This window comes from Pseudomonas sp. GW821-FHT07G06, from assembly GCF_058986625.1.
This window is the reverse complement of sequence record NZ_JBYSVW010000003.1, coordinates 450740-508410: the sequence shown is the minus strand read 5'-3', so window position 1 is coordinate 508410 and position 57671 is coordinate 450740. Positions and strand designations below refer to the sequence as shown.

General features: G+C 61.0%; 48 protein-coding genes and 1 riboswitch (1 of these 49 cut by a window edge). Of the genes, 30 read left to right on the top strand and 18 right to left on the bottom strand.

Features of this window, described 5'->3' with window-relative positions; translation table 11 throughout:
* The 6 genes from AC3WJW_RS08980 to AC3WJW_RS08955 all read left to right on the top strand — a co-directional run.
* On the top strand, nt 1-918 hold the 3' portion of the coding sequence (locus AC3WJW_RS08980) for a choline ABC transporter substrate-binding protein (RefSeq protein ID WP_493725773.1). It extends 27 nt beyond the left edge of the window; the window shows 918 of its 945 coding nt (coding positions 28-945); its start codon lies beyond the left edge, outside the window; it ends in the stop codon at nt 916-918.
* A 96-nt stretch (nt 919-1014) separates the two neighbouring features.
* On the top strand, nt 1015-1902 hold the full coding sequence (gene cdhC, locus AC3WJW_RS08975) for a 3-dehydrocarnitine:acetyl-CoA trimethylamine transferase CdhC (protein ID WP_493725772.1): 888 nt from the start codon (nt 1015-1017) through the stop codon (nt 1900-1902).
* A gap of 142 nt (nt 1903-2044) precedes the next feature.
* Entirely contained in the window at nt 2045-3010 is a 966-nt protein-coding gene (locus AC3WJW_RS08970; RefSeq protein WP_046039357.1) for an L-carnitine dehydrogenase, read from the top strand.
* Nucleotides 3011-3176: 166 nt separating this feature from the next.
* Nucleotides 3177-3653: a thioesterase family protein gene (locus tag AC3WJW_RS08965; RefSeq protein WP_493725771.1), complete on the top strand. Its 477-nt coding sequence runs from the start codon at nt 3177-3179 to the stop codon at nt 3651-3653.
* Nucleotides 3654-3666: 13 nt separating this feature from the next.
* Nucleotides 3667-4830, top strand: coding sequence for a gamma-butyrobetaine dioxygenase (locus tag AC3WJW_RS08960; RefSeq protein WP_493725770.1), 1164 nt, complete (start codon nt 3667-3669; stop codon nt 4828-4830).
* A 315-nt stretch (nt 4831-5145) separates the two neighbouring features.
* Complete coding sequence (locus tag AC3WJW_RS08955) at nt 5146-5412, top strand: hypothetical protein (RefSeq protein ID WP_007995656.1); 267 nt, start codon at nt 5146-5148, stop codon at nt 5410-5412.
* A 101-nt stretch (nt 5413-5513) separates the two neighbouring features.
* On the opposite strand, the gene gbdR is transcribed toward AC3WJW_RS08955, so the two are convergent.
* Both gbdR and AC3WJW_RS08945 read right to left on the bottom strand, forming a co-directional pair.
* Nucleotides 5514-6617, bottom strand: coding sequence for a choline metabolism transcriptional regulator GbdR (gene gbdR / locus AC3WJW_RS08950; RefSeq protein ID WP_007975492.1), 1104 nt, complete (start codon nt 6615-6617; stop codon nt 5514-5516).
* A gap of 522 nt (nt 6618-7139) precedes the next feature.
* Nucleotides 7140-8516: an L-serine ammonia-lyase gene (locus tag AC3WJW_RS08945; RefSeq protein ID WP_007995657.1), complete on the bottom strand. Its 1377-nt coding sequence runs from the start codon at nt 8514-8516 to the stop codon at nt 7140-7142.
* Nucleotides 8517-8951: 435 nt separating this feature from the next.
* Between AC3WJW_RS08945 and AC3WJW_RS08940 the strand changes: the two genes are divergently transcribed.
* The 3 genes from AC3WJW_RS08940 (at nt 8952) to choV (ending at nt 11983) form a co-directional block, all read left to right on the top strand.
* Nucleotides 8952-9896: a choline ABC transporter substrate-binding protein gene (locus AC3WJW_RS08940; RefSeq protein ID WP_493725769.1), complete on the top strand. Its 945-nt coding sequence runs from the start codon at nt 8952-8954 to the stop codon at nt 9894-9896.
* Between the two features lie 66 nt (nt 9897-9962).
* Nucleotides 9963-10808: a choline ABC transporter permease subunit gene (choW, locus tag AC3WJW_RS08935; protein WP_493725768.1), complete on the top strand. Its 846-nt coding sequence runs from the start codon at nt 9963-9965 to the stop codon at nt 10806-10808.
* Nucleotides 10805-11983: a choline ABC transporter ATP-binding protein gene (gene choV, locus AC3WJW_RS08930; protein ID WP_493725767.1), complete on the top strand. Its 1179-nt coding sequence runs from the start codon at nt 10805-10807 to the stop codon at nt 11981-11983. The genes choW and choV overlap by 4 nt, the downstream gene beginning before the upstream one ends.
* Nucleotides 11984-12163: 180 nt before the next feature.
* Here the strand turns inward: choV and AC3WJW_RS08925 are convergent, their stop codons facing one another.
* Complete coding sequence (locus AC3WJW_RS08925) at nt 12164-14104, bottom strand: BCCT family transporter (protein WP_240629017.1); 1941 nt, start codon at nt 14102-14104, stop codon at nt 12164-12166.
* Between the two features lie 381 nt (nt 14105-14485).
* On the opposite strand from AC3WJW_RS08925, the gene betI reads away from it, so the two are divergent.
* The 9 genes from betI (at nt 14486) to yccS (ending at nt 28442) form a co-directional block, all read left to right on the top strand.
* A complete protein-coding gene (gene betI / locus AC3WJW_RS08920) occupies nt 14486-15121 on the top strand; it encodes a transcriptional regulator BetI (protein ID WP_493725766.1) in 636 nt (211 codons plus the stop codon).
* An 18-nt stretch (nt 15122-15139) separates the two neighbouring features.
* A complete protein-coding gene (betB, locus tag AC3WJW_RS08915; RefSeq protein WP_007975485.1) occupies nt 15140-16612 on the top strand; it encodes a betaine-aldehyde dehydrogenase in 1473 nt (490 codons plus the stop codon).
* Nucleotides 16613-16818: 206 nt separating this feature from the next.
* Nucleotides 16819-18519 carry a choline dehydrogenase gene (gene betA, locus AC3WJW_RS08910; protein WP_493725765.1) on the top strand — a complete coding sequence of 567 codons (1701 nt, stop codon included), beginning with the start codon at nt 16819-16821 and terminating at the stop codon, nt 18517-18519.
* Between the two features lie 269 nt (nt 18520-18788).
* On the top strand, nt 18789-20231 hold the full coding sequence (locus AC3WJW_RS08905) for a TldD/PmbA family protein (protein ID WP_493725764.1): 1443 nt from the start codon (nt 18789-18791) through the stop codon (nt 20229-20231).
* Nucleotides 20231-21568: a TldD/PmbA family protein gene (locus AC3WJW_RS08900; RefSeq protein WP_493725763.1), complete on the top strand. Its 1338-nt coding sequence runs from the start codon at nt 20231-20233 to the stop codon at nt 21566-21568. Before AC3WJW_RS08905 ends, AC3WJW_RS08900 begins: the two co-directional genes overlap by 1 nt.
* Nucleotides 21569-21679: 111 nt before the next feature.
* Nucleotides 21680-23107 (top strand): multidrug transporter subunit MdtD, encoded by a 1428-nt coding sequence (gene mdtD, locus AC3WJW_RS08895; RefSeq protein ID WP_007975478.1) that lies wholly within the window; start codon nt 21680-21682, stop codon nt 23105-23107.
* A 248-nt stretch (nt 23108-23355) separates the two neighbouring features.
* Nucleotides 23356-24693, top strand: coding sequence for an ATP-dependent RNA helicase DbpA (dbpA, locus tag AC3WJW_RS08890; protein ID WP_238540823.1), 1338 nt, complete (start codon nt 23356-23358; stop codon nt 24691-24693).
* Nucleotides 24694-24816: 123 nt separating this feature from the next.
* A complete protein-coding gene (locus AC3WJW_RS08885) occupies nt 24817-25995 on the top strand; it encodes a BaiN/RdsA family NAD(P)/FAD-dependent oxidoreductase (protein ID WP_493725762.1) in 1179 nt (392 codons plus the stop codon).
* A gap of 263 nt (nt 25996-26258) precedes the next feature.
* A complete protein-coding gene (gene yccS / locus AC3WJW_RS08880) occupies nt 26259-28442 on the top strand; it encodes a YccS family putative transporter (RefSeq protein WP_493725761.1) in 2184 nt (727 codons plus the stop codon).
* Nucleotides 28443-28567: 125 nt separating this feature from the next.
* On the opposite strand, the gene AC3WJW_RS08875 is transcribed toward yccS, so the two are convergent.
* On the bottom strand, nt 28568-29305 hold the full coding sequence (locus AC3WJW_RS08875; protein ID WP_493725760.1) for a substrate-binding periplasmic protein: 738 nt from the start codon (nt 29303-29305) through the stop codon (nt 28568-28570).
* Nucleotides 29306-29562: 257 nt separating this feature from the next.
* On the opposite strand from AC3WJW_RS08875, the gene AC3WJW_RS08870 reads away from it, so the two are divergent.
* Nucleotides 29563-30015 (top strand): GNAT family N-acetyltransferase, encoded by a 453-nt coding sequence (locus tag AC3WJW_RS08870; protein ID WP_493725759.1) that lies wholly within the window; start codon nt 29563-29565, stop codon nt 30013-30015.
* 110 nt (nt 30016-30125) lie between these two features.
* On the opposite strand, the gene AC3WJW_RS08865 is transcribed toward AC3WJW_RS08870, so the two are convergent.
* From AC3WJW_RS08865 to AC3WJW_RS08855, 3 genes are all read right to left on the bottom strand, one after another.
* Nucleotides 30126-30422 carry a winged helix-turn-helix domain-containing protein gene (locus tag AC3WJW_RS08865; protein WP_007894945.1) on the bottom strand — a complete coding sequence of 99 codons (297 nt, stop codon included), beginning with the start codon at nt 30420-30422 and terminating at the stop codon, nt 30126-30128.
* A gap of 94 nt (nt 30423-30516) precedes the next feature.
* The gene (locus AC3WJW_RS08860; RefSeq protein ID WP_493725758.1) at nt 30517-31008 is read right to left on the bottom strand and encodes a YgjP-like metallopeptidase domain-containing protein; all 492 of its coding nucleotides are present in this window, start codon (nt 31006-31008) and stop codon (nt 30517-30519) included.
* 45 nt (nt 31009-31053) lie between these two features.
* Nucleotides 31054-33177 (bottom strand): putative bifunctional diguanylate cyclase/phosphodiesterase, encoded by a 2124-nt coding sequence (locus AC3WJW_RS08855; protein WP_493725757.1) that lies wholly within the window; start codon nt 33175-33177, stop codon nt 31054-31056.
* A 323-nt stretch (nt 33178-33500) separates the two neighbouring features.
* Here AC3WJW_RS08855 and AC3WJW_RS08850 point away from each other — a divergent pair, with 323 nt between their 5' ends.
* On the top strand, nt 33501-34169 hold the full coding sequence (locus AC3WJW_RS08850) for a polysaccharide lyase family 7 protein (protein WP_493725756.1): 669 nt from the start codon (nt 33501-33503) through the stop codon (nt 34167-34169).
* Nucleotides 34170-34361: 192 nt separating this feature from the next.
* Here the strand turns inward: AC3WJW_RS08850 and fba are convergent, their stop codons facing one another.
* The 6 genes from fba to tkt form a co-directional block, all read right to left on the bottom strand.
* Complete coding sequence (gene fba / locus AC3WJW_RS08845) at nt 34362-35426, bottom strand: class II fructose-bisphosphate aldolase (RefSeq protein ID WP_007975467.1); 1065 nt, start codon at nt 35424-35426, stop codon at nt 34362-34364.
* Between the two features lie 259 nt (nt 35427-35685).
* On the bottom strand, nt 35686-36027 hold the full coding sequence (locus AC3WJW_RS08840) for an MliC family protein (RefSeq protein ID WP_102699236.1): 342 nt from the start codon (nt 36025-36027) through the stop codon (nt 35686-35688).
* Between the two features lie 56 nt (nt 36028-36083).
* A complete protein-coding gene (locus AC3WJW_RS08835) occupies nt 36084-36305 on the bottom strand; it encodes a hypothetical protein (RefSeq protein WP_007975465.1) in 222 nt (73 codons plus the stop codon).
* Between the two features lie 35 nt (nt 36306-36340).
* On the bottom strand, nt 36341-37504 hold the full coding sequence (locus AC3WJW_RS08830; RefSeq protein WP_493725755.1) for a phosphoglycerate kinase: 1164 nt from the start codon (nt 37502-37504) through the stop codon (nt 36341-36343).
* Nucleotides 37505-37516: 12 nt separating this feature from the next.
* Entirely contained in the window at nt 37517-38569 is a 1053-nt protein-coding gene (gene epd, locus AC3WJW_RS08825) for an erythrose-4-phosphate dehydrogenase (RefSeq protein WP_007975463.1), read from the bottom strand.
* A gap of 121 nt (nt 38570-38690) precedes the next feature.
* Nucleotides 38691-40688, bottom strand: coding sequence for a transketolase (gene tkt, locus AC3WJW_RS08820; RefSeq protein ID WP_493725754.1), 1998 nt, complete (start codon nt 40686-40688; stop codon nt 38691-38693).
* Between the two features lie 262 nt (nt 40689-40950).
* On the opposite strand from tkt, the gene AC3WJW_RS08815 reads away from it, so the two are divergent.
* The 4 genes from AC3WJW_RS08815 (at nt 40951) to AC3WJW_RS08800 (ending at nt 45580) form a co-directional block, all read left to right on the top strand.
* A complete protein-coding gene (locus AC3WJW_RS08815) occupies nt 40951-41946 on the top strand; it encodes an ArsR/SmtB family transcription factor (protein WP_493725753.1) in 996 nt (331 codons plus the stop codon).
* Nucleotides 41947-41964: 18 nt separating this feature from the next.
* The gene (gene metK, locus AC3WJW_RS08810) at nt 41965-43155 is read left to right on the top strand and encodes a methionine adenosyltransferase (protein WP_008050251.1); all 1191 of its coding nucleotides are present in this window, start codon (nt 41965-41967) and stop codon (nt 43153-43155) included.
* A 253-nt stretch (nt 43156-43408) separates the two neighbouring features.
* The gene (ligB, locus tag AC3WJW_RS08805) at nt 43409-45088 is read left to right on the top strand and encodes an NAD-dependent DNA ligase LigB (protein ID WP_493725752.1); all 1680 of its coding nucleotides are present in this window, start codon (nt 43409-43411) and stop codon (nt 45086-45088) included.
* 96 nt (nt 45089-45184) lie between these two features.
* Nucleotides 45185-45580, top strand: a complete 396-nt coding sequence (locus tag AC3WJW_RS08800; protein WP_258682820.1) for a DUF1090 domain-containing protein — start codon at nt 45185-45187, stop codon at nt 45578-45580.
* Between the two features lie 130 nt (nt 45581-45710).
* On the opposite strand, the gene AC3WJW_RS08795 is transcribed toward AC3WJW_RS08800, so the two are convergent.
* Nucleotides 45711-46160 (bottom strand): c-type cytochrome, encoded by a 450-nt coding sequence (locus tag AC3WJW_RS08795; RefSeq protein ID WP_015097171.1) that lies wholly within the window; start codon nt 46158-46160, stop codon nt 45711-45713.
* Nucleotides 46161-46288: 128 nt separating this feature from the next.
* Here AC3WJW_RS08795 and mltA point away from each other — a divergent pair, with 128 nt between their 5' ends.
* Nucleotides 46289-47461 carry a murein transglycosylase A gene (mltA, locus tag AC3WJW_RS08790; RefSeq protein ID WP_493725751.1) on the top strand — a complete coding sequence of 391 codons (1173 nt, stop codon included), beginning with the start codon at nt 46289-46291 and terminating at the stop codon, nt 47459-47461.
* A gap of 81 nt (nt 47462-47542) precedes the next feature.
* On the opposite strand, the gene AC3WJW_RS08785 is transcribed toward mltA, so the two are convergent.
* Both AC3WJW_RS08785 and AC3WJW_RS08780 read right to left on the bottom strand, forming a co-directional pair.
* Nucleotides 47543-47926, bottom strand: a complete 384-nt coding sequence (locus tag AC3WJW_RS08785) for an MAPEG family protein (RefSeq protein WP_007975455.1) — start codon at nt 47924-47926, stop codon at nt 47543-47545.
* Between the two features lie 49 nt (nt 47927-47975).
* Entirely contained in the window at nt 47976-48809 is an 834-nt protein-coding gene (locus AC3WJW_RS08780) for an EamA family transporter (protein WP_102699931.1), read from the bottom strand.
* A 298-nt stretch (nt 48810-49107) separates the two neighbouring features.
* On the opposite strand from AC3WJW_RS08780, the gene AC3WJW_RS08775 reads away from it, so the two are divergent.
* Nucleotides 49108-50277 (top strand): MFS transporter, encoded by a 1170-nt coding sequence (locus tag AC3WJW_RS08775; RefSeq protein ID WP_493725750.1) that lies wholly within the window; start codon nt 49108-49110, stop codon nt 50275-50277.
* Between the two features lie 3 nt (nt 50278-50280).
* Here AC3WJW_RS08775 and AC3WJW_RS08770 read toward each other — a convergent pair whose 3' ends face one another.
* Together AC3WJW_RS08770 and AC3WJW_RS08765 are read right to left on the bottom strand one after the other, a co-directional pair.
* Entirely contained in the window at nt 50281-51177 is an 897-nt protein-coding gene (locus tag AC3WJW_RS08770; protein ID WP_493725749.1) for a formate/nitrite transporter family protein, read from the bottom strand.
* A gap of 147 nt (nt 51178-51324) precedes the next feature.
* Nucleotides 51325-51729 carry an acyl-CoA thioesterase gene (locus tag AC3WJW_RS08765; RefSeq protein ID WP_102699934.1) on the bottom strand — a complete coding sequence of 135 codons (405 nt, stop codon included), beginning with the start codon at nt 51727-51729 and terminating at the stop codon, nt 51325-51327.
* Between the two features lie 198 nt (nt 51730-51927).
* Nucleotides 51928-52027: riboswitch (S-adenosyl-L-homocysteine riboswitch) on the top strand.
* Nucleotides 52028-52050: 23 nt separating this feature from the next.
* Here AC3WJW_RS08765 and ahcY point away from each other — a divergent pair.
* The 4 genes from ahcY (at nt 52051) to rhlE2 (ending at nt 57531) form a co-directional block, all read left to right on the top strand.
* On the top strand, nt 52051-53460 hold the full coding sequence (gene ahcY / locus AC3WJW_RS08760) for an adenosylhomocysteinase (protein ID WP_007975450.1): 1410 nt from the start codon (nt 52051-52053) through the stop codon (nt 53458-53460).
* Between the two features lie 159 nt (nt 53461-53619).
* On the top strand, nt 53620-54465 hold the full coding sequence (gene metF, locus AC3WJW_RS08755) for a methylenetetrahydrofolate reductase [NAD(P)H] (RefSeq protein WP_007975449.1): 846 nt from the start codon (nt 53620-53622) through the stop codon (nt 54463-54465).
* A 165-nt stretch (nt 54466-54630) separates the two neighbouring features.
* Nucleotides 54631-55446, top strand: a complete 816-nt coding sequence (locus tag AC3WJW_RS08750; protein ID WP_102699936.1) for a substrate-binding periplasmic protein — start codon at nt 54631-54633, stop codon at nt 55444-55446.
* A 222-nt stretch (nt 55447-55668) separates the two neighbouring features.
* Nucleotides 55669-57531, top strand: a complete 1863-nt coding sequence (gene rhlE2, locus AC3WJW_RS08745) for an RNA helicase RhlE2 (RefSeq protein ID WP_102699937.1) — start codon at nt 55669-55671, stop codon at nt 57529-57531.
* Nucleotides 57532-57671: the final 140 nt, after the last annotated feature.

Sequence of the window (57671 nt, the reverse complement as noted above, 5' to 3'; positions counted from 1 at the left end):
CTTGCACTCAGTGGTACCGCGTTACTGAGCGCCAGTGTCATGGCCGCCGAACCCGCCGCATGCCAGAACGTGCGCATGGGTGTAGTGAACTGGACCGACGTGATCGCCACCAGTGCCATGACCCAGGTATTGCTCGATGGCCTCGGCTACAGTACCAAACAAACCAGCGCCTCCCAGCAAATCATCTTCGCCGGGATCCGCGACCAGCGTCTGGACCTGTTCCTCGGCTACTGGAACCCGCTGATGACCCAGACCATCACCCCGTTCGTCGACGCCAAGCAGGTCAAGGTGCTTGAAGCGCCAAGCCTGCAAGACGCCCGCGCGACCCTCGCCGTGCCGACCTACCTCGCCGACAAGGGCCTGAAAACCTTCGCCGACATCGCCAAGTTCGAAAAAGAACTGGGCGGCAAGATCTACGGCATCGAGCCTGGCTCGGGCGCCAACACCCAGATCAAGGCGATGATCTCCAAGAATCAGTTCGGCCTCGGCAAGTTCCAGCTGGTCGAGTCCAGCGAAGCCGGCATGCTCGCCGCGGTGGATCGCGCCGTGCGTCGCAACGAAGCCGTGGTGTTCTTCGGCTGGGCGCCGCACCCGATGAACGTCAACGTGAAAATGACCTACCTCACCGGCAGCGACGACGCCCTCGGCCCGAACGAAGGCAAGGCCACCGTGTGGACCGTCACCTCACCGACCTACGCCGAGCAGTGCCCGAATATCGGTCGCCTGTTGAGCAACCTGACGTTCACCGCCGAAGACGAGAGCCGGATGATGCAGCCACTGCTGGATCACAAGGACGCTTTCGAGTCGGCCAAACAATGGCTCAAGGATCACCCGCAGGACAAAAAACGCTGGCTTGAAGGCGTCACCACCTTCGATGGCAAACCGGCCGCTGAAAACCTGCAACTGACCAGTAAATAAACCCGAACCCACCACCGTCTCGCAGCCCCAAGGGGCTGCGAACGGGATCACCACGCCTGGCCAAAAACCAAAAACTCGCCTGTAAGGAACCGCCAAATGAACCACGACGTCATCATCACCTGCGCACTCACCGGTGCTGGCGACACGACCAGCAAGAGCCCACACGTGCCGGTCACCCCGAAACAGATCGCGGCTGCCGCCGTGGAGGCCGCCAAGGCCGGTGCCACCGTGGTTCACTGCCATGTTCGCGACCCGCAAACCGGCAAGTTCAGCCGTGATGTGGCGCTGTACCGCGAGGTGATGGAGCGTATCCGCGAGGCGGACGTGGACATCATCGTCAACCTCACTGCCGGCATGGGCGGCGACCTGGAAATCGGTGCCGGCGAAAATCCGATGGAATTCGGTCCGAACACCGATCTGGTTGGCCCGCTGACTCGTCTGGCCCATGTCGAAGAATTGCTGCCGGAAATCTGCACCCTCGATTGCGGCACCCTGAACTTCGGCGACGGCGACACCATTTACGTCTCCACCCCGGCCCAGCTTCGCGCTGGTGCCAAACGCATTCAAGAGCTGGGCGTGAAGACCGAGCTGGAAATCTTCGACACCGGCCACCTGTGGTTCGCCAAGCAGATGATCAAGGAAGGCCTGCTCGACAACCCGTTGTTCCAGCTGTGCCTGGGCATCCCGTGGGGCGCGCCGGCGGACACCACCACCATGAAGGCCATGGTCGACAACCTGCCCGCCGATGCGGTCTGGGCCGGCTTCGGTATCGGTCGCATGCAAATGCCGATGGCGGCGCAAGCGGTATTGCTCGGCGGCAACGTGCGGGTCGGGCTGGAAGACAACCTGTGGCTGGACAAGGGCGTGCTGGCGACCAACGGCCAACTGGTCGAACGCGCCACGGAAATCCTCAGCCGCCTCGGTGCCCGCGTGCTCACCCCCGCTGAAGGCCGCAAGAAAATGGGCCTGACCCAGCGCGGTTAATTCACAACAACTTTTCCCCTGTGGGAGCGAGCCTGCTCGCGAAGGCGGCATGACTGACGCAAGAGATCTGTCGGATGTACCGGCCTCTTCGCGAGCAGGCTCGCTCCCACAGTTTTTTTCGAGCAAAATTCAGGAAGTCACCATGACCTTCATCACCGAAATCAAAACCTTCGCCGCCCTGGGCAGCGGTGTCATCGGCAGCGGCTGGGTATCCCGCGCCCTCGCCCATGGCCTGGACGTAGTGGCCTGGGACCCGGCACCAGGCGCTGAAGCAGCCCTGCGCAAACGCGTCGCCAACGCCTGGGGCGCACTGGAGAAACAAGGCCTGGCGCCCGGTGCTTCGCAGGATCGCCTGCGTTTTGTCGCGACCATCGAAGAATGCGTTCGCGACGCTGACTTCATCCAGGAAAGTGCCCCGGAACGCCTTGAGCTGAAACTGGACCTGCACAGCAAAATCAGCGCGGCAGCCAAGCCCAATGCGTTGATCGGCTCCAGCACCTCCGGCCTGCTGCCGAGCGAGTTCTACGAGAGTGCCACGCACCCGGAGCGCTGCGTGGTCGGTCACCCGTTCAACCCGGTTTACCTGCTGCCGCTGGTCGAAGTGGTCGGCGGTAAAAACACCGCGCCCGAAGCCGTGCAAGCGGCGATGAAAGTCTATGAATCCCTGGGGATGCGCCCGTTGCACGTGCGCAAGGAAGTGCCGGGGTTCATCGCCGATCGCCTGCTCGAAGCGCTGTGGCGTGAGGCGCTGCACCTGGTCAACGACGGCGTGGCGACTACCGGTGAAATCGACGATGCGATTCGCTTCGGCGCAGGCCTGCGCTGGTCGTTCATGGGCACCTTCCTGACCTACACCCTGGCCGGTGGTGATGCCGGTATGCGTCACTTCATGGCGCAGTTCGGCCCGGCATTGCAGTTGCCGTGGACTTACCTGCCGGCACCGGAACTGACCGACAAACTGATCGACGATGTGGTCGACGGCACCAGCGATCAACTGGGTAAACACAGCATTTCGGCACTGGAGCGCTATCGTGATGACTGCCTGCTGGCAGTGCTGGAGGCGGTGAAGACCACCAAAGAGAAACATGGGATGGCCTTCAGCGAGTAAACCGTCAGTTAATGGGCCAACAGGTCTGGCCCCTTCGCGAGCAGGCTCGCTCCCACAGGGGGTCTGCTGAGTGACATAGATTGTCTTCACACTTCAAATCAACTGTGGGAGCGAGCCTGCTCGCGAAGACGGCAGCCCAGTCACCACCAATGTTGGATCAGAAACCATGCCCACCCTCACTACCTACCAAACCACCATCATCCCCGACTGGGTCGACTACAACGGCCACCTGCGCGACGCCTTCTACCTGCTGATTTTCAGCTACGCCACCGATGCCCTGATGGATCGCCTGGGCCTGGACAGCAGCAGCCGGGAAGCCAGCGGCAACTCGTTGTTCACTCTCGAACTGCACCTCAACTACCTGCACGAAGTGAAACTCGACGCCCAAGTCGAGGTGCACACCCAAATCATTGCCCACGACAGCAAACGCCTGCACCTCTACCACAGCCTGCATCGGGTCGGTGATGCCCAGGAGCTTGCAGGCAACGAACAGATGCTGCTGCACGTGGATCTCGCCGGACCGCGCTCGGCCCCGTTCAGCGACCAGTCCCTGAATCGGCTGCAAGCCATCGTCGCCGAACAGGCGGACCTGCCAACGCCCGGGTACATTGGCCGAGTGATCGCATTACCCCCAAAAAAATAACAAGGAGATCGCCATGAACACCGCCGCTGCATTTGCCGACTTTCGTACCTATCCGTTGATCAGCGCGCTGGCTGGCGTGCAGACACTGGCGGACCGGGTCCTGGTGACGTGGGCCGACGATCGCGTCAGCCCTTTCCACCATCAATGGCTGCGGGATAACTGCCCGTGCCCGCAGTGCGTCTACACCGTGACCCGCGAGCAAGTACTGGAAATCGTCGATGTGGCTCAAGACCTGATGCCTGACGCCGTACACATCGACACCGATGGTTGCCTGTCGGTGGATTGGCAGGATGGCCACGCCAGCCGCTTCGATCCCGGCTGGCTGCGCGCCCACGCCTATGACGATGAATCCCGCGCCGAACGCTTGGCACGCAAGCCCAAAGCCAGGCTCTGGAACAGCGATTTGCAGTTGCCGGTGTTCGAATATCAAGCCCTGATGAACGACCCGCAGGCGTTGCTGCAATGGCTGCTGGCGGTTCGTGATGTCGGCCTGACCCAGGTTCGTGGCGTGCCCACCGAACCCGGCTCCTTGAAGCTGATCGCGCAACGGATTTCCTTCATCCGCGAGAGCAATTTCGGCGTGCTGTTCAACGTGCAATCGAAGGCCGATGCCGACAGCAACGCCTACACCGCCTTCAACCTGCCGCTGCACAGCGATTTGCCGACCCGGGAGTTGCAACCGGGGTTGCAATTCCTGCATTGCCTGGTCAATGACGCCGAGGGCGGCGAAAGCATTTTTGTCGATGGTTTTGCCATCGCCGATGCGCTGCGTCGCGAAGACCCGGAGTCATTCAAAAGCCTTTGCGAAATCCCCGTAGAGTTTCGCAACAAGGACCGCCACAGCGACTACCGCTGCCTCGCGCCGATCATCGCCCTGGATACGTTGGGGCAGGTATCGGAAATCCGCATGGCGAACTTTCTACGCGGACCGTTCGACACCTCGGTGGAGCAGATGCCCAAGCTCTATCACGCCTACCGGCGCTTTATCGCGATGACGCGCGAACCCCGGTTCCGCCTGATACAGCGGCTCAATCCCGGTGAGCTGTGGTGCTTCGACAACCGCCGCACCCTGCACGCCCGCAACGCCTTCGACCCCGCCACCGGGGCGCGGCACTTCCAGGGTTGCTATGTCGACCGGGATGAGTTGTTGTCGCGGATTCTGGTGTTGCAGCGTTAAGCCTCTAAAAGATCGCAGCCTTCGGCAGCTCCTACAGGTGAAACACGATCTTTTGCTTTTCAACCGACAAAAAAAGCCCCGATCAAGCCGTGACAGGATCGAGGCAGAGGGTACTGTTGAGGAGCTGCCGTGCGAGGGTGACCAAACCTTCGTGAAGCGAGCTGAGCCCAGTGTGCCCACTCCTGCGCACGGCAAGTTAGTCGAAAACGACCTGTTCATAGCCATTGCGGCCATTGCGACAAATCGCCCTTGCCGCTACTGCGTGGCCCTACCAGAATCGAGCCACGACACCGTTCCCTGAAGAAGGATTGCGTCATGATGCACGCCGATTTGATAGACCAGGAAGACCTGTTGGGCCAGCTCAAGTCGTTGGGGTTCGAGGTGCCCACCGGCGCCACCGCCGAGCAGGCCTGCGAGTGTGCGGTACGGGGTTTGAACGATGTACGGGCGATGACCCTGCGGACCATGGTCAAGCAGATGTACACCAGCAGCGCGACGATCCTGCCAGCGGTGCGCCAGGCGATCGACAAGCAGTTGTTGCCGGCATTGGCGGAGTATCAGCAGAGCCACACAGGCCGATAAATCCATTCGCGAGCAGGCTCGCTCCCACATTCGACCGCATTCCTCTGCTGGAACTCGGTCAACTGTGGGAGCGAGCCTGCTCGCGATGAAAACGCCTCGGTTTAAAGCCGTACGCTGGCAAACGTCGACTCATTACGCGCCTGGCTCAACGCCGACAACGGCCCGGACAACGGCGACAGCACCAAGGCTTGCGGCAACGGCATCATCGCCACTTGCTGCGTAGTATTGGAGCCTACACGCTCGTCACGCGGCGGGATGCCGAAGTATTCGCGGTAGCACTTGGAGAAGTGCGGCGTGGACACAAAACCGCACACCGACGCCACTTCGATGATCGACATCGGCGTTTGCTTGAGCAGTTGCCGGGCGCGGATCAGGCGCAGCTTTAGGTAGTAACGCGACGGCGAGCAGTGCAGGTATTTCTGGAACAGGCGTTCGAGCTGACGACGGGATACCGCGACATAGACTGCCAGCTCGTCGAGATCGATCGGCTCTTCGAGGTTGGCCTCCATCAGCGCAACGATTTCCTGCAGTTTTGGCTGATTCGTGCCGAGCATGTGCTTGAGCGGCACACGCTGGTGATCCTGCTCGTTGCGGATGCGCTCGTAGACGAACATTTCCGAAATGGCCGCCGACAGTTCACGGCCGTGATCGCGGCTGATCAGGTGCAGCATCATGTCCAGCGGCGCGGTGCCGCCGGAGCTGGTGAAACGGTTACGGTCGAGGGTGAACAGGCGGGTGCTCATGGCCACCCGCGGGAAAGCTTCCTGCATGGCTGCCAGGCATTCCCAGTGCACGCTGCAATCAAAACCGTCGAGCAGGCCGGCGCAGGCCAGGGCCCAACTGCCGGTGCACACCGCGCCAAGGCGGCGGGACTGGCGAGCCTGGCTTTGCAGCCATGACACGTGTTCACGGGTCACAGTGCGCTGGATGCCGATACCGCCGCACACGATGACAGTGTCCATTGGCGGAGCTTTGTGCATGGAGGCGTCGGGGGTGATCTGCAGGCCGTCACTGGCCCAGACCTGGCCGCCGTCGACGGTGAGGGTGGTCCAACGGTACAGCTCGCGACCGGACAACTGGTTGGCCATGCGCAGGGGTTCTACTGCGGAGGCCAGAGAAATCAGCGTGAAATTGTCCAGCAGCAGAAAGCCGATGGATTGAGGCGCACGGTTCTGGGGTTGGGCCCCGGAGTTGAACGTCGTCATCGCGGTATCTCCTCACACAAAGCGGGTGATGGCCTCAGGCGGAGGCTCTTTTTATTGCCATCGTTCTCGCGTGGGAGACGGGCTTTGTAATGACAGAGCAATTGCCATGCCTAAATTTGAATGCGCGTTCAATAACTCCTAAAAACGACGTCGGAATGTGTCTATATATGTCTCGCAAGGCGTGGGGATTTAAATGGCCATCAGGACTGGCAAGCGCCCCGGCTCACGAGCGGTGAGCAATTCGGTAGCACTTGTGGGAACAGCGTTGCGCCGCACCGGAAAGGAGTGTCACCGCAAGCACGGGTGACGAGCGGTCAAAGGCAGGTTGGTGCCCGATCACTGGCAAGGCGATTTATCTGTGAGCGACGCGCTAAAAGGTGGCGCGTTTTCGAGCGGGTGTTCACTTAACGCGCAATTTTGACTGGTCTGGCCCCTTCGCGAGCAAGCCCGCTCCCACATTTGGAATGCGTTTCCCTGTGGGAGCGGGCTTGCTCGCGAAGAATGCGACTCGGTATTACTGACTCAACACTCCACCGCACTCACCGCCAACCCGCCCCGCGATGTCTCCTTGTATTTGTCATGCATGTCGGCACCGGTATCGCGCATGGTGCGGATCACCCGGTCCAGCGAAATAAAGTGCTGGCCATCGCCCCGCAACGCCATCTGCGCGGCGTTGATCGCCTTCACCGCAGCAATCGCGTTGCGCTCGATGCACGGCACCTGGACCAGTCCACCCACCGGGTCGCAGGTCAGGCCGAGGTTGTGTTCCAGACCGATTTCCGCCGCGTTGCACAGTTGCTCGGGCGTGGCGCCAAGGATTTCCGCCAGCCCGGCCGCCGCCATGGCGCAGGCCGAACCGACTTCACCCTGGCAGCCGACTTCGGCACCGGAGATCGAGGCGTTCTTCTTGCACAGGATGCCCACCGCCGCCGCACCGAGGAAATAGTCGACGACATTGGCGTCGGTCACGGCCTCGCTGAACTTCATGAAGTAGTGCAGCACTGCCGGAATGATCCCCGCCGCACCGTTGGTCGGTGCCGTGACCATGCGCCCGCCGGCGGCGTTTTCTTCGTTGACCGCCAGGGCGAACAGGTTGACCCATTCCATGGCGCTCAAGGTCGAGCCGATCACGTTGGGTTTGTTCAGCTCCTGCAGGCTGCGATGCAGCTTGGCCGCGCGGCGACGCACGTTCAGCCCGCCGGGCAGGATGCCTTCGTGTTTCAGGCCCTGTTCGACGCAATCCTGCATGGCGCGCCAGAGCTTCATCAGGCCGCTGCGGATTTCCTCTTCGCTGCGCCAGACTTTCTCGTTGGCCATCATTAATTCCGCCACGCGCAGGTTGTGCTTCTTGCACAGCTGCAACAGCTCGGCGGCGCTGGAAAAGTCATAAGGAAGTACGGTGCGGTCCAGATCCACGACACCGCTGGAGGCTTGCGCCTCATCGACGACAAAACCGCCGCCGACCGAATAGTAGGTGTCGCGATGCAATTCGCCGTCATCACCTTCGACAATCAAGGTCATCGCGTTGGGGTGGAACGGCAGGTTTTCGTCGATCAGGCGCATGTCCCGAGCCCAGACGAACGGCACCGACAGGCGACCGTCGAGCAACAGCGTGTGGGTTTCGCGCAAGGCCTGGATACGGATGCCGATCTGCGACGGATCGATCGCATCCGGCCACTCGCCCATCAGGCCCATGATCACCGCGTTGTCGCTGCCGTGGCCGATGCCGGTGGCCGACAACGAGCCAAACAGCTGGACTTCGACACGCCGCACCTGTTCCAGCAGCCCCCGCTCGCGCAAGCCCTGCACAAACAACGCCGCCGCCCGCATGGGCCCCACGGTGTGCGAACTGGAAGGGCCGATGCCGATTTTGAACAGGTCGAAAACACTGATAGCCATGACTGCCGAACTCCTGAATGGGCCCACTGCGTGCGCCAAAGCGCACGGTGACGGAGCTGCTACGCTCAAGCTGCAATCCGCCGAGATGACCGCATCATCAAGCTTTTGTCGTGTTGTTCGACGTCTCTAACCGACGCACTCATGCCCACCAACGCCGCGTGTCTTTTACGCCGTGTTTTCGCCGTTTTTTTGCGGTTCAGAGGGGAAAAAAGGGCTGAAAAAATCTGTAAACGACGTCACCGACACTGGATGCGACCATCCCTGTACTGGATACGACGCGCCCTGTAGGCGTCAGATTTTCACTGGTACATGATCATATCGACTCGATTGCAAGGCGCCGTGGTAGAGCTGTCTCCAGAACGCCATCCAACCGCAACCTATAAGTGCGGTGGTCCAGTCGGAACACTGCCAAAAAAAACACCAAGGAGTCCATCCATGAAAGGTTCCCCGTCGTTGTTGTTGGCCGCCATGCTTAGTCTGCCGGTTCTGGCGCAAGCCGCAGAACCGGCGCAGTGCAGTACCGTAAACTTCTCCGATGTCGGCTGGACCGACATCACCGCCACCACCGCGACGACCAGCGTCGTGCTCAATGCCCTCGGCTACAAGACCAAGACCACCATGATTTCCGTGCCCGTGACCTACAAGTCGCTGGCCGACGGCAAGAACATGGACGTGTTCCTGGGGAACTGGATGCCGACCATGGAAAACGACATCAAGGCCTATCGCGAAGCCGGCACCGTGGAAACCGTGCGTACCAACCTCAAGGGTGCCAAGTACACCCTCGCCGTCCCTCAAGCCCTGTACGACAAGGGGCTGCATGACTTCGCCGACATCGCCAAATTCAAGAAAGAGCTCGATGGCAAGATCTACGGCATCGAGCCTGGCAACGACGGCAACCGCCTGATCCAGTCGATGATCGACAAGAACGCCTTCGGCCTCAAGGACGCGGGCTTCAAGGTCGTCGAGTCCAGCGAAGCCGGCATGCTGTCGCAGGTCGACCGCGCGCAGAAACGCGACACCGCCGTGGTGTTCCTGGGCTGGGCGCCGCACCCGATGAACAAGCGCTTCAAGATTCAATACCTGACCGGCGGCGACGATTTCTTCGGCCCCGACTTTGGCGCCGCCACCGTGGCGACCAACACCCGCAAGGGCTACGCCGAGGAATGCAGCAACGTCGGTCAGTTGCTGAAAAACCTGGAGTTCACGGTCGACATGGAAAGCGAACTGATGGGCAACATCCTGGACGACAAGATGAAGCCTGACGCGGCCGCCAAGGCCTGGCTGAAAAAGAATCCACAGGTGCTCGATACCTGGCTCGCTGGCGTGACCACCATTGACGGTAAACCTGGCCTGGAGGCCGTGAAAGCCAAACTGCAGTAATCGCTTATGCCGGACGGCCCACGCCGTCCGGGCTGTTTATTTCCTTGCATGCGGACGTTCACTACCATGCTGATTGATCAGAAAATACCTCTAGGCCAGTACATCGCGGGCTTCGTTGAATGGTTGACGCAACACGGCGCCAGCACCTTCGACGCAATCGCCGTGACACTGGAAACGATGATCCACGGCGTGACGTTTGCGCTGACCTGGTTCAACCCGCTGGCGCTGATCGGCCTGATCGCTCTACTGGCACACTTCATTCAACGCAAATGGGGCCTGACCGCGTTTGTCGTTGCCTCCTTTCTGCTGATCCTCAATCTGGGGTACTGGCAGGAAACCATGGAAACCCTCGCCCAGGTGTTGTTCGCCACCCTGGTCTGCGTGCTCATTGGTGTGCCCCTGGGCATCGTCGCCGCGCACAAGCCGATGTTCTATACTGTAATGCGTCCGGTACTCGATCTGATGCAGACCGTACCGACCTTCGTGTACCTCATTCCTACCCTGACCCTCTTCGGTCTGGGTGTGGTCCCGGGCCTGATTTCGACGGTGGTGTTCGCGATTGCCGCGCCCATCCGCCTGACCTACCTGGGTATCCGCGATGTTCCGGAAGAACTGATGGACGCCGGCAAGGCCTTTGGCTGCTCCCGGCGTCAGCTGCTCTCGCGAATCGAACTGCCCCACGCCATGCCAAGCATCGCGGCAGGCATCACCCAGTGCATCATGCTGTCTCTTTCGATGGTAGTGATCGCGGCACTGGTGGGCGCCGATGGTTTGGGCAAACCGGTGGTCAACGCACTGAACACTGCTGATATCGCCCTGGGCTTCGAAGCAGGCCTGGCGATCGTACTGCTGGCGATCATGCTCGACCGTATCTGCAAACAACCCGACGCCAAGGTAGGGGGTGACGCATGAGCATTATTCGCTTCGAGAACGTTGACGTTATCTTCTCCAGGGATCCACGCGAGGCGCTCAAGCTGCTGGATCAGGGCATGACCCGCAACGAGATCCTGAAAAAGACCGGGCAGATCGTCGGTGTTGAAAAAGCCAGCCTGGATATCGAAAAAGGTGAAATCTGCGTACTGATGGGCCTGTCCGGCTCCGGCAAGTCCAGCCTGCTGCGCTGCATCAACGGCCTGAACACCGTCAGCCGTGGCAAGTTGTTCGTCGAGCACGAAGGCAAGCAGATCGACATCGCCTCCTGCACCCCGGCCGAACTGAAAATGATGCGCACCAAACGCATCGCGATGGTGTTCCAGAAGTTCGCCCTGATGCCTTGGCTGACCGTTCGCGAGAACATCAGCTTTGGCCTGGAAATGCAGGGTCGGCCCGAAAAGGAACGACGCAAACTGGTGGACGACAAGCTTGAGCTGGTGGGCCTGACCCAGTGGCGCAACAAGAAGCCCAACGAGCTGTCCGGTGGTATGCAGCAACGCGTTGGCCTGGCTCGTGCCCTGGCGATGGACGCCGACATCCTGCTGATGGACGAACCGTTCTCGGCACTCGACCCGCTGATCCGCCAGGGTCTGCAGGACGAACTGCTGGAACTGCAACGCAAGCTGAGCAAGACGATCGTGTTCGTAAGCCACGACCTCGACGAAGCCCTGAAACTGGGCTCCCGTATCGCGATCATGAAAGACGGCCGGATCATCCAGTACAGCAAGCCGGAAGAAATCGTCCTCAACCCGGCGGACGATTACGTGCGGACCTTCGTGGCCCACACCAACCCGCTGAACGTACTGTGCGGCCGCAGCCTGATGCGCACCCTGGACAACTGCAAACGCATCAATGGTTCGGTGTGCCTGGATCCAGGCGGTGATTCGTGGCTGGACCTGGCCGAAGGCAACACCATCAAGGGTGCTCGCCAGAACGGGTCTGCACTGGACTTGCAGAACTGGATACCAGGTCAGGCCGTTGAAGGCCTGGGTCGTCGACCAACCCTGGTGGACTCGAACATCGGCATGCGCGATGCGCTGCAGATTCGTTATCAGACCGGCAACAAGCTGGTGCTGCATGACAACAACAAGGTGGTGGGGATTCTGGGCGACAGCGAGCTGTATCACGCACTGCTCGGCAAGAACCTGGGGTAAGGCAACAGATGCAAAAACGCCGCGAGAGGATCGCGGCGTTTTTGTTTGAAGAGCAAAGATCAAAAGATCGCAGCCTTCGGCAGCTCCTACAGGGGATTGCGTTCTGATGTAGGAGCTGCCGAAGGCTGCGATCTTTTGAAGCTGGACGAGGTATCACTGAAACACCGCGCCCCTCACAACTCAGCTGTAAACCCGGCCAAGGAGCTGCCGATGGCTTTCAAACTGATCGAGCACGTCACGGGTGATCTGATCCTGGGTGAAACCCATCAAGTCGTAGTCCTGGCTACCGTTATGCAGGTAAACCTCAGCGCGATAGAAACGCTGACGCGCCTCATCCGACTGTGCCGATTCAGTCGGCGTGGCCAGGTAACCGTCCAGGCTGACTTCGTAGACAAACGGGTTACCCTCTTCCATCTCGACGCGCACGCCCATGCAACGCTTGGACTTGCCCAGCAGCGTCTGAACCTGCAGGCCCTGAGCACGCATTTGCGCCGTCGCATCTTCCAGCGCCGGGCTCACTTGCTTGTCCATGAAGCGCTGCACCACCGACTGGCTCGGTTGCAGGTCCAGTTGGGTCAAACGTTCGCTGAAACCACGACGACCGCGCGCAGCCAGTTCCGCTTGCTCCTGTTCGATCTGCACGTCCTGGCGCATGGCCTTGTGCAAGCCGAACATGAAGAACACCAGCACCACCGAGAACGGCAAGCCTGCCAGTACCACCATGGTTTGCATGGCTTCGAAGTTGCCGGCGAACAGCAGGCCGATGGTCACCAGGGTGATCACCGCCGACCAGAAGATCCGCAGCCAGTGCGGCGCGTCTTCATCGACGGTACCGCCCTTGCACGACAGGTTGGCCATCATCACCGCGCCGGAATCCGCCGGGGTCAGGAACAGCACGAAACCGACAAAGATCGACACGCCGATCACTACCTTCGACGCCGGGTAATGCTCAAGCAACTGGTAGATCGCCATGGACGGCTGTTCCAACGCCGTTTTTCCAAGCTCCACCGCCCCATGGTTCATCACCAGGTCCAGGGCCGAGTTACCGAAGATCGACAGCCACGCCAGGGTGAAGCCCAACGGAATCAGCAGTACGCCGGCCACCAGTTCACGCACCGTGCGACCACGGGAAATACGTGCGATGAACATGCCCACGAATGGTGCCCAGGAAATCCACCAGGCCCAGTAGAACAGGGTCCACAGGCCCAACCAGCGGTCGGACTTCTCGGCGTCGCCTTCATACACATAGAGGTCGAAGGTCTTCAGCACCACGCCGTTCAGATAGTCGCCGACGTTCTGCACGAAGCCGTTGAGCAGGTGCAGGGTCGGGCCGAACAGCAGGACGAAAATCAGCAGGCCGCTGAACAGCACGATGTTCAGGTTGGACAGACGACGGATGCCGTTTTCCACACCCGACACAGCGGCGATGGTCGCCACGGTGCTCATCACGATGATCACGATCAGCAGGTTGGTGTTGCTGTGCTCCATGCCGAACAGGTTTTCAAGGCCCGACGACACTTGCAGCGAACCGATCCCCAGGTTGGTCACCAGACCGAGCAGGGTCACGAACATGCCGAAGCCGTCCACCGCATGACCGGCCGCGCCCTTGACCCAACGCTCACCCACCAACGGATACAGCGCCGAACGCAACGCCAGCGGCTGGTTATGCCGGTAGGCAAAGTACGCCACCGCCAAGCCGACCAACGCGTAAATCGCCCAGCCGTGCAGGCCCCAATGCAGGAACGTCAGTTGTACTGCCTGACGTGCCGCGAGGTTACTGCCGGCCACGCCTTCCGGCGGGTTGAAGTAGTGGTCCAGCGGTTCGGACGCGCCGAAATACAACAACGAGATGCCGATACCCGAGGAGAACAGCATCCCCGCCCAGGCGCCGTAGCTGAAGTCCGGGGTGTCGTCCTTGCTGCCCAGCTTGAGTTTGCCGTAGGACGAAAACGCCAGGCCGACGACGAAAATCAGATAGGCGGCAATCACCACCATGTAGTACCAGCCGAAGCTGCGGGACAACCAGGCTTGCGCCGTACCCAGCATTCTGCCGGCCTCTTGCGGGGCGATGATCAGAATGGCGGTCAACAACAGAATCAACGCGGTAGAGGTGTAGAACACCCAACCGTTGACCGACACCTTCTGCGGTGGGGTCTTTATTAGCGAGGCAGAACTCATGGCACAGATGCTCCGGGCAGTGCGAGAGAAGAACGCAAGGCAAACGAGTTACCCGACCAATCGGTTAGTGGGCAGCCGACCGGCGGGTGATATAAAGACACCCCGAAAAAAGCCCGAAACCCCTGGAGCGCAGCAGCGCGTAGGTTTCGAGCAGTTTCGGAAGTCATTTTTTCCGCCGCTACATGTAGGAAAAATCTGTAGGCAGCGACGATTTGTCGCAGATCTTATTCTTTGTTGATTGAACGTTCAATCAAAACAAAATAGACTGGCCCTCAAGCCGGTAGTCGTTTGACGTCTGCCGGAAGGCCTAAGGAGATGTGCAAGATGCCCAAGGTCGGTATGCAACCCATCCGTCGCCAACAGTTGATCGAAGCCACATTGCTGGCGGTCGACCAAGTCGGAATGGGGGACGCCAGCATTGCGCTGATCGCCCGTTTGGCCGGTGTCTCGAACGGCATCATCAGTCATTACTTTCAGGACAAGAACGGCCTGATCGCTGCCACGGCGCAGTACCTGATGAGTGTCCTCAGCGAGAACGTCACCGCGCGCCGTCAGGCGCTGACAGATGAAAGCCCCCGGGCGCATCTGCAGGTGATCATCGAAGGCAACTTCGACGCCAGCCAGGTCAATGGCCCGGCAATGAAAACCTGGCTGGCCTTCTGGGCCACCAGCATGCACCACCCGTCTTTGCACAGGTTGCAGCGGATCAACGATCACCGCCTGTATTCCAACCTGTGCTGCCAGTTCCGCCGCGTACTGCCGCTCGACGATGCGCGCAGTGCAGCCCGTGGCCTGGCAGCCCTCATTGACGGTTTGTGGTTGCGCGGCGCGCTGTCGGGAGATGCTTTCGACACCGGGCAGGCGCACCAGATCGCTTACGAATACATGGATTTCCAACTGGCCAAGCAGGTGAGTCAGAGCACACAGAACGCTCAACCACCGGACCGCGCCAATCACTGATGCACTTGCGAGGACTTTATGGCCCGTTTCGAATTGCAAAAACTCTACATCGATGGCGCTTACTCTGACGCCAGCAGCGACGCCACTTTCGAAGCCATCAACCCGGCTAACGGTGAAGTCCTCGCAAAAGTACAACGTGCCACCTTCGATGACGTCGAGCGCGCCGTCGTCAGCGCCGAAAAGGGCCAGAAAATCTGGGCCGCCATGACCGCCATGGAGCGTTCGCGCATCCTGCGTCGCGCCGTGGAAATCCTGCGTGAGCGCAACGACGAACTGGCCGCCCTGGAAACCCTGGACACCGGCAAGTCGTACTCCGAAACCCGCTACGTCGACATCGTCACCGGCGCTGATGTGCTGGAGTACTACGCAGGCCTGGTTCCGGCCATCGAAGGCGAGCAGATTCCGCTGCGCACCACCTCGTTCGTCTACACCCGTCGCGAGCCGCTGGGCGTCGTGGCCGGTATCGGCGCGTGGAACTACCCGATCCAGATCGCCCTGTGGAAGTCCGCGCCAGCCCTGGCGGCCGGTAACGCGATGATCTTCAAGCCAAGCGAAGTCACCTCGCTGACCACTCTGAAACTGGCCGAGATCTACACCGAAGCCGGCGTGCCAAACGGCGTGTTCAACGTCCTCACCGGCAGCGGCCGTGAAGTCGGCACCTGGCTGACCGAGCACCCGCGCATCGAGAAAGTCTCGTTCACCGGCGGCACCGACACCGGCAAGAAAGTCATGGCCAGCGCTTCGAGCTCTTCGCTCAAGGAAGTGACCATGGAACTGGGCGGCAAGTCGCCGCTGATCATCTGTGACGACGCCGACCTCGATCGCGCTGCCGACACCGCGATGATGGCCAACTTCTACAGCTCCGGTCAGGTGTGCACCAACGGCACCCGCGTGTTCGTACCGGCCCACCTGAAAGCCGCTTTCGAAGCCAAGATCGTTGAGCGCGTTGCGCGCATTCGCGTCGGCAACCCTGAAGACGAAAACACCAACTTCGGCCCATTGGTCAGCTTCGCCCACATGGAAAACGTGCTGGGCTACATCGCCAAGGGCAAGGAAGAAGGTGCCCGCGTACTGTGCGGCGGCGAGCGTCTGACCGACGGCGAATTCGCCAAAGGCGCCTTCGTCGCGCCGACCGTGTTCACCGACTGCACCGACGACATGACCATCGTCCGTGAAGAAATCTTTGGCCCGGTGATGGCGATCCTCACCTACGAAACCGAAGAAGAAGTGATCCGTCGCGCCAACGACACCGAATTCGGCCTGGCCGCCGGTATCGTCACCCGCGACCTGAACCGCGCGCACCGCGTGATTCACCAACTGGAAGCCGGTATCTGCTGGATCAACGCCTGGGGCGAGTCCGACGCGAAGATGCCGGTTGGCGGCTACAAGCAGTCGGGTGTCGGACGTGAGAACGGCATCAGCTCGCTGAACAACTTCACCCGCATCAAATCGGTACAGGTCGAGCTGGGCGATTACGTCTCGGTGTTCTAAGCACTGCGAGGTCTCTGTGGCGAGGGGGCTTGCCCCCGTTGGGCTGCGAAGCAGCCCCCTCTCCAGACACCGCAAGTCTTCAGATAGAAAGCAGTCGCAGATTTTACGACTGCTGCGCAGCCGAACGGGGGCAAGCCCCCTCGCCACAGGTTGCGCGGCATCCAGGCGACAGGCGACCTGAACCAACTTCAAAGAGGGTGCATTCAATGTCCCAAGAATTCGACTACATCATCATCGGTGCCGGCTCGGCCGGTAACACCCTGGCGACCCGTCTGACCGAAGACGCCGGCGTCACCGTCCTGCTGCTCGAAGCCGGCGGCCCGGACTACCGTTTCGACTTCCGCACGCAAATGCCGGCCGCCCTGGCGTTCCCGCTGCAAGGCCGTCGCTACAACTGGGCCTACGAAACCGATCCTGAGCCACACATGGACGGTCGTCGCATGGAGTGCGGTCGCGGCAAGGGTCTGGGCGGTTCCTCGCTGATCAACGGCATGTGCTACATCCGCGGCAACGCCATGGACTACGACGGCTGGGCGAAACTGCCAGGCCTGGAAGACTGGTCGTACCTGGACTGCCTGCCCTATTTCCGCAAGGCGGAAACCCGTGACATCGGCCCCAACGACTACCACGGTGGCGAAGGCCCGGTCAGCGTGACCACGCCAAAAGCCGGCAACAACCCGCTGTTCCACGCCATGGTTGAAGCCGGCGTGCAGGCCGGTTACCCGCGCACCGAAGACTTGAACGGCTACCAGCAGGAAGGCTTCGGCCCGATGGACCGCACCGTGACACCGAAAGGTCGTCGTGCCTCCACCGCCCGTGGTTACCTGGACGTGGCCAAGAAGCGTTCGACCCTGACCATCGTCACCCACGCCCTGACCGACAAGATCCTGTTCGAAGGCAAGCGTGCGGTCGGCGTGCGTTACCTGGTCGGCGACGCTGAAGAGCGCGTTGAAGTCAAAGCACGCAAGGAAGTGCTGCTGTGCTCCGGCGCCATCGCTTCGCCGCAGATCCTGCAACGCTCCGGCGTCGGCCCGGCCGAACTGCTGAACAAGCTCGACATTCCGGTGGTCCACGACCTGCCGGGCGTCGGTGAAAACCTGCAGGACCACCTTGAGCTGTACTTGCAATACGCTTGCACCCAGCCAGTCTCGCTGTACCCGTCGCTGCTCTTGCACAACCAACCGGCCATCGGCGCCGAGTGGCTGTTCAACGGCACCGGCATCGGCGCCAGCAACCAGTTCGAAGCCGGCGGTTTCATCCGTACCCGTCCGGAATTCGAATGGCCGAACATCCAGTACCACTTCCTGCCGGTAGCGATTAACTACAACGGCAGCAACGGCGTGAAAGAGCACGGCTTCCAGGCGCACATGGGCTCCATGCGTTCGCCAAGCCGTGGGCGCATCCAGGCCAAGTCCAAGGACCCACGCCAGCACCCGAGCATCCTGTTCAACTACATGGCCACCGAGCAGGACTGGCAGGAATTCCGCGACGGCATCCGCCTGACCCGTGAAATCATGCAACAGCCGGCGCTGGACGCCTTCCGTGGTCGCGAGATCAGTCCGGGCATCGAGGTGCAAACCGACGAGCAACTGGACAAGTTCATCCGCGAACACGCCGAAACCGCCTTCCACCCGTCCTGCTCGTGCAAGATGGGCACCGACGACATGGCCGTGGTCGATGGCGAAGGTCGCGTGCATGGCATGCAAGGCCTGCGGGTGGTCGATGCCTCGATCATGCCGATCATCACCACCGGCAACCTGAACGCACCCACGATCATGATGGCCGAGAAAATCGCCGACAAGATCCGTGGTCGCAAGCCATTGCCGCGTAGCACAGCCACCTACTATGTGGCCGGTGAAGCGCCGGTGAAGGGCAAGCCGGTGCGGGAAGTGAGCCAGACGGCGTAAGGCGTTACATCGCGTCACGGCCATTCGCGAGCAGGCTCGCTCCCACAGGTTTCGGGTTGGATTGCAGATTTGTGATCCAACCGAGCCCCCCTGTGGGAGCGAGCTTGCTCGCGATGGGGCCATGTCAGTCCGCACACATCTTCCAATCCCCCCACAGATCCAAACTTGATCCTCCCCCCTCGCAGGCCTAATCTAGCGCCACGCAATCGTTTCACCCCTTCCCCTCGCAGCACCGCACCATCGCCACTCCATACCCAGGAGGTTCACGAATGTTCGACTTCTACCCCCAGCTCAAGCAGCGCTTCGCTGCCTTGCGCACGGGTGCTGAATTCTTTTCCCTGCGTTATGTGCGCGAATCCGGGCAGTACCTGTCAGTGCGCAAGATCGTCGCCGAACCGCCGAGCCTGAGCCGTGACGAAGGGGCGATGCTGACCGTGCGGGTCAATGGCGTCGAGGCCTATGCGGCGACCAACGATCTGTCGCAACAAGGCCTGCAGGCCGCCCTCGAGCGCGCCGAACTCCAGGCCCGTCGACTCAAGCCCCACGCCTTGCTGGACCTGCGTGAACAGGCTGTTTCCAGCGACCGTGCCGATTATTTTTCGCCGAACCTCGACCAGCCCTTCCCGTCCCTGAGCGACTGCTACCAACTGCTCGGCGCCGAGTCGGCCGCCGTGCCCAGGGACGAGCGCCTGGTGAACTGGCAGGTCAGCCTCGGCATCACTCACGTCGAGCAGATTTACCTCAACAGCGCCGGTGCCGAACTGCGCCAGGCCCAACGCTTTGTGTACCCTGGCCTGGATGTCACGGCCTACGACGGCAACGACAGCCAGACCCGCAGCCTGGGTCGCGAGAACTTCGGCCAGCAAGGCGCGGCGGACGTCATCAGCCGCTGCGGCCTGATCGGTGCCGGTGCCCAGGTGGCTGATCAGGCGCTGCAACTGCTGCTGGCGCCGAACACACCGCAAGGCAAGCGCGACCTGCTGCTGATGCCCGACCAGATGATGCTGCAAATCCACGAATCGATCGGCCATCCGCTGGAGCTGGACCGCATTCTGGGTGACGAACGCAATTACGCCGGCACCAGCTTCGTCAAAGCCGAGGATTTCGGCCGCCTGCAATACGGCTCCGGCCTGCTCAACGTGACCTTCGATCCGGACATCCCCGAAGAACTCGCCAGCTATGGCCATGACGACGACGGCACGCCCGCCAGCAAACAGTTCCTGATCCGCGAAGGCCTGTTGCTGCGCCCGCTGGGCGGTGCGTTGTCGCAATTCCGTGCCGGCATGGACGGCGTCGCCAACAGTCGCGCCTGCGGCTGGAACCGTCCGCCGATCGATCGCATGGCCAACCTCAACATCGAGCCGGGCGATCAGACCATCGAGCAACTGATCGGCGGTATCGAACACGGCGTGCTGATGTCGACCAACCGTTCCTGGTCGATCGACGATGCCCGCAATAAATTCCAGTTCGGCTGCGAATGGGGCCAACTGATAGAAAACGGCGAACTCAAGGGCGTGGTAAAGAATCCCAATTACAGGGGCATCTCCGCGCAGTTCTGGAAAAGCCTCAGCGCCGTCGGCGATGCCAGTACCTTCAAGGTCCTCGGCACACCGAATTGCGGCAAGGGCGAGCCGAACCAGGTGATCCGCGTCGGCCACGCGTCACCGGCCTGCGTGTTCAGTAACGTTGATGTATTCGGAGGAGACGCCTGATGCATCCGTCAATCAGCCAGTCCGCATCGTTCAAGGCGCTGGTCAACAGCCTGCGTGCAGCGCTTCACGAGCCCGAACAGTTCACCCTCAGCTACGCCGCCGAATCCTCGGCGTTCATACGTTTCAACCACGCCAAGGTGCGTCAGGCCGGTCAGGTGCAGCAGGCGAGCATCGGCCTGAAACTGATCAACGAAGGGCGCCATGCCGACCTGCAAATCACTTTGGCCGGCGATCCCCAGGTTGATCTGCAACGTTTGAACGAAGGTCTGCAACAGCTGCGCGACACCTTGCCGTTGTTGCCTGCGGACCCGTATCTGCTGCTCAACCACAATGGCTGGCAGAGCAACAACGTGCAGGCCCAACCGCTGCCGGACACCGAACAGGTGGTCGCGCAAATCACCCAGGCCGCCGAAGGCCTGGATCTTGTCGGTTTCTACGCTGCCGGACCGATCAGTCGTGGTTTTGCCAGTTCTTCGGGCGCCTTCGGCTGGCATCAGGCCAACAGTTTCAATTTCGATTTCAGCCTGTTCCACGAGAACGGCCAGGCAGTGAAGGCCAGCTATGCTGGGCAGGACTGGAACAGCGAAGGCTTTGCCAAACGCTTCGAGCAAGCCCGCGAGCAGCTTGAGTTTCTGGGACGGCCGCTGCGCACTTTGGCGCCCGGCCAGTACCGCGCTTACCTGGCACCGGCGGCGCTGGAAGAGATCATGGGCATGCTGTGCTGGGGTGGTTTCTCGGCACAGTCGATTGCCAGCAAAAGCAGCCCGCTGCAAAGGCTCTACGGTGGCGACAGCACGTTCAGCCCGTTGGTTTCGCTGGACGAAAAAGTCAGCGGCTCACTGAGCCCGGCGTTTTCCGATGAAGGTTATCCGCGCAGCGACCTGGGGTTGATCGTCAACGGCAAAGCCGGGGCACAACTGGTCAGTTCGCGCAGCGCCGCGGAATACGGTTTGACTGCCAACGGCGCCAGCGGCGGTGAATCCCCGAGCGCGCTGAACATGAAAGCTGGGGCATTGCCTGACGCGGACATCCTCAAGCAGTTGGGTACGGGGCTGTACATCAGCAACCTGTGGTACCTGAACTTTTCGGATCAACCGGCCGCACGCCTGACCGGCATGACCCGCTTTGCCACTTTCTGGGTCGAGAACGGCGAGATTCAAGCACCGGTCAACACCATGCGCTTTGATGACAGCGCCTTCAGCCTGCTCGGTTCGCGACTGGAAGCGTTGACCGCGGAGCGGGAGTTGTTGTTGTCGGCGAGTACGTACAGCCAGCGGGCGACGGCTTCGGCGTTGTTGCCGGGGGCGTTGGTCAGCCGGTTGACCTTGACCCTTTAAAAGCTTCGCGAGCAGGCTCGCTCCCACAGGATGTTCACCACCCATGTGGGAGCGAGCCTGCTCGCGAAGAAGTCACAACGGACTCCCTGATTCACTCTGACAAGAGGTCCCATGCCCAACCGCCCGCCTCTCGACGCTGTCACCGCCCGCTGGATACCCTGGGTCGTCGCCATTGCCTTCTTCATGCAGTCCCTCGACGGGACGATCCTCAACACCGCCCTGCCGGCCATGGCCCGCGACCTGGCCGAAGACCCATTGCGCATGCAGGGGGTGATCATCGCCTACATGCTCACGGTCGCCTTGCTGATCCCGGCTTCGGGCTGGATTGCCGACCGTTTTGGCACCAGGAAGATCTTCTTCAGCGCAATCCTGCTGTTCAGTCTCGGCTCGTTGCTCTGCGCATTGTCGAGCAGCCTGAGCCTGCTGATCGGCGCCCGGGTGATCCAGGGGCTGGGCGGGGCGTTGATGCTGCCGGTCGGGCGGCTGGTGGTGTTGCGCGCCTACCCGCGTTCGGAGCTGGTGCGGATCATGGGTTTCATCACCATTCCCGGGCTGCTCGGCCCGCTGATCGGCCCGACCATGGGCGGCTGGATGGTGCAGTACCTGACCTGGCACTGGATCTTCCTGATCAACCTGCCGGTGGGTCTGGTGGGATGCTACGCCGTGTGGAAATTCATCCCGGACCTGCGCGGCTCCGAGCGCACCCGTTTCGACAGCCTGGGCTTCGTGCTGTTCGGCGCAGCGATGATTCTGATCACCATCGCCATGGAAGGCCTGGGCGAACTGCACCTGCCGCACCTGCGGGTGATGTTGCTGCTGTTCGGTGGCATGGCGTGCCTGGCGGCGTACTGGTTGCGCGCGGGGCATATCGAGAACCCGTTGTTCGCGCCGTCGCTGTTCAAGACCCGGACCTTTGCCGTGGGCATTCTCGGAAACCTGTTCGCCCGTCTCGGCAGCGGCGCCCTGCCCTTTCTGGTGCCGTTGCTGCTGCAAGTGGCGCTGGGCTACTCGCCGTCCCAGGCCGGGATGAGCATGCTGCCGCTGGCCGCTGCGGCAATGATCGCCAAGTGGGTGGCACGGCCGCTGATCGAGCGTCTGGGTTACCGCATCGTGCTGACCGGCAACACCCTGGCACTGGGCATCATGTTGGCGAGCATGGGCCTGGTCAGCGAGCAGACGCCGTATTGGCTGCTGCTGTGCCTGCTGGCGATCCTTGGCGCGATCAACTCCCTGCAGTTCACCGCGATGAACACCGTGACCCTGATCGACCTCGACGACGCCAGCGCCAGCAGCGGCAACAGCCTGCTGTCGGTGGTCGCGCAATTGTCCCTGAGCCTGGGCGTTGCCTGTGCCGGTGCGTTGCTCGGCGGCTTCACGGCGGAGATCGGAAACGACGGCGTGGAGACGGTGCTGGGCGCATTCCAGCTGACGTTTGTGACTGTCGGGATCATGGCGATGCTGGCCGCGACAATCTTCTCGCAACTGTCAAAGAATGACGGACGGCGTGTCAAGCGTCCGGAAGAACACATAGAGCCTTAGTTTCCGAACGAGAAGTGCCTGCGCTCGACCATGCTGCGTTGAAAACAGCCTCGAAATGCTCATTGGCTAAAGCCAACTCCGCTTTCTCGCCTGTTTTCGCCTTGCCTGGTCATCGCTCGGCTACTTCTCGTCCGGAAACTACGGGCGAATGGCCATCGGACTGGTACACTGCGCGACATTTTGTTTTGCAGGCCAGTCCCGTGACCACCATCGCCACCGAATTTAATACTTTGCCGCTGTCTGCCGCCATGCTGGCTAACCTCGAATCCCTCGGTTATGCCCAGATGACGCCGATCCAGGCGCAAAGCTTGCCGGTGATCCTCAAAGGGATGGACCTGATCGCCCAGGCCAAGACCGGCAGCGGCAAGACTGCGGCCTTCGGCATCGGCCTGCTGAACCCGATCAATCCGCGTTACTTCGGTTGCCAGGCACTGATCCTGTGCCCGACCCGCGAGCTGGCCGACCAGGTCGCCAAGGAAATCCGTCGCCTGGCCCGTGCCGAAGACAACATCAAGGTCCTGACCCTGTGTGGCGGCGTGTCCCTCGGCCCGCAGATCGCTTCGCTGGAACACGGCGCTCACATCATCGTCGGCACTCCGGGACGCATCCAGCAGCACCTGCGCAAGGGCTCGCTGGTCCTTCACGGCCTCAACACCCTGATCCTCGACGAAGCCGACCGCATGCTCGACATGGGTTTCTACGACTCCATCGAAGAAATCATCATGCAGGCCCCGGAGCGTCGCCAGACCCTGCTGTTCTCCGCGACCTACCCGGTGGGCATCAAGCAGCTGGCCTCGAAGTTCATGCGCAACCCGCAGCAAGTGAAGGCCGAAGCGTTCCACGACGACACGCAGATCGAGCAACGCTTCTACGAGATCTCCCCGGATGACCGCATGAGTGCGGTGACCAAGGTGCTTGGCCACTTCCGCCCGGCGTCCTGCGTAGCCTTCTGCTTCACCAAGCAGCAGGTTCAGGAAACCGTCGATCACCTGACCGCCAAAGGCATCTCCGCCGTTGGCCTGCACGGTGATCTGGAACAGCGTGACCGCGACCAGGTGCTGGCGATGTTCGCCAACCGCAGTACTTCGGTACTGGTCGCCACCGACGTCGCTGCCCGGGGTCTGGACATCGATTCCCTGGACATGGTGATCAACGTCGAGCTGGCCCGTGATTCGGAAATCCACATCCACCGCGTCGGCCGTACCGGCCGCGCCGGTGAGAAAGGCCTGGCGATCAGCCTGGTGGCGCCGTCCGAAGCGCAGCGTGCACAAGCCATCGAGCAATTGCAGAAAACACCGCTGACCTGGGATCAGGTGGACAACCTCACCTCCAAGGGCGGTGGCCCGCTGTTGCCGCAGATGAGCACCCTGTGCATCGCTGGCGGCCGCAAGGACAAGGTCCGTCCGGGCGACATTCTTGGCGCACTGACCGGCGACGCCGGCATCCCTGGTGCCCAGGTCGGCAAGATCGCGATTTTCGACTTCCAGGCCTATGTGGCCGTGGAGCGTGGCGTCGCCAAGCAGGCCTTGCAGCGTTTGAACGACGGCAAGATCAAGGGCCGTTCGTTGCGCGTACGCATCCTGTAAAAAACACCGCCTACCCTGTAGGAGCTGCCGCAGGCTGCGATCTTTTGATCTTGTTTTTGAAAAACAAAGTCAAAAGATCGCAGCCTTCGGCAGCTCCTACAGGTTTCTTTTGAGGACACCGTTTTGCGCTCTACCGAAGTCGTGATCATTGGCGCTGGCGCCGCAGGGTTGATGTGTGCACTGACCGCCGCCGGGCGCGGGCGCAAGGTGCTGTTGCTCGACCATGCCAACAAGGCCGGCAAGAAAATCCTGATGTCCGGCGGCGGTCGCTGCAATTTCACCAACATGTACACGGAACCAGGCAATTTTCTCTCGCAGAACGCCCATTTCTGCAAGTCCGCCCTGGCCCGCTACACCCAGTGGGATTTCATCGGCATGGTGGCCAAGCACGGCGTGCCGTACCACGAGAAAAAACTCGGCCAGCTGTTCTGCGATAACAAATCCAGCGACATCCTCGAAATGCTGCTGAACGAGTGCGACCAGGTCGGTGTCAACCTGCACCTGGACACCTCGATCCAGACCATCGAGAAGCTTGAGAAGGGCTATTTGCTGGACACGACCCTCGACCAGATCACCTGCGAATCCCTGGTGATCGCCACCGGCGGCCTGTCGATTCCGACGCTGGGCGCCACCGGCTTCGGTTACCAGGTGGCCAGGCAATTCGGCCACGAGCTGCTGCCGACCCGCGCCGGCCTGGTGCCATTCACCATCACCGACCAGCTCAAGGTGCTGTGCACCGAGTTGTCCGGTACCTCGGTGGATTGCCTGGTGAGCTGCAACGACCAGAGCTTCCGCGAGAACATCCTGTTTACCCACCGCGGCCTCAGCGGCCCGGCGATTTTGCAGATTTCGTCGTTCTGGGAGTCCGGCGATACCGTCGAGATCAACCTGATGCCGGATCACGACGTGCCGGGCTGGCTGCAACAGCAACAGGCCGAACGCCCGAACAGCGAGCTGAAAACCCTGCTCGGTGAAATCTTCACCAAGAAGATGGCCAACCTGCTGGCGGACAACTGGTTCGTCTCCAAACCGATGAAGCAGTACACCCACGCGGAACTGGCTGACATCGCCGAGAAACTGGCGAGCTGGAAAGTCGTGCCGGCGGGCACCGAAGGTTATCGCACCGCCGAGGTGACCCTGGGCGGCGTCAACACCAATGAAGTGTCGTCCAAGACCATGGAATCGCTGAAAAGCCCGGGCCTGTACTTCATCGGCGAAGTGCTGGATGTCACCGGGCATCTGGGCGGATTCAACTTCCAGTGGGCCTGGGCTTCGGGCTACGCGGCGGCGCAGTACGTCTGATTCAGAAACCTACACAACCCCCCTGTGGGAGCGAGCTTGCTCGCGATGGCGGCCTATCAGTCAACATCTCTGTTGAATGTTATGGCCTCATCGCGAGCAAGCTCGCTCCCACAGGTTTCTAGGCCAGCCACAAAACTTGTGATCAACTCAGATCACCAATGCTCAAAGGAACAGATTTTGCTGCCTGATGTGATCGGCGCCATTGCGTCGGCGTCATTAGTGGCTCAATTTAGCGTCATTGCCTCGGAAGGCCTTCGCACTTCATGTCATCGACTTCGTTCCGCCAGTCTCTGCGGCGCCTTTGGGCGCTGGATAAATTCAGCTACAGCGTACGGGTATTCATTGCCCTGACCGGTACCATGGCGCTGTGTTGGTATCAGGACGAAATGGGTCTGCTGATCCCGTTGTTCCTGGGGATTATCGCCAGTGCCCTGGCCGAGACCGACGACAGCTGGCAGGGTCGTCTCAACGCGCTGGCGGTGACGCTGGTATGTTTCGCTGTCGCAGCCCTGTCCGTCGAACTGCTCTTTCCCTACCCCTCGCTGTTTATCATCGCTTTCGCCCTGGCCGCGTTCTGCCTGACCATGCTCGGTGCCCTCGGCGAGCGCTATGGCGCGATTGCTTCGGCAACCTTGATCCTGTCGGTCTACACCATGATCGGCGTAGACCAGCGTGGCGGCGCGGTGACCGACGTCTGGCACGAGCCGGTGCTGCTGGTGGCCGGTGCCGCCTGGTATGGCCTGCTGTCGGTGTTGTGGCAGGCACTGTTCTCCAATCAGCCGGTGCAGCAGAGCCTGGCGCGGCTGTTCCGCGAACTGGGCTTTTACCTGAAGCTGAAATCCTCTCTGTTCGAGCCGATCCGGCAGATGGACGTGGAAGCTCGGCGCCTGGAACTGGCCCAGCAGAACGGTCGGGTAGTGGCGGCACTGAATGCCGCCAAGGAAATCATCCTGCACCGGGTCGGCAACGGGCGCCCGGGATCGAAGGTCAGCCGCTACCTGAAACTGTACTTCCTCGCCCAGGACATCCACGAACGCGCCAGCTCTTCACACTATCCGTACAACGCACTCGCAGAAGCGTTTTTCCACAGTGACGTCATGTTCCGCTGCCAACGCCTGTTGCGTCAGCAAGGCAAAGCCTGCCGTGCCCTGGCCGAATCGATCCAGATGCGTCAACCGTTCACCTATGACGCCAGTTTCACCGAGGCTCTCAGCGATCTGGATGCCTCTCTCGAACACCTGCGCATCCAGAGCAACCCGGCCTGGCGCGGCCTGCTGCGTTCGCTGCGGGCACTGGCGGCCAACCTCGGCACCCTCGACCGCTTGCTCAGCGATGCCAGTAACCCCGATGCCCTGGCCGACGCCACCGACAGCAGCTTGCTCGACCGTTCGCCACGCAACCTCAAGGACGTGTGGGTTCGACTGCGCACGCAACTGACGCCGACCTCGTTGCTGTTCCGTCACGCCCTGCGATTGCCCCTGGCCCTGAGCATCGGCTACGCCATGGTGCATTTGATTCACCCGTCCCAGGGCTACTGGATCATCCTCACGACGCTGTTCGTCTGCCAACCGAACTACGGCGCCACCCGCCGTAAACTCGGTCAACGGATCATTGGCACCGCCATCGGCCTGACGTTGGCCTGGGCGCTGTTCGACCTGTTCCCTAATCCGCTGATCCAGTCGTGCTTCGCCATTGCTGCCGGGGTGGTGTTCTTTACCAACCGCACCACCCGCTACACCCTGGCGACGGCGGCAATCACCTTGATGGTGCTGTTCTGCTTCAACCAGGTGGGTGACGGTTACGGACTGTTCCTGCCACGGCTGTTCGATACCTTGCTCGGCAGCCTGATCGCCGGGCTGGCGGTGTTCCTCTTCCTGCCGGACTGGCAGGGCCGGCGCCTGAACAAAGTGCTGGCCAACACCCTGGCCTGCAACAGCATTTACCTGCGCCAGATCATGCAGCAGTACGCGGCGGGCAAAAGCGACGACCTGGCCTACCGCCTGGCCCGCCGCAACGCGCACAACGCCGACGCGGCGCTGTCGACCACGCTGGCCAATATGCTGATGGAGCCGGGGCATTTCCGAAAGGAAGCGGACGTGGGCTTCCGCTTCCTGGTGCTGTCGCACACGCTGCTCAGTTACCTGTCGGGCCTGGGTGCGCACCGGGAAACCCAACTGCCGGCAGAGGTGCGTGAACAGTTGATCGAGGGGGCCGGGGTGAAACTGGCTGCCAGCATCGACGAGATCGCCCAGGGGCTGGCGAGCAAGGCTTCGATTGCGATTCAGAGCGATGAAGAGGAAGCACTGGCCAATGAGCTGGAACAGATGCCGGATGAAATCGATGAAGGCCAGCGGCTGGTGCAGACGCAGTTGGCATTGATCTGCCGGCAGCTCGGGCCGTTGCGGACACTGGCGGCGCATCTGATCAAGGACACCGGTGAGGATTAAGATCTGTGGTGTCCAGGCGGGCCTCATCGCGAGCAGGCTCGCTCCCACAGGGATTTTCGCTGCGCCAAAGATCAACTTGCAGCTCGGAGCTTGCGGCTTGCGGCTTGCGGCTTGAAGCTGCACCTCTACATCCCATGCTGCTTCATCAACTTCTCATAACTCCCGTCCGCCTTCATCGCCGCGATCTCCCGGTCGAATCCGGCAACGATCTGCTCATGCTGCGGGTTCTTCAGGCTGACCAGAATATGCAGGCTGTTCTCGCTCAAAGCCTTGGGCAGGAATTCCACGGCGTTTCGTACCTTGGGTGACTCGCGGGCCAGGTAATAGCGGGCGACGTACTCATCTTCCAGCGTCAGTTTGACCCGGTCGGCAGCGACCATACGCACGGCCATGGCGAAGCTGTGCACAGGGACTTTCTGCAACGATTCATCCTTGTCGAACCCGGGCGAATAGGCGTAACCGCGCACGATGGCAATCGGATAAGTGTGCAATTGCTGCAGGTTATTGAATTCGATGGGTGCGTCTTTACGCTTGAGAAAACGTACGCGGTTGAGCAGGTATTCGCCGGAAAACTGGCCGACTCTTGTACGCTCCTCGGTGTACCAGGCGTTGACCAGCACGTCGTAGCGGCCCTCGCCCAACCCCATCAAGGCCCGCGCCCAGGGCACTTGTTCAAACTCACTGGCATAGCCGGCCCTGGCGAGTGCGGTACTGACAATGTCCGTGGCCAGACCACCGTTGACGAGCGTGGCATCGGTAAAGGGTGGCCAGGCATCAGCGACCAACCGCAGTTTTTCTGCCGCCGCTCCCTGAACCAGCAACAGCAATCCAATCAAAGCAAAAGCTCGATGCAATCGCGGCATGCTAGAAAATCCTTAGCGGGCGGTTGCCCGACGTGTTTTCAGCCAAAACCCCAAGGCCCCTGATCCGGCAATACCCGGGTACTCAACATTAGCTCATCGAAGCCATAGCACAGCGCTTCGATCCAGATTACACAAAGAAGACATCCACGCGAGAAATGAATGATGGCATTTTGGCCTTTGTCACAGATTCTTCCGCCATAAAGACTTCTGGCGTGAGTGCGCTTAGTATCGGAACGACGTTTTCAGGGAATCAAAACATGACAGTCGATTGGATCTGCAAACATCACAGTGACCTGGGCAAGGAGCAGCTGTACGCCATTTTGCAGCTGCGCGCAGAAGTGTTCGTCGTCGAGCAGAAATGCGTTTACCAGGATATCGATGGCCAGGACCTGGATGGCGATACCTGCCACGTAATGGCCTGGGACGGTAACCGGCTGGTGGCCTACCTGCGGTTACTTGACCCGCAATCGCAGGGTGGCGACGTGGTGATCGGGCGAGTGATCATTGCCCCGCAGGCACGCGGCGTGGGCCTGGGGCATGAACTGATGGACCAGGCGTTGAAACAGATCGAGAAGTACTGGCCCGGCCTGCCGGTCTACCTGTCGGCCCAGGCGCATTTGCAGGGGTATTACGGGCGCTATGGGTTTGTCGTGGCGGGTGAGGAATATGTGGAAGATGGCATTCCACACATTGGCATGCGTCGTCAGTAAGGGCCTCTTCGTCGGAACGCCGCCCGGAGCAAGCCCGCTCCCACACTGGAATGCGGTCCCCTGTGGGAGCGGGCTTGCCCGCGAAGGCGTCGGCTCAGACACTGCAGACTTCAGGGATACTCCAGCACCGCCTTGATCTGCCGCAGATTACGCTCGATCCACCCCCGATCAATCGCCCCCCACTCGCGAATCCGATAGCGCCCCGCATGGTTGCGCGCGCCCTCTTCCTGCTCGAATTCACAGACGATATCCAGATCCGCCAACGCCGCGATGGTGTCCTGCGCCGTGCGCCGGGGCATGCCGGTCACTTCGGTGAGCGCCGGGACGCTGCTGGCCAGTCCGCTGTCGATCAGGTACGCCACATACAACCGGCGATAGAAGCTGCTCTTGGTCTTGCTCACGTCCATCCATTGCTCTCCTTAAAAGATCGCAGCCTGCGGCAGCTCCTACTCCAATTCCTGTAGGAGCTGTCGCAGGCTACGATCTTTTGATCTTGATCTTCTATTGCATATCCCGCCACGTCAGGTACACCCGCACATCGAACTCCACCTGGTGATACCCCGGCAGCATGTGCTCGCACAGTTTGTAGAAAGCCTTGTTGTGGTCCGATTCCTTGAAGTGCGCCAGTTCATGCACCACGATCATTTTCAGGAACTCGCCAGGCGCTTCCTTGAACAGCGAAGCGATGCGGATTTCCTTCTTGGCCTTGAGCTTGCCGCCTTGCACCCGGGAGATCGTGGTGTGCAGGCCAAGGGCACGGTGAGTGAGGTCCAGACGGTTGTCGAACAGCACCTTGTCGATGGCCGGAGCATTGCGCAGGTATTCCTGCTTGAGGTCCAGGGCATAGGTGTACAGCGCCTTGTCGCTCTGCACACCGTGCTTTTGCGGGTAACGCTGGCTCAGGTAATCGCCCAGCCGACCGTCGGCGATCAGCTGGCGCACCTGATCCTGCAAGGTGGCGGGATAGGCCTGGAGATATTTCAACACGGTCATCGGGGCGGCAATACAGGTCACTGAAAGGTCGCCAGTGTAGCGAATTCAGCAGGGCAGCGCGCTCCAGTCAAACGGCTGGACAAAGGCGCCGGCGTCCTCGGCCATCATCGGCCGGGCCACCAGAAAGCCTTGCACATATTCGCAGCCGTTGGCCCGCAGCCATTCATACTGCGCGACGGTTTCCACCCCTTCGGCAATCACCAGCACCCCGAACTGTTTGCACAGGTCGATCACGCTGCGCACCAGCGCCGCATCCCGTACCGAGTCCGGCAACCGGGCTATCAAATGGCGGTCGAGCTTGAGGGTGTCCAACTCCAGGTCGCGCAGGTGCGACAGGGAACACGGGCCGACCCCGAAGTCATCCAATGCCACTCGTACGCCCAGATTGCGCAACAGGCGCAACTGTTTGCGGGTTTCCTCGGGGTGATGCGTCAAGGCCTCTTCCGTGATCTCGACCTCCAGATGACGCGGCTGCAAGCCATGGCGCTCCAGCACCTGGCGCAGTTCGGTGGCCAGATTGGGCATGCCGAACTGCGTACTGCTCAAGCTGACGCCGAGCACCAGATCCTCGGTGAACAGGGTTTCCCAGGCTTTGCGCTGCCCGGCGCTGCGGTGGTAGATCCAGCTGCCCAGACGACTGATCAGCCGCGCCTCTTCCAGCAATGGCAAAAACAGCCCTGGCGGCACGTCGCCAACGCTCGGATGCTGCCAGCGCAGCAAGGCCTCGAAGCCTCGAATCCGACCGTCCGCAATCGCAACCTGAGGCTGGTACACCAGGTTGAAATCCCGGTTCTCGATGGCCGTGCGCACACTGTCTTCCAGCATCAACCGCGAGCGCGCCCGGCCGTTCATTTCGTGATCGTAGAAGCGATATTGCTGACGCCCGGCACGCTTGGCTTCGTACATGGCGATGTCGGCCGCCCGCAGCATCCCGTCGAGATTGGCACCACAATCGGGGAATGTAGCAATGCCGATGCTGGCACCCAGGGCGATATCGAGGCCGTCGACCTGCTGACAGATCGACACGCGCTCGATGAGCTTCTCGGCAATCTTCGCCGCTTGCTCGGGGAACTCCAGATCCAGCAGCGCGGTGAATTCATCGCCGCCCATCCGCGCCAGAATGTCGAAGGGCCGCAAGCACGCCTTCAACTGTTCGGAGACCCAGCGCAACACCCGATCGCCGGCATCGTGGCCGAGCGAATCATTGACGCGCTTGAAGCCGTCGAGGTCCAGATACATCAAGACCCAGGAACTGTCGGGACGCTCACCGCGCAACAGCAGGTTCTCTACGGTCTGGTAGAAACCGCGGCGGTTGAGCAATCCGGTCAGCGGATCGGTGACTGCCTGAAACTCCAGCTGCTGATGCAGATGGCGCACCACCGACATGTCCAGCACGGTCACTACCATTGCATGTTGCTCGGCAGGCAAAGGCGCACAGGACAAGGCTACCGGTACCTGCTGGCCGCGCGTCGTACGCAGCAGAGCATCGTGCAGGCGCAAGGTTTCGCCCCGTTTGTAGCCCGTGAAAAACTCGGAATCGGCCCAGACCGGCACATGTGGCTTTTGCAGATAGTCCAGAAACTCCTTGCCTTGCAGTTCCTGCACCGGGGCATTGAGCAGCCGCGACATCGCCGGATTGGCAAAACGAATCAGACCGTCCTCACCCAACACCAGAATGCCTTCGGCGGCGTTATCCAGCACAGACGCATTAAAGGCCCGGGCGGATTCCAGATCATGACTCAAGCGCTGCAAGGCCCGTCGGTTGCGCTGGTGTTCGAGCAACGCCTGGACCTTGGGCGTGAAGATCTGCGGGTCGAACGGCTTGAACAGGTAATCCACCGCACCGCTGGCATAGCCCTTGATGACGGCGTCCTGAGACTGTTCATTGGCGGTCAGGAAAATGATCGGCGTGAGGCGGGTCCGTTGGCTACCGCGCATCAGGCGCGCCACTTCATAACCGTCCATGCCCGGCATCTGCACGTCCAGCAGCACCAGGTCGATATCGTGTTCAAGCAACAAGCCGAGGGCCTCGAATCCCGAGGTGGCAGTAATGACCCGCCAGCCCTGGCGCTGTAACAACGCGCGCATGCTGATCAGGTTTTCAGGGTAATCGTCTACGACTAAAAGGGTTGAGCCGCCTTCTACTGGCGTGGGTTGCGCGCATTCCATGCTGCTTCTCTAATTGCGGGGCGTCAGGCCGGTTTCTCGTGAAAACCGGACAAATACTGTGCCATCACTCTAGACCCGGTTCTGCAAAAGCAGAAGGTATCAGTGAGCCATCATTTAATCATTGTGTCTTTTTACCGACTAACGGTCGAATGTTCAGTCCAATGAAAATCGGAAAAGATGGCATTTCGACAGGATGTTGACGTCAACCACCCGTCAGGCGGGCATTAACAAAATCCCTCGCTACGCTTATAAAGGCCGCCCAAAAGGTGCGGTCTAGAGCTTCTGGCACGCCCGTGCAGCATGAACCCAGTGGAAGAACCGACATGATCGATCTCGCAACCTGGAACCTCAGCGTTCCCGTTGGCAGCCCGCCGTACACCGTCGAAACCGCCAAACTGGTGGATGGCTTCAAGGATCAATACTTCCATTCCGACACCGGCACGTTGTTTTTCTGGTCGCCCGTGACCGGCTCCCGTACTGAAAACGCGATTTATCCGCGCACCGAGCTGCGTGAGACCTACAGCAACGGCACGTTGCGCAACTGGTATTACCCGGATGCCGACAATTTGTTGTATGCCACGCTGGCAGTGAACCAGGTGCCGAGCTCCGGGAAAGTCGTCATCGGCCAGATCCATGCCTATCAAAGCCAGAAACCTCTGGTGAAGGTCGAATACCAATACAAAACCAGCACAGGCACGGGCAATATCGTCGCCAAGGTCCGGATGCATCCGGGTGACGCTACAGGCCGGGTGATCATCGTTGCGACGGGGGTGAAACTCGACCAGGAGTTCAACTACCTCATTCACCTCAGCCCCGGTGGCGCCTTGGGCATCAGCGCGGCAGGTTATCAGTGGGATACGCAAATCAGTGCCACCTGGCGCGACAAGCCGCTGTACTTCAAGGCCGGGGTCTATGTGCAGGACAACACCGGGTACACCAGCGAAGGCGGGAAAGTGACCTTCAGCAAGCTGGATATCGATCACAATCAATGATGTCGGGCACCGTTGACCCTGTGGGAGCGGGCTTGCTCGCGAAGGCGTAATGTCAGGCGACATTAATGTTGAATGACACAACGCTTTCGCGAGCAAGCCCGCTCCCACACTGACCGCGTCGACCATGGATCATCGCCCACAAAAAACCCGCCTCGCGGCGGGTTCTTCGTTTGTGCAGCTTAACGCCCGGTCTTAGTTGACCTTGGCGTTCAACTCACCTTTCAGATAACGCTGATACATGCCTTCCAGGGAGATCGGCTTGATCTTCGAAGCGTTGCCCGCAGTACCGAAAGCTTCGTAGCGAGCGATGCACACGTCGCGCATGGCGGTGACGGTGGCGCCGAAGAATTTGCGTGGGTCGAACTCGCTCGGGTTGGTGGCCATCAGGCGACGCATGGCGCCAGTGGATGCCAGGCGCAGGTCGGTGTCGATGTTGACCTTGCGCACGCCGTGTTTGATGCCTTCGACGATTTCTTCAACCGGTACGCCGTAGGTTTCCTTGATGTCGCCGCCGTACTGGTTGATGATCGCCAGCCACTCTTGCGGAACCGAAGACGAACCGTGCATCACCAGGTGAGTGTTCGGAATGCGCTTGTGGATTTCCTTGATGCGGTCGATCGCCAGCACGTCGCCGGTAGGCGGCTTGGTGAACTTGTAGGCGCCGTGGCTGGTGCCGATGGCAATGGCCAGGGCATCAACCTGAGTGCGTTTTACGAAGTCAGCGGCTTCTTCCGGGTCGGTCAGCATCTGGCTGTGATCCAGAACGCCTTCGGCGCCGATGCCGTCTTCTTCACCGGCCATGCCGGTTTCCAGCGAACCCAGGCAACCCAGCTCGCCTTCTACCGAAACGCCGCAGGCGTGAGCCATGGCCACGGTCTGTTGGGTGACGCGCACGTTGTAGTCGTAGTCGGTCGGGGTCTTGCCGTCTTCGCCCAGGGAACCGTCCATCATCACCGAGCTGAAGCCCAACTGAATGGAACGCTGGCAGACGTCAGGGCTGGTGCCGTGGTCCTGGTGCATGCACACCGGGATGTGCGGGAATTCTTCGATTGCCGCCAGGATCAGGTGACGCAGGAACGGTGCACCGGCGTATTTGCGAGCACCGGCCGAAGCCTGGACGATCACCGGGGAGTCAGTCTTGTCAGCGGCTTCCATGATGGCGCGCATCTGCTCAAGGTTGTTGACGTTGAAGGCTGGAACGCCGTAGCCGAACTCGGCTGCGTGGTCCAGCATCTGGCGCATGCTGATAAGTGCCATTGTGTGTGTCTCTCCCGGTTGAGGGTCGTTAATCGTGCCAGCCTGCCGTAGCGGCGGCGGCTATTCAAGTTATTGCAGATCGGGGGTGAGCCCGGGCTGCGAATTCGGTGTTGCGAAAATCTCAAGAACTTCCCCGGAACCCTGTGGGAGCGAGCCTGCTCGCGATGGTGGCCCAGACAGCGCGGGCATTCAGGTGCCCAGCGTTATCGTTAACGACCATCGCGAGCAGGCTCGCTCCTACAGGTACGGCGTAGTCCGTTTATTGCGCTTTACAACCGCGCCCAATCAAATCATTGGTGGCGACCCAGTAAACCAGGCCTTCCTCACCTTTTATGTGAAACGCCAGCATGTCATTGCTGTACAGCGAACCCGATGCACCCGGTTCCTGCTTCAAGCGGTAGACCTGATCGGCACCGCCCAGGCGCACGTCGACTTCCCTAAGGCTGTCGTCGGTGTAGCGCCACAGCACTTTGGCCTGGCTGTCGCAGGTCCAGGTGGTCCAGTTATCCACAGGTGCGGACGACTGGAACGGGTTCAACTGATTCATCTGAGCACAACCGGCCAACAGCGCCAGCGCCGTAACGGCGATAAAACCTTTCATCCGTGTCCCTCGCCTGGCGGCACACGCTGCCAGCCCTGAGTAATGAGTCAGACCCGTCAAGGGCAGCCATGTTCCTTGGCGGGGGTCCGGGTCTCGTATTTGTCCAGGCCTTCCGGCCCGGACCGCTTGTTGAGCACCGGGTTGGTTTCGGCCTGCCAGTCAGCCTGGTAGCAGCCCTTGTCCGACTCGGACGGCGCCGGTTCCGCAGTGGCCTTCGGGTTACTCCCGCACGCCACCAGCGAACCTGCGACGATCAACAACGCTAACGTCTTGACCATGTCAACACTCCCTTGCCTGGTCAAACGGGCGACCCTCAGGCCTTGGCCCGGCTTTCCAGGACTTCAACGGCTGGCAGCACCTTGCCTTCGACGAACTCGAGGAACGCGCCGCCACCGGTAGAAATGTAGGAGATCTGCTCGGCCACGCCATATTTGTCGATGGCTGCCAGGGTGTCGCCACCGCCGGCAATGGAGAACGCCGCGCTGTCTGCGATGGCCTGGGCCAGCACTTTGGTGCCATTGCCGAACTGGTCGAATTCAAACACACCGACCGGACCATTCCACAGGATGGTCTTGGACGATTTCAGCAGTTCGGCGAAGTTCGCGGCGGTCTGCGGGCCGATGTCCAGGATCATGTCGTCGGCAGCGACGTCAGCGATCAGTTTGACGGTTGCAGCGGCGCTTTCCGCGAATTCCTTGGCAACCACCACGTCCACTGGCAGCGGCACGCTGACTTTGGCGGCGATGGCCCGAGCGGTGTCGAGCAGGTCCGGCTCGTACAACGACTTGCCGACCGGGTGACCGGCAGCGGCCAGGAAGGTGTTGGCAATGCCGCCGCCGACGATCAGCTGATCGCAGATCTGGCTCAGGCTGTTCAGTACGTCGAGCTTGGTCGACACCTTGGAGCCGGCGACGATGGCCGCCATCGGCTGGGCCGGGGCGCCCAGGGCCTTGCCCAGTGCGTCCAGCTCAGCAGCCAGCAGCGGGCCGGCAGCGGCGACTTTGGCGAACTTGGCCACGCCGTGGGTCGAACCCTCGGCACGGTGAGCGGTGCCGAAGGCGTCCATCACGAACACGTCGCACAGGGCGGCGTATTGCTTGGCCAGTTCGTCGGCGTTCTTTTTCTCGCCTTTGTTGAAGCGCACGTTTTCGAACAGCACGATGTCGCCGGCCTTGACGTCAACACCACCCAGGTAATCGGCCACCAGCGGCACTTCACGGCCCAGGGCACGGCTCAGGTAGTCGGCAACCGGCTTGAGGCTGTTCTCGGCCGAGAACTCGCCTTCGGTCGGACGGCCAAGGTGCGAGCAGACCATCACGGCCGCGCCTTTTTCCAGGGCCAGCTTGATGGTCGGCAGCGAGGCCAGGATACGCGCATCGCTGCTGACAACACCGTCCTTGACTGGGACGTTGAGGTCTTCGCGGATCAATACGCGCTTACCTTGCAGATCGAGGTCGGACATCTTCAACACGGTCATGGGTCGCACTTCCTACGGTTTTTTTGAAGTTGCTGTTTGCAGATAGTGTTCTGCAACGTCCAGCATTCGGTTGGCAAAACCCCATTCGTTGTCGAACCAGGCCAGGATGTTCACCAGCCGTGGGCCGGAAACGCGGGTCTGACTGGCATCGACGATCGCCGAATGTGGGTCATGGTTGAAATCACAGCTTGCGTGGGGTAACTCGGTGTAAGCCAGCAGGCCTTTGAGCGGGCCGCTGGTGGCGGCTTCGCGCAGGATCCGGTTGACCTCGGTGGCGTCGGTCGCGGTGGCGGTCTGCATCGTGATATCGAGGCAGGACACGTTGACCGTCGGCACCCGCACGGCTTTGGCCTGAATTCGTCCGGCAAGTTCCGGCAACAGGCGTTCGATACCACGCGCCAGACCGGTGGACACCGGAATCACCGACTGGAACGCCGAACGGGTGCGGCGCAGGTCTTCGTGGTGATAGGCATCGATGACCGGCTGATCGTTCATCGCCGAGTGGATGGTGGTGATCGACACGTAATCCAGGCCAATGGCCTGATTCAGCAGGCGCAACAGCGGCACGCCGCAGTTGGTGGTGCAGGACGCGTTGGACACGAGCAGCTCATCGCCGGTCAGGCAATCCTGGTTCACGCCGTAGACGATGGTGGCGTCGACATCGGTCTCGCTGGCCATCGGCTGGGAAAACAGCACGCGCGGGGCGCCGGCGTCGAGGAAACGTTGGCCGTCTTCGCGAGTGTGGTAAGCGCCGGAGCACTCCAGCACCAGATCGATGCCCAGGGATGCCCAATCGATGCCTTCGGGGGTGGCACTGCGCAGGACCTTCACGCAGTCGCCATTAATATGCAGACAATCGCCGTCGACCTTCACTTCGCCGGGGAACCGGCCATGGGTGGAGTCGAAGCGTGTCAGGTATTCGATGCTGGCCATGTCCGCCAGATCGTTGATCGCGACAATTTCAAACCCGGCCTTGTCGCCTCGCTCGAACAACGCACGCAAGACGCAACGACCAATCCGGCCGTAGCCGTTGAGTGCAACTTTGTAGGGACGCGGTTGAGGCATGGGGTTCTCGATAGACGCAGTCAGACGAATTTTCGCTAACAACACACCCTCTGTAGGAGCTGCCGCAGGCTGCGGCAGCTCCTACAGGGGATCGCGGTGGCCTGGGCCACCGCGGCGTGTTTTAGTCTTCCAGCAGCTCTTCAGCCTGACCCAGGATGTTTTCCAGGGTGAAACCGAACTCTTCGAACAAGGCCGACGCAGGCGCCGACTCGCCGTAGGTGGTCATGCCGATCACGCGGCCTTCCAGGCCCACGTACTTGTACCAGTAGTCCGCGTGAGAGGCCTCGATGGCGATACGGGCGCTGACCTGCAACGGCAGGACCGATTGCTTGTAGCCGGCGTCCTGGGCATCGAACACGCTGGTGCACGGCATGGAAACCACGCGAACCTTGCGGCCCTGCTCGGTCAGTTTGTCGAAGGCTTGAACAGCCAGGCCGACTTCCGAACCGGTAGCGATCAGGATCAGCTCAGGCTCGCCCGCGCAGTCCTTCAACACGTAACCGCCACGCGCGATCTCTTCGATCTGAATCGCATTGCGGGTTTGGTGCTGCAGGTTCTGACGGGAGAAGATCAGGGCCGAAGGACCGTCCTTGCGCTCCAGTGCGTACTTCCAGCTCACTGCCGATTCAACGGCATCCGCCGGACGCCAGGTATCGAGGTTCGGCGTGCAGCGCAGGCTGGCCAGTTGCTCGATTGGCTGGTGAGTCGGGCCGTCTTCGCCCAGACCGATGGAGTCGTGGGTGTAGACATGGATCACGCGCTGCTTCATCAGGGCCGACATGCGCACTGCGTTGCGGGCGTATTCCATGAACATCAGGAAGGTCGCGCCGTAAGGCACCAGGCCGCCGTGCAGGGCAACGCCGTTCATGATCGCGGTCATGCCGAACTCGCGCACGCCGTAGTACATGTAGTTGCCGCTGGCATCTTCGGCGGTAACGCCCTTGCAACCTTTCCACAGGGTCAGGTTGGAACCGGCCAGGTCAGCCGAACCGCCGAGGAACTCGGGCAGCAGCGGGCCAAATGCGTTCAGGGCATTCTGGCTGGCTTTGCGGCTGGCGATGGTTTCGCCCTTGGCAGCCACTTCGGCGATGTAGGCCGCGGCTTTTTCGCTGAAGTCGGCTGGCAGGTCACCACTCAGGCGACGCACCAGTTCGTTGGCTTCAGTCGGGAAGGCGGCGGAGTAGGCAGCGAAACGCTGGTCCCACTCGGCTTCGACAGCCTTGCCTGCTTCCTTGGCGTCCCACTCCGCGTAGATATCGGCCGGGATTTCGAACGGGCCGTGGTTCCACTTCAGCGCCGCACGGGTCAGGGCGATTTCCGCGTCACCCAGCGGGGCGCCGTGGCAGTCTTCCTTGCCTTGCTTGTTCGGCGAACCGAAGCCGATGGTGGTCTTGCAGCAGATCAGGGTTGGCTGCGCGCTTTTGCGTGCCGTGTCGATCGCGGTCTTGATCTCTTCCGGATCGTGACCGTCAACGTTGCGGATCACTTGCCAGTTGTAGGATTCGAAACGCTTCGGCGTGTCGTCGGTGAACCAGCCTTCGACTTCGCCATCGATGGAGATGCCGTTGTCGTCGTAGAAGGCGATCAGCTTGCCCAGGCCCAGGGTACCGGCCAGGGAAGCGACTTCGTGGGAAATGCCTTCCATCATGCAGCCATCACCCAGGAACACATAGGTGTGGTGGTCGACGATGTTGTGGCCAGGACGGTTGAACTGCGCCGCCATGACTTTTTCAGCCAGGGCAAAACCCACGGCGTTGGCCAGGCCCTGGCCCAGTGGACCGGTGGTGGTTTCTACGCCCGGGGTGTAGCCGAGTTCCGGGTGGCCCGGGGTGCGGCTGTGCAGTTGACGGAACTGCTTGAGGTCATCGATCGACAGGTCGTAGCCGGTCAGGTGTAGCAACGAGTAGATCAGCATCGAGCCGTGGCCGTTGGACAGCACGAAGCGGTCACGGTCGGCGAACGATGGATTGCTCGGGTTGTGCTTGAGGTAGTCGCGCCAAAGTACCTCGGCGATATCCGCCATACCCATTGGGGCACCGGGATGGCCGCTGTTGGCTTTTTGCACGGCATCCATGCTGAGGGCACGAATGGCGTTGGCACGCTCACGACGGCTAGGCATCGCTGTTCTCCTGGGGGACTTGAATAAAACGAAACGGAAAAAAGGCGAGCATTTTCCCTCACCGGGCCGCCTCGGGGCAATGACAGATAGTCATCTGAAGGCGTTTTTCCAATGGATAACGACGTATTCGCTTGATGAAACCTTTCCGCCACCGGTTTGTTGACTGAAGCTAACGTCAAGAAGTGCCATCTATCGAGCAATATCAAAACTTTTTGATATTGCTCTTGCGATGCCCTCGACCCGTGACTAGACTGCCGGCCTTATGAATTTACGCGTGCCCTCCATTCAACATGACGATTGCGATGAGCTGGCGGCCTTGTGCAAGGCTGGCGGCGATCCCCTGCGTTTGAATGTTTTGCGCGCACTGGCCAACGATTCGTTTGGCGTGCTGGAACTGGCGCAAATCTTCGGCATCGGCCAGTCAGGCATGAGCCACCACCTCAAGGTACTGGCCCAGGCCGACCTGGTGGCAACGCGCCGCGAAGGCAATGCGATTTTTTACCGTCGCGCCCTGCCCCACACCGAACTGCTGGGCGGCAAATTGCACGCAGCCCTGCTCGAAGAAGTGGACAACCTGACGCTACCGGCCGATGTACAGGCGCGCATCGCCCAGGTCCACGGGCAACGGGCAGCCGCCAGCCAGGACTTTTTCTCACGGGTAGCGGAGAAGTTTCGCGCCCAGCAAGACTTGATCGCCGGTCTGCCGCAGTACCGCGAAAGCGTGGTGGCCCTGCTCGACAAGTTGAGCCTGGACAAAGACGCCACGGCCATTGAAGTCGGCCCCGGCGATGGCGCATTCCTGCCGGAACTGGCGCGCCGCTTCTCGCAGGTCACGGCGCTGGACAACAGCACCGCGATGCTCGAACTGGCGCGCCAGGTCTGCGAACGCGACAAGCTGACTAACGTCAGTCTGCAACTGGCCGATGCATTGAACGGCGTCAGCCTCAAGGCCGATTGCGTGGTACTGAACATGGTGCTGCATCATTTTGCCGCGCCGGCCGATGCGCTCAAGCACATGGCCCACTTGCTGCAACCAGGCGGTAGCCTGTTGGTGACAGAGTTATGTAGCCACAACCAGAGTTGGGCCAAGGAGGCCTGCGGTGATCTCTGGCTGGGGTTTGAACAGGACGATCTGGCCCGTTGGGCCACCGCTGCGGGACTCGTTCCCGGGGAAAGCCTCTATGTAGGCTTACGTAATGGTTTCCAGATCCAGGTTCGCCACTTTCAGCGACCGGCTGGCGACACTCACCATCGGTAATTTCAGGAAAACATCGAGATGAGCGAATACTCCCTTTTCACCTCCGAGTCCGTGTCTGAAGGGCATCCGGACAAAATCGCCGACCAGATTTCTGATGCGGTGCTGGACGCCATCATTGCTGAAGACAAGTTCGCCCGTGTGGCGTGCGAGACTCTGGTGAAAACGGGCGTAGCCATCATCGCTGGCGAAGTCACCACTTCGGCCTGGGTTGACCTGGAGCAGATCGTTCGTGACGTGATCACCAACATCGGCTACACCAGCTCCGACGTTGGCTTCGACGGCGCCACCTGTGGCGTGATGAACATCATCGGCAAACAGTCCCCTGACATCAACCAGGGCGTCGACCGTGCCAAGCCTGAAGATCAGGGTGCCGGCGACCAGGGCCTGATGTTCGGCTACGCCAGCAACGAAACCGACGTGCTGATGCCGGCACCGATCACCTTCTCGCACCAACTGGTGCAGCGCCAGGCCGAAGCCCGCAAATCCGGCCTGCTGCCTTGGCTGCGTCCGGACGCCAAGTCGCAAGTCACCTGCCGCTACGAAAACGGCAAGGTTGTCGGTATCGACGCGGTCGTCCTGTCGACCCAGCACAACCCGGAAGTGTCATACAACGACCTGCGCGAAGGCGTGATGGAGTTGATCGTCAAGCACGTGCTGCCTGCCGAACTGCTGAGCAAGGACACCCAGTTCCACATCAACCCGACCGGCCAGTTCATCATTGGCGGCCCGGTGGGTGACTGCGGCCTGACCGGTCGCAAGATCATCGTCGACAGCTACGGCGGCATGGCCCGTCACGGCGGCGGCGCGTTCTCCGGTAAAGATCCATCGAAGGTTGACCGTTCGGCGGCCTACGCCGGTCGTTACGTGGCCAAGAACATCGTTGCCGCCGGCCTGGCCGAGCGTTGCGAGATCCAGGTTTCCTACGCGATCGGTGTTGCTCAACCGACTTCGATCTCGTTGAACACCTTCGGCACCGGCAAGATCAGCGACGACAAGATCGTCAAACTGGTTCGCGAAGTGTTCGACCTGCGTCCATACGCGATCACCACCATGCTCGACCTGCTGCACCCGATGTACCAGGAAACCGCTGCGTACGGCCACTTCGGTCGCACCCCGGCGACCAAGACCGTGGGTGACGACACCTTCACCACGTTCACCTGGGAAAAAACTGACCGCGCCGACGCCCTGCGTTCTGCTGCCGGCCTGTAAGACTTCCCCGCAACACCCGAAGCCCCGCACGGCTCGCGCCTTGCGGGGCTTTTTATTGGCTTTCGCTTGAGACCGCGTCGCGGCCTTCGCGAGCAGGCTCGCTCCCACATGACTAACTCATAACCCTGTGGGAGCGAGCCTGCTCGCGAAGAGGCCAGCACAGACACCGGAAATACCCGGCAAAACACCCCCTCGCTGCGCCAACAGATACTGACCTAGCCTTCACACACCTCACCGAGCAAGGACGCTCAAGATGCTTCCCGACCTGCGCCTGTTTTTCGCCGCCCTGCTGACCCTTGCCTGCCTGAATGCCAGTGCCACCGAGTGCCCGGACTGGCCATCCGAACGCGCCCTGAACGAAGTCGGCACACTGCAACAGCAGATCGACTTATGGGACGACAGCTATCACCGTCAGGGACATTCACTGGTCGCCGATGAACTCTACGACCAGTCCCGCGCGCGACTCACCCAATGGCGCCACTGCTTCAACCTGAACCCACCCGCAGACCCCTTGCGCACTGCGCGCGGCGCGCTGCCCCACCCCATCGCCCACACCGGCCTGGGCAAACTGCATGATCGGCCTTCCGTCGAAAAATGGCTGAGTGACCGGGTGGACGTCTGGGCCCAGCCTAAAATCGACGGGGTGGCGGTGACCCTGGTTTACCGTAATGGTCAGTTGGCTCAGGCCATCAGCCGCGGCGACGGCGAGAGCGGTCAGGACTGGACGGCTCCGGCACGACAGATTCCGGCCATCCCGCAGCAGCTATCCCAGCCCCGGGATGTGCTCGTGCAAGGCGAACTGTATTGGCGCCTGACCGATCATGTGCAGGCCCGGGCCGGCAGCCTCAATGCCCGCGCCACGGTGGCGGGCCTGATGGCGCGCAAGGTCTTGAGCGCCGAACAGGCCGCCGGCATCGACCTGTTTGTCTGGGACTGGCCCCAAGGGCCGACAAGCACACTCGCCCGGGCCGCAGCACTGACGGCGCTGGGCTTCCCGAATACCACGGCATACAACCAGCCAATCGCCTCCGTCATCGATGCCGAACGCTGGCGCGAACACTGGTATCGCGCCTCCCTGCCCTTTGCCAGCGACGGCATCGTCCTGCGCCAGAACCAGCGCCCGGTCGCCGAACGCTGGCAAGCCCGGTCACCTTACTGGGCCATCGCCTGGAAATACCCCTTCGCCCAGGCACTGGCCGAAGTCCGCCAGGTTCGCTTCAAAATCGGCCGGACCGGGCGGATCACTCCGGTACTTGAACTGACCCCGGTGATGCTCGATGACCGGCAGATCAAACGCGTCAGCGTCAGCTCGTGGCAACGCTGGCAGGCGCTGGACATACGTCCGGGCGATCAGGTCGCCATCAGCCTGGCCGGGCTGACCATTCCCAGGCTCGATGGCGTCGTGTTGCGCAGCAGCGAGCGTGTTGAATTGACCGTGCCGAAGGCAGCGGACTTTCATTCATTGAGTTGCTGGCAACCGACTCCGGGTTGTGAGGACCAATTTCTCGCACGCCTGACCTGGCTCAGCGGCAAACAGGGTCTGGCGCTGCCCAATGTCGGTCCGGGCACTTGGGAAAAACTTCTTGCAACAGGTCGCCTGAACGGTCTACTGGATTGGTTGACCCTTGATGCCCAAGAGCTTGCTACCATTGACGGTTTCGGCGAGCGCAGCGCGACTCGCCTTGCAGACAGCTTCAACCAGGCCCGGCAACGCCCGTTCGCGCACTGGCTGAAAGCCTTGGGATTGCCGCCGACAGGTCCGGTGCCGCTCGGCGACTCATGGCAGACGCTGGCGCAGCGAGACATCGAACAATGGCGGGCCGAGGCCGGTATCGGACCGGGACGCGCGGCGCAACTGAACGCTTTTTTCCGCGATCCGCAGGTCCTGGCCTTGAGTGAAACGTTACGTGAAACGGGGATTGACGGCTTCTAGCTGCCAGCCCTGAGCCCACCGGGAACCCCTGGGGACCGCTGGGCTCCAACAAGCCATTGCCACACCGGCCCGCTGGCCTTCTTACATGGAGCTTTTATGAAATTTCTTTCACCGCTCGCCCTCCTGGCCCTGTGCAGCATGCTGGCCACCCCGTTGATGGCGGACGAGGAAGCGCCGGGGCTGTCCGGTTGCGCCGCCAAGAAGCAAGGTATCGTCAACCAGATCGAATTGGCCAAGGTCCACGGCAACGCCGACCAGCAGGCCGGCCTGGAAAAAGCCCTGAGCGAAGTCGAAGCCAACTGCACCGACGCCTCGCTGAAGAAGGAGCGGGAAAACAAGGTGCTCGACGCCAGGCACGAAGTCAGCAAGCGCCAGGCAGACCTCGACAAGGCCATGAGCAAAGGTGACTCCGAGAAGATCAACAAGCGCAAAGACAAACTCGCCGATGCCCGCAAGGAATTGCAGGACGCCCTGGATGAGCTGGATAAGTAAGTACAGATTAAGGAACAAAGATTTCGGTGTTGCCAAAGCAGTCTTCGCGAGCAGGCTCGCTCCCACAGGGTTATGAGACCACCTGTGGGAGCGAGCCTGCTCGCGAAGGCGTCAGACCGAACAACGCCAATCAATGATCCCGAAACGCCTTATGACACGCACTGCAAGCATCTTCGACTTTCTGCACCGCCGGCCCCAGGTTGCTGGCCTTGTAGGGTTGAATCTGGCTGGCGATCACCAATTCACCGGTGGCGGACTCAAGATCGCGGGCCATGCCCTGAAAGCGTGCCTGCTGCTCCCAGACATCGCTCTTGGCGCTGGTGTGATCCTCCTCGCGCGCCTGCGGAAAATGTTGCCACGGCTCACGGGACAACCCATCGAGCTTCACCGCGCCCTCGGCGAATTTCGGGCCATCGAACGGGATACGCCCGCGCAACATGCCGCCCAGGTCTTCGCCGGTCTTGAGCATCTGCTTGAAAATGGCCTTGCGCTGACCGAGCGGCGAGTTGGGGTCAACACCGCCACAAGCGGACAATGTCAGGCAGGCCAGCAATACAACAGAAAGTCTTTTAAGAGTCATGGTGGCTTCAGGTCACGGGAAACGGCGGCCAGTATCCTCGCGTCATCGGCAAAGACCAATAGCCCTATTATCAATAAGGGTTGCTTGAGCGCATGGAGCGATCAGGCAACCGGCAAAGGAATCACTCCATGAACAGCCGTTTCAAGGCATGGCGTCACAGCCTGGCCTGGACTCTGCCGATGATGGCCCTGCTCGCAGGCTGTACCGGTGGCGACAAGCAACAACCGAAAACCCATGCCCTGGCCACTTACTCCAGCGCTACATGGGAAGCGCTGCCGGTGGTGTCCGACACCGACCTGGTCGCCGGTTTCGGCTCCTGGCGCAGCGCCTGCACCCGACTCAAGGCCGACCCGGTCTGGGGTGGCACCTGCGCGGCGGCGGCCAACGTGCCGCAAACCGCCAGCGACATTCGCGGCTTTCTCAAACAGAACCTCGATGTGTATGGCCTGCGCGCCGCCAACGACAACCCCAACGGCTTGATCACCGGCTACTACGAGCCGGTCTATCCGGGCAGCCTGACCCAGACCAGCATGGCCAATGTCCCGGTCTATGGCGTCCCCGAAGACATGATCATCGTCGCCCTCGACAGCATTTACCCGGAACTCAAGGGCAAACGCCTGCGCGGTCGACTTGAAGGTCGCGTGCTCAAGCCGTACGACGATGCGGCCACCATCGAGAGCAAAGGGGTCAAGGCACCGGTCGTGGCCTGGCTGACCGATCCGATGAACCTGCAGTTCCTGCAAATCCAGGGTTCGGGTCGTATCCAGCTCGATAACGGCCGCCAGTTGCGCATCGCCTATGCCGACCAGAACGGCCATCCGTATCGACCGATCGGCCGCTGGCTGGTGGAACAGGGCGAGCTGAAAAAAGAAGATGTGACCATGGGCGCCATTAGCACCTGGGCCAAGGCCAATCCGTCACGGATTCCCGAACTGCTCGGCAGCAACCCCAGCTATGTGTTCTTCACCCGTAACCCGGACAGCAACGAAGGGCCACGCGGTTCGTTGAACGTACCGTTGACCGCCGGTTACAGCGCAGCCGTGGATCGCAAGGTGATTCCGCTTGGCAGCCTGCTGTGGCTGTCTACCACCAGACCGGACGGCACAGCCCTGGTTCGCCCCGTAGCAGCACAGGACACCGGCGGCGCGATTGCCGGTGAAGTCCGGGCGGATCTGTTCTGGGGCACCGGCGATGCAGCCGGGCAACTGGCCGGGGACATGAAACAGCAGGGGCAGATCTGGATGCTCTGGCCCAAAGGTGCGGCGTTGCCGCAAGTGCCGCAGGTGGCGGACAAACTTTAACGTCAAAAGATCGCAGGCTTCGCCAGCTCCTACAGGTACGCTCGACACCCGGCAGGAGCCTGCGATCCTTTGATTTTGCCTTTAAACCGACACCACAAAGAAACTCACGATCAACGCCATCCCCACGAACCACATCAACGACCGCAGCGCCGCCAGGTCCGCCAGATAGAAAATGATGAAAAGCAGACGGCTGGTGATGAACAACACCGACAACACATTGATGGTGACCAATTCGGCGTTGCCCGCCAGGTGCGCCACGATCACCGCGGCTGCAAACGCCGGCGTCACTTCAAAACTGTTCAGCTGCGCCGCATTTGCCCGCTTGCCCAAGCCCTCCAGGGAATCGAGAAACCCTCGTGGATCATGATTGTCTTTCAGTCGGAACCCGCCACTGATCTTCGCGACACCCGTGCACAGATACGGCAGGAAGATCGCAATCAAAATGCACCACAGAGCAACCGTCATTACGCAGTCCCTTCTTCAAGTTGTAGAAAATCGAATCCATCAACGGCGATCAGAACTTCATCACCAGTATGCCGATCAGCACCAGCCCACAGGCTAAGAGGCGTGGCCCGCCAAAAGGTTCTTTGAGGTATCGCATGCCAAACAGCACCACCAGAATGACGCTGATCTCGCGCAACGCTGCCGCTTCTGCAATCGAACCCAATTGCATCGCCCACAGCACCAGAGCGTAGCTGAACAACACGCAAAACCCGACCGCCAGGCCCAGGCGCCACTGTTCGCGCCAGAACAGCATGAACGCAGGGCGCTTGCGCACCAATGCCAACAATGGAAACGGCCAGGCACTGAGCAAGGTGACCCAGACCAGGTAATCCAGTGGATGAGACCAGCGCCGCAAGGCCTGACCGTCGATGTAGGTGTAGCAACCGATGCACAGGCCGATCAACGCCACCACCGGCAGCATCGACCACGGTAAGCGCGCACCGCCACCGCCCTGCCAGAGCAGGCACAGCATGCCGAACGGGATCAGCAGGATTCCGAAAATCTGCTGATGGGTCAGCACCTCCCCGGCAAAGATCAGCGTCAGCGCCAGCACCACCAACGGTGACAGGCCACGCATCAGCGGATAAACCAGCCCGAGGTCGCCGACCCGATAGGCCTGGATCAGCAAGTAGCGATAGAGCAACTCGAACGCCGCCGAGGCCAGGATCCACGGCCAGATCTCCAGCGGCGGCATGCTCAGAAACGGCACCATCAGCGCGACAAAGAGCAGCGCCACGCTGTCCATGCAGGCCACCACCAACAGCCGCTCCGCACTGAACTTGATCAGGGTATTCCACGCCGCGTGCAACAGCGCCGCCACCAACACCAACGCCGTCGCAAGCACGGCCCACTCCTTTTTTGTTTTCACCACATCCCCGTAGGAGCTGCCGCAGGCTGCGATCTTTTGATCCGGAAACACAACATCAAAAGATCGCAGCCTGCGGCAGCGCCTACAGGAAGCCGGGTAGAGAATTGATTCGCCATATGTCAGCAGCTGTTTATACTGCAAACGACCACGCCGCACTCAGTTGCGCACAGACCAATTCCAATAAAAATCCTGTCCGGCCCGCTCTCGTCGAGAACGGTCGTCGGCCTGCGTATGCCTGATCACAGCGTCAAGACTACCGACAGAGACCTTGCGCATGCCACTCGCTTTGCTTGCCCTCGCTGTTGCCGCCTTCGGCATCGGCACCACCGAATTCGTGATCATGGGCCTGTTGCCCGACGTCGCCCGCGATCTCGGCGTCAGCATTCCCGATGCCGGATTGCTGATCACCGGTTACGCCCTGGGTGTGGTGTTCGGTGCACCAATCCTCGCCGTCGGCACCGCCAACATGCCGCGCAAAGCCACCCTGCTGGGCATGACGCTGATGTTCATCCTCGGCAACATGCTCTGCGCGCTGGCACCGAACTACGCCACGCTGATGGCCGCGCGGGTGATCACGGCACTCTGCCACGGCGCATTTTTCGGCATCGGTTCGGTGGTGGCTGCAGGGCTGGTTGCCCCCAACAAACGGGCCCAGGCGATTGCCATGATGTTCACCGGCCTGACCCTGGCCAACGTGCTCGGCGTGCCATTGGGTACCGCGCTCGGGCAATATGCGGGTTGGCGCTCGACGTTCTGGGCGGTGTCGGTGATCGGTGTGCTGGCCGCGATTGCGCAATGGGTCTGGCTGCCGAAAAACATCGCGATGGATAAGGCCAACCTGGCCAGCGAGTTCAAGGTGCTGGGCAAGGCCGACGTGCTGCTGGCCCTGGGCATGAGCGTGCTGGCCTCCACCAGCCTGTTCAGTGTGTTTACCTACATCGCGCCGATCCTGCAGGACATCACCGGTGTCAGCCCCCACGGCGTCACCGTCATGTTGCTGTTGTTCGGCGTTGGCTTGACCGCCGGCAGCATGCTCGGCGGTCGCCTGGCGGACAGCCGCTTGCTGCCATCGCTGGTGGGCATGGCATTGGCGGTACTGGTGGTGCTGGCGGCATTCACACAAACCAGCCAATCGGTGATCCCGGCGGCAATCACACTGGTGCTGTGGGGGACGTTCGCCTTCGCGCTGTGCCCGATCCTGCAGCTGCTGATCATCGATCAGGCCCATGAAGCACCGAACCTCGGCTCAACGTTGAACCAGAGTGCCTTCAACCTCGGCAACGCCGCTGGCGCATGGATTGGCGGCCTGGTAGTGGCCAGCGGCGCGGACCTGGCGGACTTGCCGTGGACCGGCGCACTGGTCAGCGGCTTGACCGTGCTGACCGCACTGTTCTTCATCTATCGCCAGCGTCGCGGGGCGGCTGCGTTGAATGTAGCGGGCTGAGCATCACCTTGATGGTTTTTTGATCTTCTGCGGATCAGGTGCTTCGCTCTGATCCGCTGACTCTTTCGGTGGCCCGCTTTCGCTGCGAATCTGCGCATGACTGATCAGCGCGAAAATAAAGCTGCCACCAATGATGTTCCCCACCAGCGTCGGCCCGGCGAACACTAGCCAGAAGTCCTTCCACGGCAACTCCCCGGCAAACACCAGATACGAAACCTCCAGCGAGCCGACGACGATGTGGGTGAAGTCTCCCAGCGCCATGAGGTAGGTGATGAGGATGATGATCCACATCTTGGCGCTCTCCATGGACGGAATCATCCAGACCATGGTCGCGATCATCCAGCCGGAAACGATGCCCTTGGCGAACATCTGGCTGGCGTGGTTTTCCATGACCTTGCGGCCGATATCGAGGAAGGCGACGTCGGTCTTGCTGTCGAAAATCGGCAGCTCCAGCATCACGTACGCCACCAGCAAGGTGCCGCAGAGGTTACCGATCAGCACCACCATCCACAGCCGCAGCAGACGGCCGAAGTTGGCCAGGGTCGGTTTGGTCATCACCGGCAGTACGGCGGTCAGGGTGTTTTCGGTGAACAGTTGCTGACGCGCGAGGATCACCGCGAGGAAACCGGCGCAATAACCGAAACTGGCGATCACCTTGAATCCCTCGCCGTCCGGCAGGCGCGAATTGAGCAGGCCCATGCCCATCAGCGACAGGCCCATGGTCAACCCCGCCGCCAGCGCCGACCACCACAAAGCGGCAATGCTGCGCTCCAGCTCCTGATCGCCCTGGGTGCGGATGATCTCGTGCAGAACCGCGGCACGGGGAGGCTGGCTCTTTTCGACATCATGCTCTTCTTGCGCCGAAAGGTTCGGGGTCTTGCCGTCTTGTGCCGAGTTCATGATGTGCGCAACCAGTGGCGGGCTATTTAGCTACGACACGCGGGGGTTCTATTCCGTTCTGTAGGAGCTGCCGCAGGCTGCGATCTTTTGATCTTTTAAAATCAGGATCAAAAGATCGCAGCCTGCGGCAGCTCCTACAGGCTCGCATTACGAGCCGGCGTCATCGTCCTGGAACTGGTCTTTGACGTACTTGATCTCGGTCCGGCCGTGGGGTGCCGGCAAGCCGTCTTCACCGAGGTTGACGAATACCATTTTCTCGACCGTGAGGATGCTTTTGCGGGTGATCTTGTTGCGCACTTCGCAGGTCAGGGTGATTGAGGTACGGCCGAACTCGGTGGCGGTGATGCCCAGCTCGATGATGTCGCCCTGGCGCGAGGCGCTGACGAAGTTGATTTCGGAAATGTACTTGGTCACCACACGCTGATTGCCCAACTGGACGATGGCGTAGATCGCCGCCTCTTCGTCGATCCAGCGCAACAGACTGCCGCCGAACAAGGTGCCGTTAGGGTTGAGGTCTTCGGGTTTTACCCATTTGCGGGTGTGGAAATTCATGTTCACTCCTGAACGTCTTGCCGAATGATGCTGACCATCATGGCAGAGCCCGACCCAGAGCTCTATTGAGCATCGACTATGGTCTCGATTACCGTTCGGACATTGACCGACAGAAACGCTTTGGAAGATCGGCATAGCCCGCTATAATCGCCACCGTTTCAAAACGGTCATCATCACTTGATACCGTTTTCCCGCCACCTGTCCGAGGGGCGCTGCAGCAGGTTCGACCTGTCAGGCTCGGATGGGGCGTTGCCTGGCCTTAAGCCAGACACTAAACGCACAACGGCGCCCATTCGCATACATTACGAATGGAGGCTCTTCATGAGCGCTGTTATCACGCCTGCAGATTTTACCGATTACAAAGTCGCCGACATGTCCCTGGCTGCCTGGGGTCGTCGCGAAACCATCATCGCCGAATCCGAAATGCCAGCCCTGATGGGTCTGCGCCGCAAGTACTCCGAAGAGCAACCGCTCAAGGGCGCGAAGATCCTCGGCTGCATCCACATGACCATTCAGACTGCCGTGCTGATCGAAACCCTGGTTGCCCTGGGTGCCGAAGTGCGTTGGTCGTCCTGCAACATTTTCTCGACTCAGGATCAGGCCGCCGCTTCCATCGCCGCTGCCGGCATCCCGGTTTTCGCCTGGAAAGGTGAAACCGAACAAGAGTACGAGTGGTGCCTGGAGCAGACCATCCTCAAGGATGGCCAGCCATGGGATGCCAACATGATCCTCGACGACGGCGGCGACCTGACCGAACTGCTGCACAAGAAGTACCCACAGGTTCTGGATCGCGTCCACGGCGTGACCGAAGAAACCACCACCGGCGTTCACCGCCTGCTGGACATGCTGGCCAAGGGCGAGCTGAAAATCCCGGCCATCAACGTCAACGACTCGGTGACCAAGAGCAAGAACGACAACAAGTACGGCTGCCGTCACAGCCTGAACGATGCCATCAAGCGCGGTACCGACCACCTGCTGTCCGGTAAGCAAGCGCTGGTGATCGGCTACGGTGACGTGGGCAAGGGCTCCGCTCAGTCCCTGCGTCAGGAAGGCATGATCGTCAAGGTTTCCGAAGTTGACCCGATCTGCGCCATGCAAGCCTGCATGGACGGCTTCGAAGTGGTTTCGCCGTTCATCGACGGTATCAACAACGGTACCGAAGCCAGCATCGACAAGGCGCTGCTGGGCAAGATCGACCTGATCGTGACCACCACCGGCAACGTCAATGTTTGCGATTCGAACATGCTCAAGGCCCTGAAGAAGCGCGCTGTTGTCTGCAACATCGGCCACTTCGACAACGAAATCGACACCGCTTTCATGCGCAAGAACTGGGCATGGGAAGAAGTGAAGCCACAGGTTCACAAGATCCACCGTACCGGCGCTGGCGATTTCGACCCACAGAACGACGACTACCTGATCCTGCTGGCCGAAGGCCGCCTGGTTAACCTGGGCAACGCCACCGGCCACCCGAGCCGTATCATGGACGGTTCGTTCGCCAACCAGGTTCTGGCGCAGATCTTCCTGTTCGGCCAGAAGTACGCCGACCTGTCGCCAGCCCAGAAAGCCGAGCGCCTGACCGTTGAAGTACTGCCGAAGAAACTCGACGAAGAAGTGGCCCTGGAAATGGTCCGTGGCTTCGGCGGCGTTGTGACTCAACTGACCAAGACCCAGGCCGACTACATCGGCGTGACCGTCGAAGGTCCGTTCAAGCCGCACGCTTACCGCTACTGATACGCCCTGCCGCTCCCTTGTAGGAGCGAGCTTGCTCGCGATGGACGTCAACGATAACGCGTGCTGTCTGGATAAACGCGTTGCCTTTACGTTTTTCGCGAGCAAGCTCGCTCCTACAGGGAGCCAGCGTCCGGCTTACGTGTTTCCAAGGATATGACCATGTCCCAAGATCGTCGCTACAGCTTCGAGTTCTTCCCTACGAAGACCGATGCTGGGCATGAAAAGCTGCTCGCCACTGCTCGTCAGCTGGCCCTCTACAACCCCGATTTCTTCTCCTGCACCTATGGCGCCGGCGGTTCGACCCGTGATCGCACGCTGAACACCGTGTTGCAGCTGGAAAGCGAAGTCAAAATCCCTGCCGCTCCGCATCTGTCCTGCGTGGGCGACAGCAAAGACGACCTGCGCGGTCTGCTGGCCCAGTACAAGGCCGCCGGCATCAAGCGCATCGTTGCCCTGCGCGGTGACCTGCCTTCGGGCATGGGCATGGCCAGTGGGGAAATGCGCCACGCCAATGACCTGGTTGAATTCATTCGTGAAGAAACCGGCGACCATTTCCACATCGAAGTCGCCGCCTACCCGGAAATGCATCCGCAAGCGCGCAACTTCGAAGACGATGTCGCCAACTTCGTGCGCAAGGCCAACGCCGGTGCCGACAGCGCGATCACCCAGTACTTCTTCAACGCCGACTGCTACTTCTACTTCGTGGAACGTGTGCGGGCGCTGGGCGTGGACATCCCGATCGTGCCGGGAATCATGCCAATCACCAACTACAGCAAACTGGCGCGCTTCTCCGATGCCTGCGGTGCGGAAATCCCGCGCTGGATCCGCAAGCAACTGGAAGCCTACGGCGACGACACCCAGAGCATTCAGCGCTTTGGCGAACAGGTCATCACCGAGATGTGCGAACAACTGCTGCAAGGTGGCGCTCCAGGGCTGCACTTCTACACACTGAACCAGGCTGAAGCGAGCCTGGCGGTGTGGAACAACCTGAAGTTGCCGCGTTAAGCAAAGCAAGATCAAAAGATCGCAGCCTGCGGCAGCTCCTACAGGAGCTTTCGCGGGCTGCGATTTTTTGCTTCAACGCACTATAAATGTGCAGCAATCCACGGAGTTAGAGCATCTGCGGTGAGTTTCTGGCTCTTTCCGGTTTCTCGTCGTAATCTCAAGCCCATGCCTTTGATCACGCAGTTAATCGCCGTACTTGCCTTCACTTGCCTGAGCTTCGCCGCCCGGGGCGAGAAATTGCGCATTGTCACGGAGCCGTGGGCGCCTTATGTGTACGAAGACAACGGCAAATCACTGGGGCTGGACTACGAAACCACCGCCATTGTCTTCAAGCGCCTGGGCATCGAAGTGGAGTGGCAGTTCCTGCCATGGAAACGCTGCCTGTCGATGCTTGAATCAGGTCAGGCCGACGGCGCGCTGGACATCTTTCACAGCGATGAGCGTGATGCGACCCTTCTCTACCCCAGCGAACCACTGTCTGAAGTGCAATTCGTGTTGTTCTACGCCAATGACCGGCCCCATCCGTTTCGCACCCTTGATGACTTGCGCGGCCTGACCATCGGCACCTCGCCCGGTTACCTGTACAGCAAGGACTTCAGCGACTCCACGCTGTTCACCCGCGAGCCGGCCCCCACTCATGAAGCCAACTTCGGCAAACTGCTGCGCGGGCGGATTGACCTGTTGATTACCGACCGCCGGGTCGGCCAGCATTTGCTCGATGAACTGGGCATCCGCGACAAGATCACCGAAAACCCCACGATCATCAGCCAGCAAAGCCAGTTTCTCGCGGTGCGGCGCAATGCGGGCATGGATCTGCTGGTGCAACGTTTCGGTGCCGAACTCAAACGCTTCAAGCGCGAGCCCGCCTACGCCGAACTGAGTGCCCGCTATGGCGCGGAACCGGCCGTCAGCATGAAGACTGAAAAGGCCACGGCCGCCACGGAAAAAACCGTTGAGCAGCAGGAAAGCGGCGCGCAGTGATTGCTCTGTTATACTCCGGCCTTCCCGCCAGGCTCACGCCCGGACGCCCGGAATCGTTAAAGGCATCTCAACCCCGCTACTGCGCAGCTTTCAGCCCGCGCGAGCGCTTGCAGACGAGCCTTCGAGACCCAGCAGGACCGGACGGGATTGCGTCCTCTTAAACGCCATTCGCGCCAGGCAAGACTCCCATTGGGCCAAGCCCTAACTAAAACAGGATTACTCATGTCCTTTGCTTCCCTCGGTCTCTCCGAGGCTTTAGTCCGCGCCATCGAGGCAGCGGGCTATACCGAGCCTACTCCGGTGCAACAGCGGGCCATTCCCGCCGTGTTGCAAGGTCGCGACCTCATGGTCGCGGCACAGACAGGTACTGGTAAAACCGGCGGTTTCGCCCTTCCGATCCTGGAGCGGTTGTTCCCCAACGGTCACCCGGACAAATCCCAGCGTCACGGCCCGCGCCAGCCGCGCGTACTGGTCCTGACCCCGACTCGCGAACTCGCCGCGCAAGTGCATGAAAGCTTCAAGGTCTATGCCCGTGACCTGAAGTTCGTCAGCGCCTGCATCTTCGGTGGTGTCGGCATGAACCCGCAGGTTCAGGCCATGTCTCGTGGCGTAGACGTGCTGGTGGCCTGCCCTGGCCGTCTGCTCGACCTGGCCGGCCAAGGCAGCGTCGATCTGTCCCACGTGGAAATCCTCGTGCTGGACGAGGCCGACCGCATGCTCGACATGGGCTTCGTCCATGACGTGAAAAAGGTCCTGGCCCGCCTGCCCGCCAAACGCCAGAACCTGCTGTTCTCGGCGACCTTCTCCAAGGACATCACCGACCTCGCCGGCAAGCTGCTGCACAACCCGGAACGCATCGAAGTCACGCCGCCGAACACCACGGTCGAGCGCATCGAACAACGCGTATTCCGTCTGCCGGCCAGCCACAAGCGTGCCTTGCTGGCGCACCTGATCACCGCTGGCGCCTGGGAACAGGTACTGGTGTTCACCCGCACCAAGCACGGCGCCAACCGCCTGGCCGAGTACCTGGACAAACACGGCCTGAGCGCCGTCGCGATCCACGGCAACAAGAGCCAGAACGCCCGCACCAAAGCCCTGGCCGACTTCAAGGCCGGCACCGTGCGCATCCTGGTGGCCACCGACATCGCCGCCCGCGGCCTGGACATCGACCAGTTGCCACACGTGGTTAACTTCGAACTGCCGAATGTCGATGAAGACTACGTGCACCGTATCGGCCGTACCGGTCGTGCCGGTCGTTCGGGCGAGGCGATTTCGCTGGTCGCCCCGGACGAAGAAAAACTACTGAAAAGCATCGAACGCATGACCAAGCAGAAAATCGCCGACGGCGACCTGATGGGCTTCGATGCAAGCACCATCGAGGCGGAAAAGCCTGAAGTGCGCGAGCGGCCGGACATGCGCAACCCGCGCAATCCGCGTGGCCCGCGCGGCGACGGTCCGAACGGCAGCGGTGGTGGCGGCGGTCGCAAGGACAAAGGCAAGGACAAGGGCAAGGAAAAACCGGCCGGCGAACGCGGCGAGCGCCCTGCCCGTCAGCAAAAGCCACGTGAAGGCACTCCGGCTCGCGAACAGCGTCCAAGCCAACCGCCACGTGCCGCCGCTGACCGTGCCCCGGATGAGTTCCTGGACGACGATATCGATAACTTCGGTAACCGCGTCGACTACGTACCGCAGCAGAAACCTGCGCAAGGCCGTGGTCGCCGTCCGGGTGCTCCGGCACAGGGCACCGCCGCAGGCACTCCACGCTCCGGCAAACCACAAGGTCGCCAGAACGGTCCGCGCAACAGCGATGGCGCCAGCACCGGCACCCCGCCGGCCAAGCGTAGCGGTCCTCGCAGTGGCGCACCGCGCGATGGCCAGGCCCGCCGCGAAGACTCACGCAATCGCCGTCCGGCCCGTGACGACCAGCCTCGTTCGGAACCGGCCGTGCAGAACCCGCGTGGCCCGGCGCCGAAGATCATGCACAAGGAGTCCAAGGCAGACCGCTTCCCGACACCTGAGCAGCTGGATCAACTGCCAAGCCGTCCTCGTGGTGAGAAACCGGCATTGCTGACGCGCAATCGCTGAGTTATCGCCGCCATAAAAAATGCCCCGAACCGCAAGGTCCGGGGCATTTTTTTTGGTACACCAACCCGCTTATGTAGGAGCTGCCGCAGGCCTGTCTCTTCTCCACCTCTCCGAGCCCCCGAGACATACCCCACAATCAC

Coding starts and splice junctions, on each gene's coding strand:
- cdhC (WP_493725772.1), top strand. CDS start 1,015: ATGAACCACGACGTCATCATCACCTGCGCACTCACCGGTGCTGGCGAC.
- AC3WJW_RS08970 (WP_046039357.1), top strand. CDS start 2,045: ATGACCTTCATCACCGAAATCAAAACCTTCGCCGCCCTGGGCAGCGGT.
- AC3WJW_RS08965 (WP_493725771.1), top strand. CDS start 3,177: ATGCCCACCCTCACTACCTACCAAACCACCATCATCCCCGACTGGGTC.
- AC3WJW_RS08960 (WP_493725770.1), top strand. CDS start 3,667: ATGAACACCGCCGCTGCATTTGCCGACTTTCGTACCTATCCGTTGATC.
- AC3WJW_RS08955 (WP_007995656.1), top strand. CDS start 5,146: ATGATGCACGCCGATTTGATAGACCAGGAAGACCTGTTGGGCCAGCTC.
- gbdR (WP_007975492.1), bottom strand. CDS start 6,617: ATGACGACGTTCAACTCCGGGGCCCAACCCCAGAACCGTGCGCCTCAA.
- AC3WJW_RS08945 (WP_007995657.1), bottom strand. CDS start 8,516: ATGGCTATCAGTGTTTTCGACCTGTTCAAAATCGGCATCGGCCCTTCC.
- AC3WJW_RS08940 (WP_493725769.1), top strand. CDS start 8,952: ATGAAAGGTTCCCCGTCGTTGTTGTTGGCCGCCATGCTTAGTCTGCCG.
- choW (WP_493725768.1), top strand. CDS start 9,963: ATGCTGATTGATCAGAAAATACCTCTAGGCCAGTACATCGCGGGCTTC.
- choV (WP_493725767.1), top strand. CDS start 10,805: ATGAGCATTATTCGCTTCGAGAACGTTGACGTTATCTTCTCCAGGGAT.
- betI (WP_493725766.1), top strand. CDS start 14,486: ATGCCCAAGGTCGGTATGCAACCCATCCGTCGCCAACAGTTGATCGAA.
- betB (WP_007975485.1), top strand. CDS start 15,140: ATGGCCCGTTTCGAATTGCAAAAACTCTACATCGATGGCGCTTACTCT.
- betA (WP_493725765.1), top strand. CDS start 16,819: ATGTCCCAAGAATTCGACTACATCATCATCGGTGCCGGCTCGGCCGGT.
- AC3WJW_RS08905 (WP_493725764.1), top strand. CDS start 18,789: ATGTTCGACTTCTACCCCCAGCTCAAGCAGCGCTTCGCTGCCTTGCGC.
- AC3WJW_RS08900 (WP_493725763.1), top strand. CDS start 20,231: ATGCATCCGTCAATCAGCCAGTCCGCATCGTTCAAGGCGCTGGTCAAC.
- mdtD (WP_007975478.1), top strand. CDS start 21,680: ATGCCCAACCGCCCGCCTCTCGACGCTGTCACCGCCCGCTGGATACCC.
- dbpA (WP_238540823.1), top strand. CDS start 23,356: ATGCTGGCTAACCTCGAATCCCTCGGTTATGCCCAGATGACGCCGATC.
- yccS (WP_493725761.1), top strand. CDS start 26,259: ATGTCATCGACTTCGTTCCGCCAGTCTCTGCGGCGCCTTTGGGCGCTG.
- AC3WJW_RS08875 (WP_493725760.1), bottom strand. CDS start 29,305: ATGCCGCGATTGCATCGAGCTTTTGCTTTGATTGGATTGCTGTTGCTG.
- AC3WJW_RS08870 (WP_493725759.1), top strand. CDS start 29,563: ATGACAGTCGATTGGATCTGCAAACATCACAGTGACCTGGGCAAGGAG.
- AC3WJW_RS08865 (WP_007894945.1), bottom strand. CDS start 30,422: ATGGACGTGAGCAAGACCAAGAGCAGCTTCTATCGCCGGTTGTATGTG.
- AC3WJW_RS08860 (WP_493725758.1), bottom strand. CDS start 31,008: ATGACCGTGTTGAAATATCTCCAGGCCTATCCCGCCACCTTGCAGGAT.
- AC3WJW_RS08855 (WP_493725757.1), bottom strand. CDS start 33,177: ATGGAATGCGCGCAACCCACGCCAGTAGAAGGCGGCTCAACCCTTTTA.
- AC3WJW_RS08850 (WP_493725756.1), top strand. CDS start 33,501: ATGATCGATCTCGCAACCTGGAACCTCAGCGTTCCCGTTGGCAGCCCG.
- fba (WP_007975467.1), bottom strand. CDS start 35,426: ATGGCACTTATCAGCATGCGCCAGATGCTGGACCACGCAGCCGAGTTC.
- AC3WJW_RS08840 (WP_102699236.1), bottom strand. CDS start 36,027: ATGAAAGGTTTTATCGCCGTTACGGCGCTGGCGCTGTTGGCCGGTTGT.
- AC3WJW_RS08835 (WP_007975465.1), bottom strand. CDS start 36,305: ATGGTCAAGACGTTAGCGTTGTTGATCGTCGCAGGTTCGCTGGTGGCG.
- AC3WJW_RS08830 (WP_493725755.1), bottom strand. CDS start 37,504: ATGACCGTGTTGAAGATGTCCGACCTCGATCTGCAAGGTAAGCGCGTA.
- epd (WP_007975463.1), bottom strand. CDS start 38,569: ATGCCTCAACCGCGTCCCTACAAAGTTGCACTCAACGGCTACGGCCGG.
- tkt (WP_493725754.1), bottom strand. CDS start 40,688: ATGCCTAGCCGTCGTGAGCGTGCCAACGCCATTCGTGCCCTCAGCATG.
- AC3WJW_RS08815 (WP_493725753.1), top strand. CDS start 40,951: ATGAATTTACGCGTGCCCTCCATTCAACATGACGATTGCGATGAGCTG.
- metK (WP_008050251.1), top strand. CDS start 41,965: ATGAGCGAATACTCCCTTTTCACCTCCGAGTCCGTGTCTGAAGGGCAT.
- ligB (WP_493725752.1), top strand. CDS start 43,409: ATGCTTCCCGACCTGCGCCTGTTTTTCGCCGCCCTGCTGACCCTTGCC.
- AC3WJW_RS08800 (WP_258682820.1), top strand. CDS start 45,185: ATGAAATTTCTTTCACCGCTCGCCCTCCTGGCCCTGTGCAGCATGCTG.
- AC3WJW_RS08795 (WP_015097171.1), bottom strand. CDS start 46,160: ATGACTCTTAAAAGACTTTCTGTTGTATTGCTGGCCTGCCTGACATTG.
- mltA (WP_493725751.1), top strand. CDS start 46,289: ATGAACAGCCGTTTCAAGGCATGGCGTCACAGCCTGGCCTGGACTCTG.
- AC3WJW_RS08785 (WP_007975455.1), bottom strand. CDS start 47,926: ATGACGGTTGCTCTGTGGTGCATTTTGATTGCGATCTTCCTGCCGTAT.
- AC3WJW_RS08775 (WP_493725750.1), top strand. CDS start 49,108: ATGCCACTCGCTTTGCTTGCCCTCGCTGTTGCCGCCTTCGGCATCGGC.
- AC3WJW_RS08770 (WP_493725749.1), bottom strand. CDS start 51,177: ATGAACTCGGCACAAGACGGCAAGACCCCGAACCTTTCGGCGCAAGAA.
- AC3WJW_RS08765 (WP_102699934.1), bottom strand. CDS start 51,729: ATGAATTTCCACACCCGCAAATGGGTAAAACCCGAAGACCTCAACCCT.
- ahcY (WP_007975450.1), top strand. CDS start 52,051: ATGAGCGCTGTTATCACGCCTGCAGATTTTACCGATTACAAAGTCGCC.
- metF (WP_007975449.1), top strand. CDS start 53,620: ATGTCCCAAGATCGTCGCTACAGCTTCGAGTTCTTCCCTACGAAGACC.
- AC3WJW_RS08750 (WP_102699936.1), top strand. CDS start 54,631: ATGCCTTTGATCACGCAGTTAATCGCCGTACTTGCCTTCACTTGCCTG.
- rhlE2 (WP_102699937.1), top strand. CDS start 55,669: ATGTCCTTTGCTTCCCTCGGTCTCTCCGAGGCTTTAGTCCGCGCCATC.